This is a genomic window from Poseidonocella sp. HB161398, from assembly GCF_005870025.1.
In the GTDB taxonomy this organism is placed as follows: Bacteria; Pseudomonadota; Alphaproteobacteria; order Rhodobacterales; family Rhodobacteraceae; genus Mangrovicoccus.
This window is the reverse complement of sequence record NZ_VATA01000002.1, coordinates 1-57,671: the sequence shown is the minus strand read 5'-3', so window position 1 is coordinate 57,671 and position 57,671 is coordinate 1. Positions and strand designations below refer to the sequence as shown.

At 66.7% G+C, this 57,671-nt stretch carries 49 protein-coding genes and 1 pseudogene (1 of these 50 running past the window's edge); 20 read left to right on the top strand and 30 right to left on the bottom strand.

The window, feature by feature from the left end; translation table 11 throughout:
- On the top strand, positions 1-271 hold the 3' portion of the coding sequence (locus tag FGX59_RS01700) for a DMT family transporter (RefSeq protein ID WP_138464725.1). Its footprint begins 623 nt before the window's first position; 271 of the gene's 894 nt are visible here — the last part of the coding sequence; its start codon lies off the left edge, out of view; its stop codon occupies positions 269-271.
- Positions 272-287: 16 nt separating this feature from the next.
- Here the strand turns inward: FGX59_RS01700 and FGX59_RS01695 are convergent, their stop codons facing one another.
- The 3 genes from FGX59_RS01695 to FGX59_RS01685 form a co-directional block, all read right to left on the bottom strand.
- Complete coding sequence (locus tag FGX59_RS01695) at positions 288-1,715, bottom strand: YdiU family protein (RefSeq protein ID WP_138464723.1); 1,428 nt, start codon at positions 1,713-1,715, stop codon at positions 288-290.
- A gap of 95 nt (positions 1,716-1,810) precedes the next feature.
- Positions 1,811-6,508, bottom strand: coding sequence for a translocation/assembly module TamB domain-containing protein (locus tag FGX59_RS01690; RefSeq protein ID WP_138464721.1), 4,698 nt, complete (start codon positions 6,506-6,508; stop codon positions 1,811-1,813).
- Positions 6,508-8,358 carry an autotransporter assembly complex family protein gene (locus tag FGX59_RS01685; RefSeq protein ID WP_138464719.1) on the bottom strand — a complete coding sequence of 617 codons (1,851 nt, stop codon included), beginning with the start codon at positions 8,356-8,358 and terminating at the stop codon, positions 6,508-6,510. The genes FGX59_RS01690 and FGX59_RS01685 overlap by 1 nt, the downstream gene beginning before the upstream one ends.
- A 163-nt stretch (positions 8,359-8,521) precedes the next feature.
- On the opposite strand from FGX59_RS01685, the gene FGX59_RS01680 reads away from it, so the two are divergent.
- Entirely contained in the window at positions 8,522-9,406 is an 885-nt protein-coding gene (locus FGX59_RS01680; RefSeq protein WP_138464717.1) for an NAD(P)-dependent oxidoreductase, read from the top strand.
- A gap of 225 nt (positions 9,407-9,631) precedes the next feature.
- Here FGX59_RS01680 and phoB read toward each other — a convergent pair whose 3' ends face one another.
- The 7 genes from phoB to FGX59_RS01645 all read right to left on the bottom strand — a co-directional run bounded on the left by phoB (position 9,632) and on the right by FGX59_RS01645 (position 16,790).
- Positions 9,632-10,321 carry a phosphate regulon transcriptional regulator PhoB gene (gene phoB / locus FGX59_RS01675; protein WP_138464715.1) on the bottom strand — a complete coding sequence of 230 codons (690 nt, stop codon included), beginning with the start codon at positions 10,319-10,321 and terminating at the stop codon, positions 9,632-9,634.
- 4 nt (positions 10,322-10,325) lie between these two features.
- Positions 10,326-11,039: a phosphate signaling complex protein PhoU gene (gene phoU / locus FGX59_RS01670; RefSeq protein ID WP_138464713.1), complete on the bottom strand. Its 714-nt coding sequence runs from the start codon at positions 11,037-11,039 to the stop codon at positions 10,326-10,328.
- A 67-nt stretch (positions 11,040-11,106) separates the two neighbouring features.
- On the bottom strand, positions 11,107-11,904 hold the full coding sequence (gene pstB, locus FGX59_RS01665) for a phosphate ABC transporter ATP-binding protein PstB (RefSeq protein ID WP_138464711.1): 798 nt from the start codon (positions 11,902-11,904) through the stop codon (positions 11,107-11,109).
- An 18-nt stretch (positions 11,905-11,922) separates the two neighbouring features.
- On the bottom strand, positions 11,923-13,266 hold the full coding sequence (gene pstA / locus FGX59_RS01660) for a phosphate ABC transporter permease PstA (RefSeq protein WP_138464709.1): 1,344 nt from the start codon (positions 13,264-13,266) through the stop codon (positions 11,923-11,925).
- Positions 13,266-14,465, bottom strand: a complete 1,200-nt coding sequence (pstC, locus tag FGX59_RS01655; protein ID WP_138464707.1) for a phosphate ABC transporter permease subunit PstC — start codon at positions 14,463-14,465, stop codon at positions 13,266-13,268. Before pstC ends, pstA begins: the two co-directional genes overlap by 1 nt.
- A gap of 80 nt (positions 14,466-14,545) precedes the next feature.
- Positions 14,546-15,586, bottom strand: a complete 1,041-nt coding sequence (locus FGX59_RS01650; protein WP_138464706.1) for a substrate-binding domain-containing protein — start codon at positions 15,584-15,586, stop codon at positions 14,546-14,548.
- A 175-nt stretch (positions 15,587-15,761) separates the two neighbouring features.
- Entirely contained in the window at positions 15,762-16,790 is a 1,029-nt protein-coding gene (locus FGX59_RS01645; RefSeq protein ID WP_138464704.1) for an ATP-binding protein, read from the bottom strand.
- Positions 16,791-17,041: 251 nt separating this feature from the next.
- On the opposite strand from FGX59_RS01645, the gene FGX59_RS01640 reads away from it, so the two are divergent.
- Entirely contained in the window at positions 17,042-17,458 is a 417-nt protein-coding gene (locus FGX59_RS01640) for a hypothetical protein (protein ID WP_138464702.1), read from the top strand.
- Here FGX59_RS01640 and FGX59_RS01635 read toward each other — a convergent pair.
- Genes FGX59_RS01635 through FGX59_RS01625 form a run of 3 tightly spaced genes read right to left on the bottom strand, consistent with a single transcriptional unit; the run spans position 17,431 to position 19,478 of the window.
- Complete coding sequence (locus FGX59_RS01635; RefSeq protein ID WP_138464699.1) at positions 17,431-17,958, bottom strand: gamma carbonic anhydrase family protein; 528 nt, start codon at positions 17,956-17,958, stop codon at positions 17,431-17,433. The genes FGX59_RS01640 and FGX59_RS01635 overlap by 28 nt on opposite strands.
- A complete protein-coding gene (gmk, locus tag FGX59_RS01630; protein ID WP_138464697.1) occupies positions 17,955-18,602 on the bottom strand; it encodes a guanylate kinase in 648 nt (215 codons plus the stop codon). Before gmk ends, FGX59_RS01635 begins: the two co-directional genes overlap by 4 nt.
- 9 nt (positions 18,603-18,611) lie before the next feature.
- On the bottom strand, positions 18,612-19,478 hold the full coding sequence (locus FGX59_RS01625; protein WP_138464695.1) for an endoribonuclease YicC domain-containing protein: 867 nt from the start codon (positions 19,476-19,478) through the stop codon (positions 18,612-18,614).
- 145 nt (positions 19,479-19,623) lie between these two features.
- Between FGX59_RS01625 and FGX59_RS01620 the strand changes: the two genes are divergently transcribed.
- The gene (locus FGX59_RS01620; RefSeq protein ID WP_138464693.1) at positions 19,624-20,370 is read left to right on the top strand and encodes a PAS domain-containing protein; all 747 of its coding nucleotides are present in this window, start codon (positions 19,624-19,626) and stop codon (positions 20,368-20,370) included.
- 314 nt (positions 20,371-20,684) lie between these two features.
- Here FGX59_RS01620 and FGX59_RS01615 read toward each other — a convergent pair whose 3' ends face one another.
- Complete coding sequence (locus FGX59_RS01615) at positions 20,685-22,061, bottom strand: class II 3-deoxy-7-phosphoheptulonate synthase (RefSeq protein WP_138464691.1); 1,377 nt, start codon at positions 22,059-22,061, stop codon at positions 20,685-20,687.
- A 215-nt stretch (positions 22,062-22,276) separates the two neighbouring features.
- On the opposite strand from FGX59_RS01615, the gene FGX59_RS01610 reads away from it, so the two are divergent.
- The 7 genes from FGX59_RS01610 to FGX59_RS01580 all read left to right on the top strand — a co-directional run bounded on the left by FGX59_RS01610 (position 22,277) and on the right by FGX59_RS01580 (position 28,899).
- Positions 22,277-23,335, top strand: coding sequence for a GlxA family transcriptional regulator (locus FGX59_RS01610; RefSeq protein WP_138464689.1), 1,059 nt, complete (start codon positions 22,277-22,279; stop codon positions 23,333-23,335).
- A gap of 99 nt (positions 23,336-23,434) precedes the next feature.
- A complete protein-coding gene (locus FGX59_RS01605; protein ID WP_138464687.1) occupies positions 23,435-24,616 on the top strand; it encodes an ABC transporter substrate-binding protein in 1,182 nt (393 codons plus the stop codon).
- Between the two features lie 80 nt (positions 24,617-24,696).
- Positions 24,697-25,476 (top strand): ABC transporter ATP-binding protein, encoded by a 780-nt coding sequence (locus tag FGX59_RS01600; protein WP_138464685.1) that lies wholly within the window; start codon positions 24,697-24,699, stop codon positions 25,474-25,476.
- A complete protein-coding gene (locus tag FGX59_RS01595) occupies positions 25,473-26,183 on the top strand; it encodes an ABC transporter ATP-binding protein (RefSeq protein ID WP_138464683.1) in 711 nt (236 codons plus the stop codon). Before FGX59_RS01600 ends, FGX59_RS01595 begins: the two co-directional genes overlap by 4 nt.
- Positions 26,184-26,531, top strand: coding sequence for a hypothetical protein (locus FGX59_RS01590; protein WP_138464681.1), 348 nt, complete (start codon positions 26,184-26,186; stop codon positions 26,529-26,531).
- 65 nt (positions 26,532-26,596) lie between these two features.
- Positions 26,597-27,607, top strand: a complete 1,011-nt coding sequence (locus tag FGX59_RS01585; RefSeq protein WP_138465034.1) for a branched-chain amino acid ABC transporter permease — start codon at positions 26,597-26,599, stop codon at positions 27,605-27,607.
- Positions 27,604-28,899, top strand: a complete 1,296-nt coding sequence (locus tag FGX59_RS01580) for a branched-chain amino acid ABC transporter permease (protein WP_171060473.1) — start codon at positions 27,604-27,606, stop codon at positions 28,897-28,899. Before FGX59_RS01585 ends, FGX59_RS01580 begins: the two co-directional genes overlap by 4 nt.
- A 30-nt stretch (positions 28,900-28,929) precedes the next feature.
- On the opposite strand, the gene FGX59_RS01575 is transcribed toward FGX59_RS01580, so the two are convergent.
- From FGX59_RS01575 to chvE, 9 genes are all read right to left on the bottom strand, one after another.
- The gene (locus FGX59_RS01575; RefSeq protein ID WP_138464679.1) at positions 28,930-29,919 is read right to left on the bottom strand and encodes an aldose epimerase family protein; all 990 of its coding nucleotides are present in this window, start codon (positions 29,917-29,919) and stop codon (positions 28,930-28,932) included.
- Positions 29,916-30,755 (bottom strand): SMP-30/gluconolactonase/LRE family protein, encoded by an 840-nt coding sequence (locus FGX59_RS01570; RefSeq protein WP_370295670.1) that lies wholly within the window; start codon positions 30,753-30,755, stop codon positions 29,916-29,918. The genes FGX59_RS01575 and FGX59_RS01570 overlap by 4 nt, the downstream gene beginning before the upstream one ends.
- A 59-nt stretch (positions 30,756-30,814) precedes the next feature.
- A complete protein-coding gene (locus FGX59_RS01565) occupies positions 30,815-32,341 on the bottom strand; it encodes an aldehyde dehydrogenase (NADP(+)) (protein WP_138464677.1) in 1,527 nt (508 codons plus the stop codon).
- Positions 32,342-32,360: 19 nt separating this feature from the next.
- Positions 32,361-33,302 (bottom strand): Gfo/Idh/MocA family protein, encoded by a 942-nt coding sequence (locus tag FGX59_RS01560; RefSeq protein ID WP_138464676.1) that lies wholly within the window; start codon positions 33,300-33,302, stop codon positions 32,361-32,363.
- Entirely contained in the window at positions 33,289-35,031 is a 1,743-nt protein-coding gene (gene araD, locus FGX59_RS01555) for an L-arabinonate dehydratase (protein ID WP_138464675.1), read from the bottom strand. Before araD ends, FGX59_RS01560 begins: the two co-directional genes overlap by 14 nt.
- A 7-nt stretch (positions 35,032-35,038) precedes the next feature.
- Positions 35,039-36,022, bottom strand: a complete 984-nt coding sequence (gene araD1 / locus FGX59_RS01550; RefSeq protein WP_138464671.1) for an AraD1 family protein — start codon at positions 36,020-36,022, stop codon at positions 35,039-35,041.
- A gap of 4 nt (positions 36,023-36,026) precedes the next feature.
- A complete protein-coding gene (gene mmsB, locus FGX59_RS01545) occupies positions 36,027-37,232 on the bottom strand; it encodes a multiple monosaccharide ABC transporter permease (protein ID WP_138464669.1) in 1,206 nt (401 codons plus the stop codon).
- Positions 37,229-38,767: a multiple monosaccharide ABC transporter ATP-binding protein gene (gene mmsA / locus FGX59_RS01540; protein ID WP_138464668.1), complete on the bottom strand. Its 1,539-nt coding sequence runs from the start codon at positions 38,765-38,767 to the stop codon at positions 37,229-37,231. The genes mmsB and mmsA overlap by 4 nt, the downstream gene beginning before the upstream one ends.
- A gap of 107 nt (positions 38,768-38,874) precedes the next feature.
- The gene (gene chvE / locus FGX59_RS01535; protein ID WP_240722218.1) at positions 38,875-39,879 is read right to left on the bottom strand and encodes a multiple monosaccharide ABC transporter substrate-binding protein; all 1,005 of its coding nucleotides are present in this window, start codon (positions 39,877-39,879) and stop codon (positions 38,875-38,877) included.
- A gap of 238 nt (positions 39,880-40,117) precedes the next feature.
- Here chvE and FGX59_RS01530 point away from each other — a divergent pair, with 238 nt between their 5' ends.
- Entirely contained in the window at positions 40,118-41,104 is a 987-nt protein-coding gene (locus FGX59_RS01530) for a LysR family transcriptional regulator (protein ID WP_206078272.1), read from the top strand.
- 51 nt (positions 41,105-41,155) lie between these two features.
- On the opposite strand, the gene guaB is transcribed toward FGX59_RS01530, so the two are convergent.
- From guaB to FGX59_RS01500, 6 genes are all read right to left on the bottom strand, one after another.
- Entirely contained in the window at positions 41,156-42,607 is a 1,452-nt protein-coding gene (gene guaB, locus FGX59_RS01525) for an IMP dehydrogenase (protein WP_138464665.1), read from the bottom strand.
- Positions 42,608-42,743: 136 nt separating this feature from the next.
- A complete protein-coding gene (locus tag FGX59_RS01520; protein WP_138464664.1) occupies positions 42,744-43,838 on the bottom strand; it encodes an ABC transporter ATP-binding protein in 1,095 nt (364 codons plus the stop codon).
- 24 nt (positions 43,839-43,862) lie between these two features.
- Positions 43,863-45,509, bottom strand: coding sequence for an alpha-amylase family glycosyl hydrolase (locus tag FGX59_RS01515; RefSeq protein ID WP_138464663.1), 1,647 nt, complete (start codon positions 45,507-45,509; stop codon positions 43,863-43,865).
- Between the two features lie 18 nt (positions 45,510-45,527).
- Positions 45,528-46,658 carry a carbohydrate ABC transporter permease gene (locus tag FGX59_RS01510; RefSeq protein ID WP_138464662.1) on the bottom strand — a complete coding sequence of 377 codons (1,131 nt, stop codon included), beginning with the start codon at positions 46,656-46,658 and terminating at the stop codon, positions 45,528-45,530.
- Complete coding sequence (locus FGX59_RS01505) at positions 46,658-47,650, bottom strand: carbohydrate ABC transporter permease (RefSeq protein ID WP_138464661.1); 993 nt, start codon at positions 47,648-47,650, stop codon at positions 46,658-46,660. Before FGX59_RS01505 ends, FGX59_RS01510 begins: the two co-directional genes overlap by 1 nt.
- A gap of 63 nt (positions 47,651-47,713) precedes the next feature.
- Positions 47,714-49,063, bottom strand: coding sequence for an ABC transporter substrate-binding protein (locus tag FGX59_RS01500; protein WP_138464660.1), 1,350 nt, complete (start codon positions 49,061-49,063; stop codon positions 47,714-47,716).
- Positions 49,064-49,298: 235 nt separating this feature from the next.
- On the opposite strand from FGX59_RS01500, the gene FGX59_RS01495 reads away from it, so the two are divergent.
- The 8 genes from FGX59_RS01495 (at position 49,299) to FGX59_RS01460 (ending at position 56,146) form a co-directional block, all read left to right on the top strand.
- A complete protein-coding gene (locus FGX59_RS01495) occupies positions 49,299-50,339 on the top strand; it encodes a LacI family DNA-binding transcriptional regulator (protein ID WP_171060472.1) in 1,041 nt (346 codons plus the stop codon).
- Between the two features lie 182 nt (positions 50,340-50,521).
- The gene (locus FGX59_RS01490) at positions 50,522-51,463 is read left to right on the top strand and encodes a glucokinase (RefSeq protein WP_138464657.1); all 942 of its coding nucleotides are present in this window, start codon (positions 50,522-50,524) and stop codon (positions 51,461-51,463) included.
- Between the two features lie 110 nt (positions 51,464-51,573).
- Positions 51,574-51,855: an STAS domain-containing protein gene (locus FGX59_RS01485; protein WP_138464655.1), complete on the top strand. Its 282-nt coding sequence runs from the start codon at positions 51,574-51,576 to the stop codon at positions 51,853-51,855.
- Positions 51,852-52,217 (top strand): response regulator, encoded by a 366-nt coding sequence (locus FGX59_RS01480; protein ID WP_138464654.1) that lies wholly within the window; start codon positions 51,852-51,854, stop codon positions 52,215-52,217. Before FGX59_RS01485 ends, FGX59_RS01480 begins: the two co-directional genes overlap by 4 nt.
- A gap of 14 nt (positions 52,218-52,231) precedes the next feature.
- A complete protein-coding gene (locus FGX59_RS01475) occupies positions 52,232-54,433 on the top strand; it encodes a chemotaxis protein CheA (RefSeq protein ID WP_138464653.1) in 2,202 nt (733 codons plus the stop codon).
- Position 54,434: 1 nt separating this feature from the next.
- Entirely contained in the window at positions 54,435-54,902 is a 468-nt protein-coding gene (locus FGX59_RS01470; protein WP_138464652.1) for a chemotaxis protein CheW, read from the top strand.
- Between the two features lies 1 nt (position 54,903).
- Positions 54,904-55,740, top strand: coding sequence for a protein-glutamate O-methyltransferase CheR (locus FGX59_RS01465; RefSeq protein ID WP_138464650.1), 837 nt, complete (start codon positions 54,904-54,906; stop codon positions 55,738-55,740).
- A 19-nt stretch (positions 55,741-55,759) separates the two neighbouring features.
- Entirely contained in the window at positions 55,760-56,146 is a 387-nt protein-coding gene (locus FGX59_RS01460) for a response regulator (RefSeq protein WP_138464649.1), read from the top strand.
- Positions 56,147-56,524: 378 nt separating this feature from the next.
- Here FGX59_RS01460 and FGX59_RS01455 read toward each other — a convergent pair.
- Positions 56,525-57,281 (bottom strand): annotated as a pseudogene (locus FGX59_RS01455) (IS5 family transposase).
- Positions 57,282-57,671 lie beyond the last annotated feature (390 nt).

The following is a 57,671-nucleotide window of genomic DNA, read 5'->3' as shown; positions in this document are numbered from 1 at the left end:
GCGCGACCTGGCGGCGATCCATCTCTGGGGGCTCGCCTTCCAGTCGGTGATCGTCGCCTCGGGCGGCTTCCTGTTCTGGCTCTGGGTCCTGTCGATCTATCCGGCAGGCGCCGTGGCGAGCTTCAGCTTCCTCACCCCGGTCTTCGGCGTCTTCCTCGGCTGGGGGCTGCTGGGCGAGCATCTGGGACCGGAGATCTTCCTGGCCCTGGCGCTGGTCGCGGCCGGGCTCTTGCTGATCAACCGGCCCGTCCGCGGCGTGCGCACCTCCTGAGCCGCCCTCCGCGGCCTCAGGTGCCGCAGAAGGTGCGGAAAACCTCTTCGCCTTCCGCCGGTGGCAATTCGAAACCGGCGGGCGGTTCGGCGAAGGGATCGGTGACCACGGCAAGCAGCCTTTCGAAGGGCGCAAGATCGCCGCTTGCCGCCGCCGCAATAGCCGCCTCGACCTGGTGGTTGCGCGGAACAACCGCCGGATTGGTGCGGTCCATCAGCGCCCGGTCGGCGCCGCCCTGGCGCGCCAGCCGCGCCTCGTAGCGGGGCCGCCAGGCCTCGAAGGGCGCGCGGTCGGTGAACCAGTCCTGCGCCTTGCCCGCAGAGAGCGCGCGATAGGCATTGGTGAAATCGGCACGGCCATCCTCCATCGCCTGCATCAGGTCGAGCGCCAGGGACCAGTCGTCCTCTTCCTCCGTCGACAGCCCCATCTTCGCACGGAACTTCGCCAGGAAGGCGGCCTCGTAGAGCGGCGGGAAGCGGTGCACCGCCTCGGTGGCCAGCGCCACGCTGCGGTCGCGGTCCTCGTCGATCAGCGGCAGCAGGCAGGTGGCGAATTGCGCCAGGTTCCAGGCCGCGATGCCGGGCTGGGCGTCATAGGCGTAGCGCCCGCCATGGTCGATCGAGGAGAAGACCTTCTCCGCCTGGTAGGTGTCCATGAAGGCGCAGGGGCCGTAATCGATGGTCTCGCCGCCGACATGGCAGTTGTCGGTGTTCATCACCCCGTGGATGAAGCCGAGCCCCATCCAGTCGGCGATCAGCCGCGCCTGGGCGGCGACCACCGCCTCGAGCAGCTCCAGCGCGCTTTCGGCCCCGGGATAGTGGCGCTTGCGGACATGGTCGGCGAGCATCTCCACCGCCTCCAGATCGCCGCGGGCGGCGAAGTACTGGAAGGTGCCGACGCGGATATGCGAGGAGGCGACGCGGGTCAGCACGGCGCCGGGCAAGGGGCCCTGTTCGCGCAGGATGGTCTCGCCGGTGGTGACGGCCGCCAGCGCCCGTGTGGTCGGCACGCCCATCGCATGCATCGCCTCGGAGACCAGGTATTCGCGGATCACCGGCCCGACCCAGGCACGGCCGTCGCCCATGCGGGAGAAGGCCGTGCGCCCGGCGCCCTTCAGCTGGATGTCGCGGCGGCGCCCGGCGCGGTCGACGACCTCGCCCAGAAGGATCGCGCGGCCGTCGCCCAGCTGCGGGTTCCAGCCGCCGAACTGGTGCCCGGCATAGGCCTGGGCCAGCGGGTCGGCGCCCTCGGGCACGCGGTTCCCGGCCAGCACGGCAAGCCCGGCGGGGCTTTCCAGCGCCTCGGCGTCGATGCCGAGCTCGGCCGCCAGGGCGCGGTTCACCTTTATCAGCCCCGGCGCGCGCACCGGCACGGCCGCCTGGCGGACGTAGAACCGCTCGGGCAGGCGGCCATAGCTGTTGTCGAAGGGGATCTGCAGGGTCATGGTCGGCTCCGTTCCTCTGCCCATCATATGAGCAGCCGCGGTGCCAATTCCAGTGCGGAAGGGCGCGCCGGGCTGCGGCACGCCCTCCGGCGCGCTCAGTAGTCGCGCTCGTAGGAGAAGCCGAGCCGGGTGTCGCCTTCGCTGTCGAAGCCCGCCCGCGCGGTCAGCCCCGGCGTGATCTTGTAGTTCAGCCGGATCCGGCTGGTCCCGGAGCCGCCGACGGTGACGTCGGTATAGACATCCTCGGACAGGTACTTGCCCGCGGTGACCTCCGTATTGCCCTCGTCATCCGCGCCGACATTGAGCTGGTCGACGCCGACGCCATTGCGGATCTTGTCGAAGACCCCGCCGCCGCCGCCGGTCAGCGTGTTGATCGCGGCAAGCAGCTGCGCCACTTCGAGCGGCGAGAGCTCGCTGAGCGGACGGCCGAAGAAGAGATGCGACAGCACCTCGTCCTCGGGCAGTTCCGGCGAAGAGGAGAAGCTCAGCTCGGGGCTGTTGACCGGGCCCTGGATGATGATCTCGGCGTCGATCGAGGCGTCCTGCGAGGTTGCGACCATGTAGACGTCGGGCACCAGGTCGCCGCCCATGGTGATCTCGGCCGTGTCGAGGCTGAGCGTCTGGGTCAGGATGTCCATGCGGCCGCGGATCACCTCGAACCGGCCCGAGGGGATGATCCGCTGGGTGGTGCCGCCGATGGTCAGGTCGCCGCCGAATTCCGTGTCGAGGCCGCGGCCGCGCACGAAGATCCGCGCCGGGGCGCTGATCGTGATGTCGAGCGGGTAGGCCACGGGCGCGCCGGTGGAGCCGTCGCTGCTGCCGTTGCTGACGATGCCCGCGCGCTTGCGCGTAAGCAGGCTGGAGGCCGGTTCCTTGACATGGGTGATGTCGGGGATCGGGCCGCCGCCGCCGAGCGCCGAGGGGATCTCGATCTCGGCGCGGTCGATGTCGATCTGCCCCGAAATCGAGGCGCCGCCCGCAAGCGGTCCGGACAGGCCGACATTGCCGCCCAGATTGATCGTGTAGAGGCTGGGATCGACCAGGGTCAGCTGGTTCAGCGCGACGGCGATGTCGCCGTTGAAGGGCGCCGTCAGCTCCACCGGGCCGGAAACCGTGATGGTGCCGCCGGTCGAGAGGTTGCTGCGGAAATCGAGATTGGCACGGGCGTCGGCGAAGGTGAGGTTCAGCCCCATCTGCTCCAGCACGATGCGGGTGGTGGGATCGACGAAGCGGGCGCCCGAGAAATTCACCGAGCCCGAGAGCGCGTCGAGCCCCGGCGCCCCGGCGACGCGCAGGTCGATCGCGGCGGTGCCGGTCAGCGAGCGCGGCGTCATGAAGGCATTGGCGATGTTCAGCGGGATGCTGCCGGTGACGGCGAGGTCCGAGGTGCCGTCCGGCCCCCAGGCGCGGCCGTCGATATCGGCGGTCAGCCCGCCCGGACCCGTGGCAGAGACATCGGCGTAGAAATCCGTGCCATTGCCCGAGATCTTGCCGGCCACCGTCGCCGCGCCCGGAAGCTGCGGGACGAAGACGCCGATATTGCCGAGCCCGGCATCGATGTCGATATCGAGATTGGTCGGCGCCACGTCGCCTGCCACCTTGGCGCGCAGGCCGGAGGGGCCGTCGGCCTCCAGATCGACGGTCCAGGCGCTGCCGGCGCCCTGGGCATTGCCCGCCACCGTCACCGGGCCGCGCAGCTGCGGCACGAAGATGCCGAGATCGGCGAGCCGTGCGGAAAGGTCCAGATTACCGCCCTCGGGCGCGTAGGTGCCGCCGCCCTGGACCTGCACATCGGGGTTGTCGACAGTCAGGCGCTCGATCGTGATGGTGCCGTCCTGGCGATGGGCGGCCGCGTCGATGCGGGTGGTGCCGTCGAGCAGCTGGTCGACCTGCGGCGTGCCGATGGCGATGTCCTGGCCGGTGCCCGCGACCGTGGCGTCGAAATCGCCGCTGACCGTGTCATAGCTGCCCGCCACGTCGGCCGAGAGCGTGCCCCGCAGCGGCAGGCCCGCCAGCTCTGCCAGGCGCGACAGCTCGCCGGTTTCCAGCGCCAGCTCGGCTTGCGCGGCCATCGCGCCGCCGAGGCCGGTCAGCCCGGCATTGCCGGTCGCGCTGAGATCGCCCGCGCTCAGATGCAGGTCGGGGATGTCGAGCGTCCGCGCCTCCTGCTGGTAGACCAGATTGGTGTCGAGGCTGACCGGCGAGCCGAGCGGATCGGTGATCGCCGCGCCGCCTGCATCGAGCGAGACCGAGAAATCCGGCGCGGTCCCGGTGATCGAGGCCGCAAGCTCCACAGGGCCGTCCAGATGCGGCACGAAGGGGTTGATCTGGGCCAGTCCGGCCTTGAGGTCGAGATCGGCCGCCTCGGGCGAGACCGAGCCCGCGCCATTCAGAGACAGCGCCGGATTGTGGATGTCGAGCCGCTCGATATCCAGCGACATGCCGGCACCGCTGGCGGCGACATCGATCACGGTTTCGCCCGCAAGCAGCGGATCGAGCTGCGTATTTCCGATCGCGATATCGCGGCCTGTGCCGCCCAGCGTCACGTCGAAGGATGTGTCGAGACTGTCGAAGCTGCCCTTGAGGTCGGCCTCCAGCTGGCCCGCGAGCGGCAGGCCGGAGATCCCGGCGAATTGCGACAGGTCGCCGGTATCGAGGGACAGCTCGGCATCGGCGGCGAGCGCCTCGTCCTTCAGCCCGCTCAGCCAGACCGTGCCGGTCGCGGCCAGTTCGCCTGCGGTCAGGCTCAGGTTCTTCGCATCGACCGTGCCCGCGGTGCCGACATAGGAAATGTCCGAGCTCAGCGCGACCGGCGTGCCGATCTGGTCGATGATCGCCGCGCCGCCCAGCTCCAGGCTGACGGCGTAATCCGGCGCGGCGCCGCTGACCTTGGCGGCCAGATCGAGCGGGCCGGAGAGCTGCGGGGCGACCAGATTGGCCTCGGCAAGGCTCGCGGTCAGGTCGAGATCGGCGGAGCTGGAAGACAGCTCGCCCGAACCCTGCGCAGTGACCTGGTCGGTCTGGATGTCGAGCCGGTCGAGCCGGATGCCGCTGGCGGAGCGCGCCGCCGAAATGGCCAGCTGCGACTGCCCGGCGATCAGCGGATCGACCTGCGGATTGCCGATCGCCAGATCGCTGCCAGCGCCGTCGAGCGCGACATCGAAGGCGCCCGTCAGCGCGGCGAAGCGCGCCTGCACCTTGCCGTCGAAGCGGCCTGCCAGCGGCTGGCCCGCAATCGGGGCGAAGCGCGACAGGTCGCCAGTGGCCAGCGTCGCATCGGTGGTGATCTCGATATCGCCGCTTTCCACGCCCGCGATGTCGAGCAGCCCCTCGAGATTGAGTTCGCCGGAATTCAGCACGAGGTTGCGGATTGCAACCGCCCCTTGATCGGCGTCGAAATTCAGGTCCGCATCGAAGGCGACCGGCTGGATCGCGCTGTCGAGCGTCGGGTCGCTGACAGAGATGCCGTCGAGCTTGGCCGCGATATGGCTGGCGACATGCGACAGGCCCGCCGCGGCGCCGTCTGCCGCCGACTTGCGCACCAGCGTGCCGTCGAGGTCCAGATCCGAGGCGGCCACGAAGATGTCGCCCTGGCGCAGCTCGTCGAGGCCGATCCTGGCGGTGAAGGCATTGCCGCTGGCCGCGTCGTAATCGACCGCGAGCTCGGCCGAGAGCAGCCGGGTCTCGGCGCCGGGGACGGGCAGGGTGACCGGCTCGCCATCCTCCGCGCCGATGCCGCCGGAAATGTCGACATAGCGCGGCAGCCCCGAAGGATCGAGCGCCAGCCGGCCGGTCAGGTTCAGCGCGCGCGAGGCCAGGGTGAATTCCGGGATCTCGGTGCCGGTCTCGGGGTTCAGCTCCACCTGCGCGACGAGCCCGACATCGGTGCCGAAGAAATCGCGGTATTCGGGGGCGAAAAGCGGGGTGATGTCGCCGCCCAGATCGGCATTGACGCTGGTCACGACCGGCCCGGTGGTGCCGTCGGTCTGCCCGACCGTCACGGCCCCCGCGAGCCGTTCCTCGCCATCGGTGGCCAGCTGGATATCGGCGGTGAAATCCGACAGCGGCGCGTCGCCCTTGACCGACAGATCGACCGAGGGCGCGCCGGGGAATTTCGCCAGCGTCGCGATCAGGCCGCCCTGGTCCTCCTCGACATCGATATTGGCGAAGAGGCGGCGGGTCTCGTTCTCGAAACCGGCATCGACCTTGATGATCCCGCGGATCGCGTCGGTGCGCTCCAGGTTCAGCTGCACGGAGCCTTCGCCATTGGCGAGCCGCGCAGCGCCGTCCAGCGACATGGCGGCATCCTGGCCGACCAGCGCGGCGCCCAGATCGAGCTCGCTGAGGGTGAGCTGGCCGAGCTCGATGGAAACCGGAAGATCGGGCAGGGAGAAGGGCTGGGCCGGTTCCGCCTCGGCCTCGATCGAGGGCGCCTCGGCGGGCGGCGTCTGCGGCGCGCGCACCAGGTCGACCGAGCCGATCGAGAGGCTGTCGATCTCCACCCGGCGGCGCAGGAGCGCCAGGCGGCGCCAGTTCATCGTCACGTCATGGATGGTCAGCCAGGTGCCCTCGGGGTCCGCCACCTCGATCGCGGCGATGCGCACCTCGGAGCTCAGCGCGCCCTCGAGCCCGACGATGCGGACATCCCGCCCGTCGCCGCCAAGCGCGTTCTGGATGATCCGCTCGAGAAAGCCCGGGTCCTGCGTGTCCTCCTCCTGCGCCAGGAGCGGCGCGGCAGGCAGGGCGATTGCCAGGGCAAGGAGGACCGGGGTGATATGCCTGCTGCTGTTCATCAGAATGCCTGTCCCACGCCGATATAGAGGTCCACCCGGGAGAACTCGTCCACCGGGCCCTGATAGGGCGTGGCGATATCGACCCGGATCGGGCCGATCGGCGTCGCGTAGCGGACGCCGAGGCCCACGCCGGAATGGTAGTTGCTGTCCTCGTCGACCCAGCTGTCCGTGCCGACCATGCCGTAATCCATGAAGCCGACGATGCCGAGCGACTTGGTCACCCGGGTCCGGATTTCGGCGGAGAGGCCGAGGAAGCTGCGCCCGCCGACAGTGTCGCCGTTGAATTCGGTGGCGCCCAGATCCTGGTAGTCCTGGCCGCGCACGGTCGAGCCGCCGCCGGAGAAGAACAGGAAATCGGGCGGCGTGCTGTCGAGATCGGCGCCGATCACGCTGCCGATCTGCATCCGGCCCGCCAGCGTCACCGGGGACTCGGCGCCGAGGCTGACATAGCCGCGGTTGTCGAGATCGAGCTGCATCAGGCTCTCGGAGCCGTTCACGCCGTACATCGGCGTCACCCGGTAGCGCAGGAAGAACCCGCCGGTGGGGTCGCCCTCGTCGTCGCGGCGGTCCCATTCCAGCCGCGAGGGCAGCGCGACATGGTTGAACTCGCGCTTGCCGAAGGCGTCATCGGCATAGGAATAGCGGTAGCCCAGGGCGACTTCGCCCAGCAGGTCCTCGCTGAAATAGCGGGTCATGCCGATGCCGACCATGGCCTGCTTCTCGGTATAGTCCGGCTCGTCGTCGAGCGAGATGTCGGCGAAGGCGAAGGCGACATTGTCGGGCCCGAAGAGCGCCGGACGGCTGATCCGCGCGCCGAAGGAATAGTCGATCCCGTCGCCGGCATTGCCGAGCCCGGTCGTGTCCTGGCCGATATTGGAGATCTCGGCATCGAAGCGCAGCTGCTCGGCACCGCCGAAGAGGTTGCGGTGCAGCCAGAAGCCCGAGAGCAGCGCGCCGTCGATGGTGGAGTACTCCGCCGCGACGCCGAAGCGGTGCAGCGGGTTGTCGATCACGGTCAGCGTGTAGTCGAGCGTGCCGTCGGGATTGGGCTCCTCGGCCTCGATCAGGCTCACGGTGCGGAAGGTGCCGGTGCGGCGCAGGCGGTTGGCGGCGTCGTTGAGCTCCTGCGGCGAATAGAGCTCGCCCGTGGGCAGGCCCAGGATCTCGCGCAGGCGCTTGTCGCGGACCCCGGATTCGCCGTCGATCGCGACCTCGCCGAAGCGCAGCTCGGGTCCCGGCAGGACCTGGATGTCGACATCCAGGACCGAGGTGGCGTGGTTGGCGGTGATCTCCTGGTCGCCGAGATCGGCCTTGGCATGGCCCGCGTCGCGCCATTCGGAGATCGCGGCATTCGCGGCCGTGCCGATCAGCGCGCTGCGGGCGCGCTCGCCGGGCACGAAGCCGGAGGCCAGCGGCTCGCCCGCCGCCGCGGCACCCGGTTCGCGCGGCTCGACCGAAGTCCGGCCGAAATTGAAGCGGTTGCCCGGCTTGACGTTGATCGTGATCGTCTGGACTTCGGCGGGCACGGCGAAGGGGTCGACCTCGGCCGCCTCGCGCCCGTCCATCAGCACGCTGACCGCCGGACCGTAATAGCCCTCGCCATAGAGCACGCTGACCATCTGGCGGTAATCCGCCAGCGCCGCGGCAAAGATGTCCTGGCTGTCGGTGACCTCCTCGTCGAGCGCGCGCTTCGAGGCCGAGGCCAGTTCCATCGCGTCCCGCAAGCTCTCCGCCCGGCTGTCGGACACGCCCAGGACGTTGATTTCAACGGCTGTCAGCGAGAAGGCGGGTGCGGCGAGACAGGCCAGCACGGCACCGGCCGCGTATCCGAGTTTGGGGAAGTTCTGCACTGGATGCCTCCGCAAAGCCGCCAGTCGCCGCTGGCTTCAGGGTTAACGTCTCCTGTTTACTTGCAGGTCTCAAGGTGTTTTCCGTTGACCTGCGAGACTTGGCCGCTGCCGTTGCCCCTTGGCGACAGGCCGCGGCCCGACCTGATCGAAGAAGGAGCCGGACATGGCAAGAGTGGCGTTTCTCGGGCTTGGGGTGATGGGATACCCGATGGCCGGATATCTGGCGAAGGCCGGACACGAGGTGGCCGTCTACAACCGCACCACCGCCAAGGCCGAGGCCTGGGTTGCGCAGAATGGCGGGCGCCACGCGGTCACGCCGCGCGAAGCGGCCGAGGGCTGCGATTTCGTGATGACCTGCGTCGGCAATGACGACGACCTGCGCTCTGTCGTCTTCGGCGAGGACGGCGCGCTGGCGGGCATGGAAGCGGGCGCGGTGCTGGTCGATCACACCACCGCCTCGGCGATCGTGGCGCAGGAGATCGCGGGCGTGGCGGCGGAGACCGGGATCGGCTTTGTCGACGCGCCGGTCTCGGGCGGCCAGGCAGGCGCCGAGAACGGCCAGCTCGCCATCATGTGCGGCGGCAAGGAGGCGGATTTCTCCCGCGCAGAGCCCGTCATGCAGGCCTATGCCAAGGCGATCGACCATTTCGGCGATGTCGGCTCCGGCCAGCTGACCAAGATGGTGAACCAGGTCTGCATCGCCGGGATCGTCCAGGGCATCTCGGAGGGGCTGCATCTGGCCATCGAGGCCGGTCTGGACGCGAAGAAGGTCGCCGGGCTCGTCTCCCAGGGCGCGGGCGGCTCCTGGCAGCTGGCCAACCGCGCGGGCACGATGGTCGATGGCGAGTTCGAATTCGGCTTTGCGGTGGACTGGATGCGCAAGGATCTGGGCATCGCGCTGGAACAGGCCAAGACGATGAAGCTGAGCCTGCCGGTCGCGGCGCTGGTCGACCAGTACTACGGCGACGTGCAGGCGCTCGGCGGCGGGCGCTGGGACACTTCGGCGCTGATCCAGCGGCTGCGCGTGCTGAAGAACGGCAAGCTCTGACGAGACGGAAATGGCGGTGGTTGCAGAGCGCAACCGCCGCCGAAAAGCCGTTCAGACGGCTCTTTGCGCCGCAGGGCGGCCATCTATGCAGATGTCTGAGAAGCGTGATTATGTAAGTTACAGATAGCTTTGCTATCGTAACGCAACATAATCAATGTAATGATATCAGCCCATTACGCGGCGATCTTAAAGAAAAACCGCCGCGTTTGAGCGAGAGGAGCGCCTCTATCCCAGTGCGTATCCGGCACCGCGCACCGTGCGGACCGGGTCTTCGCCGCCATGCTGGCACAGCGCCTTGCGCAGCCGTCCGATATGCACGTCGACCGTACGGGTATCGACATAGATGTCGCGGCCCCAGACGCGGTCGAGAAGCTGTTCGCGGCTCCAGACCCGGCCGGGCTTCTCCATGAAGGTCGAGAGCAGACGGAATTCCGTCGGGCCGAGCTTCAGCGGCTTGGCGCCGCGGAACACCTTGTGGCTTTCCGCGTCCAGAACGATGTCCTCGAATTCCAGCGTTTCGCCGACCGTGGCGGGCCGTGTGCGGCGCAGCTGCGTGCGCACCCGCGCCATCAGCTCCGCCACCGAATACGGCTTCGTCACGTAGTCGTCCGCGCCGGTCTCCAGCCCGCGGACCCGGTCGCCTTCATCCGCCCGGGCGGAGATCATGATGACCGGCAGGCTCCGCGTCTCGCTGCGGCTCTTGATCTGGCGGCAGACCTCGATCCCCGAGACCGAGGGCAGCATCCAGTCGAGAACGACCAGGTCGGGGCTGTCCTCGGCGACGAGCATCAGGGCCTCTTCGCCGTTCTCGGCGGAGATCACGCGGTACCCGCTGGCCTCGAGATTGTAGGACAGGAGATCCCGCTGGGACGGCTCGTCATCGACAACCAGGACCGTGGGCTGGGACGGCGACATGCGGCTACTCCTCGAGCGCTTTCTGGAACGAGGTGCGGTCGTTCTTGGGACGGTTGTCCTCCGGCAGCGTGCCGGTGACGAGATAGATGACCTGCTCGGCGATGCCGGTGACGTGGTCGCCCATCCGCTCGATGTTCTTGGCGATGAAATGCAGGTGCATGCAGCCGGTGATGTTGCGCGGGTCTTCCATCATGTAGGTCAGGAACTGGCGGAAGAGCGCGTTGTACATCTGGTCGACCTCGGCGTCGCGCAGGCGGACATCCTCGGCCAGCTTGGCGTCGCGCTTGATATAGGCGTCGAGCGCGTCGATCAGCATCAGCTCCACTGCCTGTGCCATGCGGCGGATCGCGGGCGCGGTGTCGTGGATCTGGCTCATCTGGGTCAGCACGGTGGCGCGCTTGGCGATGTTCTTCGAATAGTCGCCGATGCGCTCCAGGTTGCCCGAGACCTTCATCACCGAGACCACGGTGCGCAGGTCGATGGCGGTGGGCGCGCGGGTGGCGATGACGCGGATGGCCTCTTCGTTGACGCGGGTCTCGAGCTCGTCGATCGCCTTGTCATTGCCGCGGACCATGTCGGCCAGCGCCTCGTCGCGGGTTTCAAGCGCCTTGGCCGCGTCGGTGATCGCCGCCTCGACCATGCCGCCCATCTTCATGATCAGCGCCTGGATGGCCTCGAGATCACGGTCAAAAGCGGTTTGGATATGCGTTTCCGGCATTCTGGTGCCTCATCCTGGAATGGGACAGGGGATGGCCCTGCCCCGTTGAATCGTAGACGGTCCGGCCTCAGCCGATCCGGCCGGTGATGTAGCTTTCGGTGCGGCTGTCCACCGGGTTGGTGAAGATCTGGCCGGTCTCGCCGAATTCGACAAGGTTTCCGAGATGGAAGAACGCGGTTTTCTGGCTGACGCGCGCGGCCTGCTGCATCGAGTGGGTGACGATCACCACCGAGTAGTTGGAGCGCAGCTCGTCGATCAGCTCCTCGACCTGGGCGGTCGCGATCGGATCGAGCGCCGAGCAGGGCTCGTCCATCAGGAGGACCTCCGGCTCGGTGGCGACGGCGCGCGCGATGCACAGCCGCTGCTGCTGGCCGCCCGACAGCCCGGTGCCCGGCGCGTCCAGACGGTCCTTGACCTCGTCCCAGATCGCCCCGCGGCGCAGCGATTTCTCGACGATTTCGTCGAGCTCGGCCTTGTTCTTGGCCAGGCCGTGGATGCGCGGCCCGTAGGCGACGTTGTCGTAGATCGACTTGGGGAACGGGTTCGGCTTCTGGAAGACCATGCCGACCTTGGCGCGCAGCTGAACCGGGTCGACCTTCTTGTCGTAGATGTTCTCGCCGTCGAGCAGGATCTGCCCCTCGACGCGGCAGATGTCGATCGTGTCGTTCATCCGGTTGAGGCAGCGCAGGAAGGTCGATTTCCCGCAGCCCGACGGGCCGATGAAGGCGGTCACGGTCTTGTCCTCGATCTCGACCGAGACGTCCTTGATGGCGTGGGACGTGCCGTAATAGACTTGCACGTTATCGGCTTTGATCTTGAGTTCCTGCTGGTCCAGCTGGCGCTCGACGATGCGCATATCGTCCATTTGGGTCACTCCTGTTAGTTACCAGCGGCGCTCGAAACGGCGGCGGAGAATGATGGCTACGAGGTTCATGATCACCAGGAACACGAGCAGCACGATAATGGCCCCCGAGGCGCGTTCGACAAAGGCCGGATCGGCGCGGTTGGTGAAGTTGTAGACCTGGACCGGCAGGCCGACCGCCGGATCGAGGATGCTGTCGGGATATTCGCGCACGAAGGCGACCATGCCGATCAGCAGCAGCGGCGCGGTCTCGCCGAGCGCCTGGGCCAGGCCGATGATGGTCCCGGTCAGGATGCCGGGCATCGCCAGCGGCAGCACGTGGTGGAACACCGCCTGCATCTTCGAGGCGCCGACGCCGAGCGCCGCGTCGCGGATCGAGGGCGGGATCGATTTCAGCGCCGCGCGGGTGGCGATGATGATGGTCGGCAGCGTCATCAGCGTCAGCACCAGGCCGCCCACCAGCGGCGAGGAGATCGGCAGGTGCATGAAGTTGATGAAGACCGCGAGGCCGAGGATGCCGAAGACGATGGAGGGCACCGCCGCGAGGTTCGAGATATTCACCTCGATGATGTCGGTCAGCCAGTTCTTCTTGGCGAATTCCTCGAGATAGATCGAGGCGCCGACGCCGATCGGCACGGCGATGACCAGCACGATCAGCATCATGTAGGCCGAGCCGATCAGCGCGACGCCGATGCCCGCGGCCTCGGGCCGGTTCTCGGAGGCGTCCGGGCCGAAGATGAAGTCCCAGTTGAAGCGCTTCTGCATCTGGCCGATGGCCACCAGCTCGTCGGCGGCATTGAGCTGGGCGACATCCACGCGGCTGTCGAGCGCTGCGGATTCGCGGGTGACGCGGCCCTTGAGGTACTGGTCGATCCGCGCATTGGCGAGGAAGTTGAACTCCACCGTCTCGCCGACCCGGTCCGGATTGGCCAGCACGAAGTCGCGCAGGTCGGCAGGCGCCGCCGAGGAGACCATGCCCGCCAGCAGCTGCGGCGTGATCTCGGGCGCGGGGCCCGCGGCCAGCTCTTGGGCCTGCGCCTCGAGCGAGCCCTTGATCAGCGGCTGGTAGCCGAAGGTGAAGACCTTGGCCATTTCCTCCGGATCGCGGTTGCCCTGGGGATCGACCACGGCCGGGTCGAGGAAGATCTCGACGCGCAGGAAGGTCTGCTGGAAGGAGCTGAGGCCGTTCGAGAGGATCGAGGTCAAGAGGCACACCAGGGCGATCACGCCGATCGCCACGGCGCCCATGCCGTAGTACTTGAAGCGCGTCTCGGCGGCGTTGCGGCGGCGGGTGCGGTCGCTCTGGGCATAGAGCGAGCTCTTCGCGCCCGGCAGGCCTTCGGGGGATGCGGAGATGTCGGCCATTACTCGTATTGCTCCCGGTACTTGCGCACGATGTAGAGCGCGAGGATGTTGAGGCACAGCGTCAGCACGAAGAGCGTGATGCCGAGCGCGAAGGCCACGAGCGTTTCGGGCGAGGCGAAATCGGTGTCGCCGGTGAGCTGCGAGACGATCTTGACGGTGATCGTGGTCATCGCATCGAACGGGTTGAGGCTGAGCTGGGCCGCGGCCCCTGCCCCGAGCACCACGATCATGGTCTCGCCGATGGCGCGCGAGGCGGCCAGCAGCACGGCGCCGACGATGCCGGGAAGTGCCGCGGGAACCACGACCTGCTTGATCGTCTCGGAGCGCGTGGCGCCCAGCCCGTAGGAGCCGTCGCGCAGGCTCTGCGGCACGGCGTTGATGATGTCGTCGGACAGCGAGGAGACGAAGGGGATCAGCATGATGCCCATCACCAGGCCCGCGGTCATCACCGAGCGAGAGCTGTCGCCGATGCCGAGCGGCCCGGCGAAGTAGTCGCGCAAGAGCGGCCCCACCGTGATCAGCGCGAAGAGGCCGTAGACGATGGTCGGGATGCCCGCCAGCACCTCGATCGCGGGCTTGGCGACCGCGCGGATGCCCGGCGTGGCGTATTCCGACAGGTAGATCGCGGCGAAGAGCCCGATCGGCACGGAGACGCAGAGCGCGATCAGCGACACATAGAGAGTGCCCCACAGCAGCGGCAGCATGCCCAGCTCGGAATTGCCCGAGAAGCGCGGCGTCCATTCGGTGCCGAAGAAGAAATGCGACCAGCTGTACTGGGAGAAGAAATGCCCGGTCTCGAACAGCATCGACAGCACGATGCCCAGCGTGGTCAGGATGGCGACCGAGGAGCAGAAGATCAGGATGCCCTTGACCTTGGCCTCGACCGAGTTGCGCGCGCGGTAGTCGGGGGCGATGGCGCCATAGGCGACGGCGAAGGCCCCGGCCGCGGCGACCAGCGCGGCGACGCCGCCGAGCCAGCTCATGGACCCGGCCAGCGTGCTGCCGAAGAGCGCCCAGAGCGCGAGAATGACGATGCCGGTCAGGAACGCGGCAAGCGCGACGTTCCAGCCGTAGAAGGACAGCAGCGAATGGAGACCCCGCGAGTCTCCCCCCGCAGCGGCGAGCGCCTTGCGGCGCCCCATCACATAGCCTGCGGCCGAAAGGGCCAGCAGCAGAATCACGAAATAAGAAAGAGCCATTTCTCTACCGTCTGGACTGCCATGGACTCAAATGGGGCGGCCGCGCATGGTCCCGCAGCCGCCCCGTCAATTCATTCGGCTCAGGAGCCGGAGCCCATGGTGACTTCGTCTGCGACCTGCTGCTGGGTTGCGGCCAGCTCGGGGTCGGAGACCAGGCCATAGGCGGCCAGCGGGCCGTCGGGGCCTGCGACCATGTCGGAGACGAAGAACTCGGCGTATTCCTTCAGGCCCGGGATCTCGCCGATATGCTGCTTCTTGACGTAGAAGAACAGCGGACGCGACACCGGGTACTCGCCCGACGCGATGGTCTCGGTCGAGGGCGCGACGCCGGACATGGTGGCGACCTTGATGATGTTGGTGTTGTTCTCGTAGAAGGCCAGGCCGAACACGCCGAACGCGCCTTCCTCGCCCTGGATCGAGGTCAGGGTCTCGGTGTAGTCGCCGTCGATGTCGATCGAGGCGCCGTCGGTGCGGATGTTCATGCAGGCCTCTTCGGCCGCGTCTTCGTCACCGCCATTGATGCCCAGGATGGCTTCCATTGCGCCGGACTCTTCGCAGCCTGCGAGGATCACCTTCTCTTCGAAGACTTCGCGGGTGCCGTGCTTGGTGCCCGGGATGAACGCCTTGATGGCGATATCGGCGAAATCGGGGTTCACTTCCGACCAGGAGGCGTTCGGGTTGGCGACCATGGCGCCGTCGACCGGCAGCTCGGCGGCCAGGGCCTTGTACCAGTCGGCCGGGGTGAAGGCGAATTCCGGATCGGCGATCTCGTTGGCGAAGACGATGCCGTCATAGCCGATGCGGACTTCCATGATCTCGGTCACGCCGTTGTCGGCGCAGGTCTTGATCTCTTTTTCGCGGATGGCGCGGGAAGCATTGGCGATGTCGATGGTGTTCTCGCCCACGCCTTCGCAGAACTGCTTGAGGCCTGCGGAAGAGCCGCCGGACTGCACGACCGGGGTCGGGAAGCCCATGTTCTCGCCGAAGGCTTCGGCGACGATGGAGGCATAGGGCAGAACGGTCGACGATCCGGCAATCTGCACGGTGTCGCGTGCGGCAGCGGCGGTGGCGGACACGGCAGCGATCGCCAGGACGGAGGCGCTCAGCTTCACGGTTTTCATGTGGATGCTCCAGCTAGAAAGTTTTGCACGCTCCCGCAGGAAACGTGAGACCGCGCTTACTGGCCTGCGATATCCCTTTTGTGACAGTTTAGTAACGGTTTTATGACAGTCCGCCCTTCCGTGGCGGAAATTGTCATATTCCGGCAAAACTCCTTAACATCGCCAGCTGCCGGCGTCAGCCCATCGGCAGGAGAACAGAGAAGCAGCTGCCCTTGCCGATCTCGCTTTCGATGCGCAGCCGTCCCTTGTGGCGGTTGACGATGTGCTTGACGATCGCGAGGCCCAGCCCGGTGCCGCCGATCGCGCGCGAGCGGTGGCTGTCGACGCGGTAGAAGCGCTCGGTCAGCCTGTGCGTGTGCATCTCGTCGAAGCCCTGGCCGAAATCGCGCACGTCGATCCGCGCCGCGGGGCTGCCGAGGATCGGGTCGCGCGCCACTTCGGCGATGGACAGCACCACGCGCCCGCCGTCGCCGCCGTACTTGATTCCGTTCTCGGCGAGGTTGGTGAAGACCTGCACCAGCTGGTCGGGATCGCCGCGTAGCCACAGCTCCTCGCTGCCGGCCTCGATCTTCATCTCGACCCCCGCGGCCTCGGCCACCGGCGCGAGCGAGCGCAGCACGGATGTGAGCACCGCACGCAGCTCCACCCGCTCGGTCGGGCGGATCCGCTCCTCGCCCTCGACCTGGCTGAGCGACAGCAGATCGCTGACCAGGCGGATCATCCGCTCGGATTCGCGCGCCATCGTCGCCAGGAAGCGGTCGGCCGCCGCCTGGTCGCCGCGCGCCGGGCCCTGCAGCGTCTCGATGAAGCCCTGGATCGCGGTCAGCGGCGTGCGCAGCTCGTGGCTGACATTGGCGACGAAGTCGCGGCGCATCTGCCCGGCCGTCTCCTGCGAGGTGACATCCTGGAAGCTGACCAGCACGCCGCCTGTCTCGACCGGCGAGCAGATCACCCGGTAGAGCGTCTCGTGGACATGGTCCTTCTGCACGTAGCGCGCCTCGGTCGGCACGCCATGGGCGATGCACTGGCTGATCGCGTGCAGCACCGGCGGCTGGCGGATCACGGTGACCACGTGGCGCCCGACCTGGTTCTTGCCCAGCAGGCCGGTCGCGGGCGGGTTCACGGCCAGGACGCGTTCATGCGCATCGGTGACGACGATCGGCATCGGCACGGCCGACAGGATGGCATGGGGCTCTGCGGTCATGGCACCTTCCCTCTTGAGTCGCGCCGTCGCTTAGCCGAGCCGGGCCGCCGGAGCCAGTGGGCGTAGCGCCGCCCGGGGCGCGCGGGCAACAGCGGCGGGAAAACGCCGGATCATCATTGAATATATAGGAGAGTTGAATATGTTCGAAAGGCGGCCCTGCGCGGCCGCGCGCGCCAGCCTCCGGCCGCCCCGGAGGAGCGCGGGGACGCCAGCCGGGTCCGCCCGGCACAGCCAGGGCCCGGAGCGCCGCCATGGATCACAGCGCAAAGATCGTCAGCATATCCGAAACCCGGGCGGCGCGGCAGCGCCCGGCCGCAGCGGCGGGGCTGCTGATCGGCGACCGCCGCCTGGCCAGCGATCTGGCGGCGCTGCGTCCCGATCTGGCGGGCCTGCGCGCCCTGCCCTTCGCCGATCTCGATGCCGAGCTGCTGGCGCGCCTCGCGCCGCCGCTGGTGGTGGCAGAGCTCCTGTCGCGCGACCATGACTGCATCGACCTGGCGCAGATGATGGACGCCTCCGGGCTGGAGACGCGGCTCTGCCTGCTCTCCTCCGGCCTGCCCTGTCCCGATCTGGTGCGCCGCGAACTGGCCGCGGCCTTCCCGCGGCTCGACCTGGAGCTCTGGCCCCTGCCCGGCCCCGCTCAGAGCGGACGCAGCCCGTCGCGGTAGACGCGCATCCTGGCGGCATAGCCTTCGGCCGATTTCCGCAGCCCCTCGATCTGCGCCGGGCTCAGCTCGCGCACGACCTTGCCGGGCGCGCCCATCACCAGCGAGCCGTCGGGGATCACCTTGCCCTCGGTGATCAGCGCACCGGCGCCGATCAGGCAGTTCCGGCCGATCCGCGCGCCGTTCAGCACCGTCGCCCCCATGCCGATCAGCGACTGCTCGCCGATGATGCAGCCATGCAGCATCGCCTTGTGGCCGATGGTGCAATTCGCGCCGATCTCCAGCGGGAAGCCCATGTCGGTATGCAGAACGCAGTTTTCCTGGATGTTCGAGCCCGCGCCGAGGGTGATCGTCTCGTTGTCGCCCCGGAGCGTCGCGCCGAACCAGACCGAGGCGCCCTCTTCCAGGACCACCTTGCCGATCAGGTTGGCATCGGGCGCCACCCAGAAATCGCCGTTCTCCGGAAAGCGCGGTGCATCGTCGCCAAGGGCGTAGAGCGTCATAGGCTGGCCTCGAATTCCTCGTTCAGCGCGCGCACCCGGTGGATCAGGTCGGGCTGGCGCGAGCGGCGCAGCCTCTCGGCGGTGACGATGGCGCGCAGTTCCATCTCCGCCTTGTCGATGTCGTTATTGATGAGCACGTAATCGTACTCGGCCCAATGGCTGATTTCGTCGCGGGAGCGCGCCATGCGCTTGGCGATGGTCTCGGCGCTGTCCTGGGCGCGCGCCTCCAGCCGGCGGTGCAGCTCGGCGATCGAGGGCGGCAGCACGAAGATCGAGACGACATCCTCGGCGCGGGCCGAGTTGCGCACCTGCTGCCCGCCCTGCCAGTCGATGTCGAAGAGCACGTCGCGCCCTTCGTTCATCGCGTCGAAGACCGGGCCCGCCGGGGAGCCGTAGAGATTGCCGAAGACCTCGGCATGCTCCAGCATCTCGTTCTGCGCGACCATCTCCTGGAATTCCTCGCGCGAGCGGAAATGGTAGTCGATCCCGTCTTCCTCGCCCGGGCGCGGCGCGCGGGTGGTGGCCGATACCGAGAAGCCGATATTGGCGTCCCAGGCCCGCAGGCGGCGCGCCAGCGTCGATTTCCCCGCGCCCGAGGGCGAGGAGAGGATGATCAGAAGGCCGCGGCGGTTGGGGGTTGGCATCGGTCCGGTCTACTCCACGTTGTCGATATGCTCGCGCAATTGGTCTATGGCCGCTTGGAGGTCAAGCCCGAGCCGGGCCAGTTCCAGCATTTGCGCCTTGCCGCGCAGCCGCCCGGCCTCGCGGTCGAGCTCTTCCGCCAGCAGCGCAAGGCGCCGTCCCGGCGGTTCCCGTACCTCCAGGAGACCCTCCACCTCGGCGGCATGCGCCTCGATCCGGGTCAGCTCGCCGCCGATCTCGCCGCGCGCTGCCAGCGCCGCGATCTCGTGCTCCATCGCCCCCGGTTCCAGCCCCGAGGCCTGGCGCGTCACCCTCCGGATCGCCGCCGCGAACTGCTCGGCCGCCTGCGCGCCGCGGTCGCGCTCCAGCGCGCGGGCCTCGCGGACCAGATGCCGGACATGGTCGAGCTGGATGGCGATCTTGCGCGCCAGCCCGCGCCCCTCCGCGCGGCGGGTCCGCGCCAGCGCGGCCAGCGCCGCCTCGAGCCCGCCGAGCAGCGCCTCGCGCTGCGGCGCGCCCGCCAGCGGCGCAGCGCGCAGCATCAGATGCGCCGGATCCGCCGGGGCGAGCGTGATCCCCTTGCGCCGCGCCGCGTTCTCCAGCTCGGCCAGCCCCGAGAGCATCCGCGCCACCGCGTGTTCCGGCGGCAGTGCCAGCGGCGCCTGCACCGGCGCGGCCAGCACGATCTCCACCCGTCCTCGCTGCAGTGCAGCTTGCGCCTGCGCGCGCACCGCCGGAAGCAGCGCCTCGCAGCCCGGGGGCAGCCGCATCTCCAGCTCCAGCCCGCGGGCCTGCACCGAGGACAGGCTCCAGCACCAGATCGCGCCCTCCTGCGCAACCTCCTGAAGGGCAAAGCCGGTCATCCCCGAGAGCGTCATTGATTAACCAATCCTTAGGATAGAAGGGGCAATTGTCTCAAATTCATGCCACATTCACGTCAACCTGATGCGTCGCGCCGCAGCCGCACAAAAGCCTTTAGGCGTCGCATCGCATATGTGCTAGAAATAGAGGACCGGGCGGGACATGGCGAATGACGGAACGCAGGATAGGGATATCGTATCCCTGACTTCCTACAAAACGACGATGCAGCACAGCGCACTCTCTCAACTCGAAGCCTACTGGCACGGCCTGCGCAATGGCCGAGTAGTTCCCAACCGCTCGGATGTTGATCCGCGCGGTATCGACAGGGCGCTGGAATTCGCGTTCATTCTCGAGCGCATCGCGCCCGGAATGGCCCGCTTCCGCCTGGCGGGGATGCATCTGAACGACCTTATGGGGATGGAGGTACGGGGCATGCCGCTGACCTCGTTCTTCGTGGCGGATGCCCGCCGCCAGGTCTCCGACGCGCTGGAGCACGTATTCGAGGAGCCGTCCATCGCACGGTTCACCCTTCTTGCCGAACGTGGAATCGGCAAGCCGCAGAACGAAGCCCAGCTTCTGATCCTCCCCCTGAAATCCGATCTCGGCGATGTCAGCCGCGCCCTTGGCTGCCTGGTCTACGACGGCGAGATCGGGCGCACGCCCCGCCGCTTCTCCGTGACATCCATGAGCGTCGAGCCCCTGATCGCCGGGATCGAACCGGCCAGCGCTCCGCTCGTGACCTCCAGCCCGGGCAAGCCCCGCCGCCGCAGCGCCGATGCCCCGGCCGCCCCGGTTGGCGGCTTTGCCGAGGACAAGGCGCCCTTCGGCGCCGCGCGTCCCGGCGATGACGGCAAGCCCGGACGCCCGACGCGCGTGCCGTGGCTGCGCGTCGTCACCTCCGACGACTGATCCCCCGCACAGACCGGCCAGAGCCGCAGACCGTCCGCCGCCGGCGCCCTTCCCGGCAGCCCGGACCGTCCGGCCCCGGCCGTTCCGCCGGAGGCCCTTGCAGGCAGGGCCCGGCCCGCGCCCTTCGTCCCCGCGGCGGAGGGCGCTCACGCTCGCGCTTCCGTTGAGTTACCCATGCGTCAACTAAACGGAACGGAGAGTGACCATCTCGTGAACAAATCGGTCAACACGTGCCGCAGAGGCGATTTTTTCTCCTCCGGACGCGAAAACGCCGCCCCGAGGGACGGCGTTCCGGCAGGTCTGGCGGCTGCGGATCAGGAAGCGGCAGCGCTGCGCTGGCGTTCCTGGTGCAGCGTGTTCAGCTCCTCGGCGACGAGGAAGGCCAGTTCCAGCGACTGGCTGGCATTCAGCCGCGGGTCGCAGGCCGTGTGATAGCGGCTGGACAGATCGTCATCGGTCACCGCGCGCACGCCGCCGGTGCATTCGGTCACGTCCTTGCCGGTCATCTCGAAATGCACGCCGCCCGGGATCGTGCCCATGGAGCGGTGGACCCGGAAGAAGTCCTGCACCTCGCCCAGAACCGCGTCGAAGGGACGGGTCTTGTAGCCCGAGGGCGACTTGACCGTGTTGCCGTGCATCGGGTCGCAGGACCAGACGACATTGGCGCCCTCGCTCTGGACCGTTTCGATCAGCCGCGGCAGGTGGTCGTCGACCTTGCCCGCGCCGAAGCGCGCGATCAGCGTCAGCCGCCCGGCATCGTTCAGCGGGTTCAGCTTCTCCATCAGGACCTTCAGATCCTCGGCGGTGGTCGTCGGCCCGCATTTCAGCCCGATCGGGTTGATGACGCCCTGGCAGAACTTGACATGCGCCCCGTCCGGCTGCCGCGTGCGGTCGCCGATCCAGATCATGTGGCCCGAGCCCGCGACCGGCTTGCCGGAGGTCGAGTCGATCCGGCAGAGCGCCTCTTCGTATTCCAGCAGCAGCGCCTCGTGGCTGGTGAAGAAATCCACCGTGCCGACCGCCTGGGTCGCCTCGCGGGTCACGCCGGCGGCATCCATGAAGGCCAGCGCCTGCGAGATCTGCTCGGCCATGGCGCGGTACTTCTCGGCCTTCTCGCCCTCGGTGAAGCCCAGCGTCCAGGTATGGACCTGGTGCATGTCGGCATAGCCGCCCTGGGAGAAGGCGCGCAGCAGGTTCAGCGAGGCCGCGGCCTGGGTATAGGCCTCCAGCATGCGCTGCGGATCGGGGATCCGCGCCTCGGGGGTGAAGGCGATGTCATTGATGATGTCGCCGCGGTAGCTCGGCAGCTCGACGCCGTCGAGGGTCTCGGTCGGCGCAGAGCGCGGCTTGGCGAACTGGCCCGCGACGCGGCCGACCTTGATCACCGGGACCTTGGCGCCGAAGGTCAGCACCATCGCCATCTGCAGCATCACCTTGAACGTGTCGCGGATCGAATCCGCGCCGAACTCCTGGAAGCTCTCGGCGCAGTCGCCGCCCTGCAGCAGGAACGCCTCGCCTCTTGCGGCCTGGCCCAGCTTCGCGCGCAGCGTGCGCGCCTCGCCGGCAAAAACCAGGGGCGGATACTTGGCGAGCCGGGCCTCCACGGCCTCCAGCGCGGCCGCGTCGGGATAGTCCGGCATCTGCACCCGCGGCAATGCTCTCCAGTCCGACTTGTTCCAACCCTTGGTCATGGTTCTCTCCCTTCATCCATCGCCTGCGCGGGTCACGCAGGGTCCGCATCCTGTGCGGGCTCGCGGCGCGGGTGTCAACCCAAAGCTGCCGCCAGAGGGCATGGCATGTTAGCGCCGGACAGCCCGCCTGCCGCCCGCGCCATGCGCCCGGCCTCTTGCGGAGCCCGGTCAAACCTGCTTCGCTGTCCCATCATTTTCCGGCCGGCAGTCGACCCATGGCGCGCACCACCTCCCCCCGTCCCAATGCGGCCCCCGCGGCCCCGCAGCGCATCGTCTTCGTGCTGATGCCCGATTTCACCCTGCTCAGCCATGCCGGCGCGCTCGACTGCCTGCGCATCGCCAACCGCGTCAACGGCACGCCGCTCTATGACTGGACCATGGTCTCCTGCGACGGCGGCGATGTCGCCTGCTCGGCGGGGGCGGTGTTCCGCGCCGACGGGCCGCTGCCCGAGACGCGCCATGGCGACATGATCATGATCTGCGGCGGGCTCGACATCCGCGAGCACACGACGAAGGCGCTGATCTCCTGGCTGCGCCGCGAGGCGCGCCGCGGCGGCACGATCGCGGGGATCTGCACCGGCGCCTATGTCCTGGCGCGCGCGGGGCTTCTCGACAACCACCGCGCCACCATCCACTGGGAGAACCACGAGAGCTTCGCCGAGGAGTTCGACGCGGTGCTGCTGTCGAAGGCGGTCTTCGCCCATGACGGCAACCGGCTGACCTGCGCGGGCGGCACGGCGGTGATCGACATGATGCTGAGCCTGATCGCCCGCGACCACGGGCCGGACCTGGCCGCCGGCGTCGCCGACCAGGTGATCTACACCGCGATCCGCACCGACCAGGACGTGCAGCGCCTCTCGGTCCCCTCGCGGATCGGCGTGCGCCACGGCAAGCTCTCGCAGGTGATCCGGCGGATGGAGGAGAATATCGAGGAGCCGGTCAGCCCCTCGGTGCTGGCCGCCGATGCCGGGCTCTCCACCCGCCAGCTGGAGCGGCTCTTCCGCCGCTATCTCGCCCGCTCGCCCAAGCGCTACTACATGGAGCTGCGCCTGCAGAAGGCGCGCAACCTGCTCCTGCAGACCGACATGAGCGTGATCAACGTGGCGCTGGCCTCGGGCTTCGCCTCGCCCTCGCATTTCTCCAAGTGCTACCGCGCGCAATACGGCACCACCCCCTACCGCGAACGCGGCGCCCATGGCGCCAGCCGCGCGGCCGAGGCCCCGGAAGAGCCGGGCGAGTGGCTGGCAGGCGAAATCGACGGCGACGGGGAATGAGCCGCAGCCCCGCGGGCCCAGGCCGCGCGGGAATGTCTTTTCTCGGCGCGGACTTGCGACTAGCGTCGGGCCAGCCATGCTGAAAACAGGGAGTCAGTCATGAAATCGCTTCTGTCCGCCAGCGCCGTTCTGGCCCTGCTTGCGGGGACCGCCCAGGCCGAGGTCAAGCTCGGGGTGCTCCTCGGCTTCACCGGGCCGCTCGAATCCGTGGCGGGCCCGATTGCCAGCGCCGCCGAGATGGCGATTGCCGAAGTCTCGGACAGCGGCAAGCTGCTGGACGGCGAGACCGTCGCGCCGGTGCGCGGCGACAGCACCTGCATCGACGCCTCCGCCGCCACGGCCGCGGGCGAGCGGCTGGTGACCTCGGACGGCGTCGCGGGCATCGTGGGCGCAATGTGCTCGGGCGCGACCGGCGCGGTTCTGGCCAATGTCGCGATCCCCAACGGCGTCGTGATGATCTCTCCCTCGGCCACCTCGCCGGGCCTGACCACGGTCGAGGATAACGGCCTGTTCTTCCGCACCGCCCCCTCGGATGCCCGCCAGTCCGTGGTGATGGCCGACATCCTGACCGAGCGCGGCCTCTCCGAGGTCGCAGTCACCTATACCAACAACGACTACGGCAAGGGCCTGGCCGACAGTTTCGGGACCGCCTTCGAAGAGGCCGGCGGCACCGTCACCATCTCGGCCCCGCATGACGACGGCAAGGGCGACTACTCGGCCGAGGTCGGCGCGCTGGCCGCTGCCGGCGGCGAGGCGCTGGTCGTGGCGGGCTATGTCGACGAGGGCGGCTCGGGCATCATCCAGGCGGCGCTCGACACCGGCGCCTTCGACACGTTCATCCTGCCCGACGGCATGGTCGCCCCGGCCCTGACCGAGAATTTCGGCGACGCGATCGACGGCTCCTTCGGCCAGCTGCCGGGCTCGGATTCCGAGGGCGGCGGCGATTTCGAGACCCTCGCCAGCGCGGCCGGGTTCGACGGCGCCGCGGTCTATGCCAAGGAAGGCTATGACGCCGCCGCGCTGATCCTGCTGGCCATGCAGGCCGCGGGCTCGGCCGATGCCTCCGACTACAAGGAGAAGATCATCGAGGTCGCGAACGAGCCGGGCGAGAAGATCTATCCCGGCGAGCTGGCCAAGGCCCTGGAAATCCTCGCGGAAGGCGGCGATATCGACTATGTCGGCGCCTCCGACGTGGAGCTGATCGGCCCCGGCGAGGCCTCCGGCCGGTTCCGCGAAGTCGAGATCGAGGGCGGCGAAATCACCACTGTCGGATACCGCTGACGCCAGAGTCCGGGGTCCGGGCCGCGCGCCCGGGCCCCTTCCTTCTGCCGGCGGCCAAGCGTTCCAGGAACGGGCCCCACATGATCTCTGTCGACAATCTCGTCATGCGCTTCGGCGGCTTCCACGCCGTCAACGGCGCCTCCCTGACCATCAAGGACGGCTCCATCACCGGGTTGATCGGCCCGAATGGTGCGGGGAAAACAACCCTTTTCAATTGTATAGCAGGCGTTCTTAAACCAACCTCCGGGACGGTCGCGATGGGCGGCGAGGACATTACCGGCCTCGCCCCGCACCAGCTTTTCCACAAGGGGCTGCTGCGGACCTTCCAGATCGCCCACGAATTCTCCTCGCTCAGCGTGCGCGAGAACCTGATGATGGTGCCCGCGGGCCAGTCCGGAGAGTCGCTCTGGAACACCTGGGCGCATCGCCGCCGGATCTCGGCCGAAGAGCGGGCCAACATGAAGAAGGCCGACGAAGTCCTTGAATTCCTGACAATCGACCACCTCGCCGACGAGAAGGCCGGCAATCTCTCGGGCGGCCAGAAGAAGCTTCTGGAGCTGGGCCGCACGATGATGGTCGATGCAAGGATCGTCTTTCTCGACGAGGTCGGCGCCGGGGTGAACCGCACGCTGCTGAACACGATCGGCGACGCCATTCTGCGCCTGAACCGGGAGCGCGGCTACACCTTCTGCATGATCGAGCACGACATGGAATTCATCGGCCGCCTCTGCGATCCGGTGATCTGCATGGCCGAGGGCACGGTCCTCGCCGAAGGCACGATCCAGGAGATCAAGGCGAACCCGCAGGTGATCGAGGCCTATCTCGGCACCGGGCTGAAGAACAAGGCCGCAGCCTCGTGAGCGGCCCGTTCCTTCACGCGACCGGCATGCGCGGCGGCTACGGCGCGGCGGATATCCTGCATGGCTGCACCCTTTCGGTCGACAAGGGCCAGATCGCGGTGATCGTCGGCCCGAACGGCGCGGGAAAATCCACCGCGATGAAGGCGGTTTTCGGCATGCTGCCGCTGCGCGAGGGCCATGTCAGCCTGGGCGGCCGCGACATCACCAGCCTCGCCCCGCAGGCGCGCGTCGCCGCGGGCATGGGCTTCGTGCCGCAGACCCGCAACATCTTCCCCTCGATGACCGTCGAGGAGAACCTGGAGATGGGCGGCTTCCTGCGCCGCGACGACATCCGCCCGACCATCGAACAGGTCTACGCGCTCTTTCCCATCCTGCGGGACAAGCGCCATCAGGCGGCGGGCGAGCTCTCCGGCGGACAGCGCCAGCAGGTCGCCGTCGGCCGCGCGCTGATGACGAAGCCGCAGCTGCTGATGCTCGACGAGCCGACCGCCGGGGTCAGCCCGATCGTCATGGACGAGCTTTTCGACCGCATCATCGAGGTGGCGCGGACCGGCATCTCGATCCTCATGGTGGAACAGAACGCACGGCAAGCCCTTGAAATCGCGGATATCGGCTATGTGCTCGTGCAGGGGGCGAACCGCTTCACCGATACCGGCGCCGCGCTTCTGGCCGACCCGGAGGTCCGCAAGAGCTTCCTCGGGGGCTAGATGGACGTGCTCGCCACCCTCGCCAGCGCCGGGATCGCCTGCAGCTTCGTCACCGCCTCGATCGACGGGCGGGACCCCTTTGACAGCAAGCTGCAGCTGGAGCTGCGCCCCGCCGGCATCGACGGCTTCGCCCTGATGACCTCCGAAGGCGAACGCGACGCGCCGTTCGTCATCGAGCGCCGCGGCGTCTGGACCAGCTTTTCCAGCGACGAGGTCTTCGAATTCGGCCGCACGGCCATCATCGACATCGGTCCCGGGGGCGAGGCCGTGATGGTCGTCAACCAGCCGGGATCGGTCGCGCAGCTCCTGTCCCGCGAGGGACACTGCCAACCGCTGGGAGCGCCGTGATCTCACATGAAAACCGCCTGTCAAATACCTGAATTCCCTCAATTCCCTCGGAAAGGACCATGCTGTTGGACCTTCTGAACGCGCTCGTGGCGCTGACCAATTTCGTGATCGTCCCGGCCACGGCCTATGGCGCGCAGCTGGCGCTCGGCGCGCTCGGCGTCACCTTGACCGTGGCGGTGCTGCGCTTCACCAATGTCGCCCATGGCGACACGATGGCCTTCGGCACCATGGTCACGATCCTGGCCACCTGGGGGCTTCAGGCGCTTGGCATCACCGCCGGACCGCTGCCCACGGCGCTTCTCGCCCTGCCGGTCGGTGTCGCCGCCACGGCGGGGTTGCTGCTTGCAACCGACCGGCTCGTCTACCGCTTCTACCGGCAGCAACGCGCCAGTTCCGCCGTGCTTCTGATCGTCTCCATCGGCGTGATGTTCGTCATGAACGGGCTCGTGCGCTTCATCATTGGCGTCGACGACCAGCGCTTCGATGACGGCACCCGCTTCCTGGTTTCGGCACGCGATTTCAAGGCATGGAGCGGGCTTGACGAGGGGCTCGCCATCAAGACCAGCCAGGGCATCACGGTGCTCACCGCGGCGGTGGTGATGATCGCGCTCTTCTGGTTCCTCAACCGCACCCGTACCGGCAAGTCGATGCGCGCCTTTGCCGACAACCGCGATCTGGCGCTGCTCTCGGGCATCGACCCAGAGCGCGTCGTCGCCATTACCTGGATCCTCGTCGCCGCGCTCGCGACCATTGCGGGCACGCTCTACGGCCTCGACAAGTCCTTCAAGCCCTTCACTTATTTCCAGCTCCTCCTGCCGATCTTCGCCGCCGCCATCGTCGGCGGCCTCGGCAGCCCGGTCGGTGCCATTGCCGGAGGCTTCATCATCTCCTTCTCCGAAGTGGCGCTCACCTATGCCTGGAAGAAGGTGCTCGGCTATCTCCTGCCTCTGGGCCTCGCGCCCGACGGCCTGGCCCAGCTGCTCGGCACCGAATACAAGCACGCGGTCAGCTTCATCATCCTGGTCCTCGTCCTGCTCATCAAGCCCACCGGCCTCTTCAAGGGGACCTCGACATGACCCTGCGCACCGTCGCTCTGTTCCTTCTCGTCGCCGTTCTGATCCTGCTGACGGGCCTCCTGCAAAGCTGGAACACCGCACTCTACATCCTCAACATGGGGCTGGTTTCCGCGGTGATGGCGCTGGGGCTGAATGCGCAATGGGGCTTCGCCGGGCTCTTCAACGTCGGCGTCATGGGATTCGTCGCGCTTGGCGGGCTTGCGACGGTCCTGGTCTCGGAACCGCCCGTGCACGAGGCCTGGGCAGCCGGAGGCCCGCGCCTGATCGTCGCCCTCCTGCTGGGGGCCGGGACGATCACCTTGGTGGTTGCCGTTCGCAACCGAATGACCAAGGGCTGGTTGCGAAGCGCAACCACCATCATCCTCGCCATTGGCGGTTTCGCACTCTACCGAGCCCTCTTCGACCCTGCACGGGACGCGGTAGAGGCCGTCAATCCCGCTTCGACCGGATTTCTCGGCGGCCTCGGCCTGCCGGTTCTTCTTGCATGGCCCGCCGGGGGCCTCCTGGCAGCGGGGGCTGCCTGGCTGATCGGCAAGACCGCTCTAGGGCTGCGCAGCGACTATCTGGCCGTCGCGACGCTCGGCATTTCCGAGATCATCGTCAGCATCCTGAAGAACGAGGACTGGCTGTCCCGCGGCGTCAAGAATGTCGTCGGCATCCCGCGACCGGTTCCCTACGAGATCGACCTGCAGCAGGATCCGGGTTTCGTCGCCCGCGCAGGCGATCTCGGGATCGACCCGATCACCGCCTCCACCCTCTATGTGAAACTGCTCTATACCGGCCTCTTCGCCACTGTTCTCGTCGTGCTGATCGTGCTGACGCAGCTCGCACTGAATGCGCCGTGGGGGCGGATGATGCGCGCCATCCGCGACAATGAAACTGCCGCAGCGGCGATGGGAAAAGATGTCACGCGCCGCCATCTGCAGGTCTTCATCCTGGGCTCCGCTGTCTGCGGCATTGCCGGAGCGATGATGACGACGCTCGATAGCCAGCTGACGCCCGGCACCTACCAGCCGCTGCGTTTCACCTTCCTGATCTGGGTGATGGTGATCGTCGGCGGCTCCGGCAATACGCTAGGCGGCGTACTCGGCGGCTTCCTGATCTTCTTCCTCTGGGTCGAGGTCGAACCGCTGGGGCAGATGCTGCTGAATGCCGTTACCATGCCGCTTCCAGATGGGGCTGTGAAAACGCATCTCTTGGAAAGCGCCGCGCATATGCGGCTGCTGACCATGGGGGTTGTGCTGCTGGTGGTGCTGCGCTTCTCGCCGCGGGGGCTTCTGCCTGAACGGTGACCTGGCGGGCGGTTGCAGATCGCAACCACCCTAGTCGCGGCGGAAGACGTAGCGCAGTTCCTGCCGTAGCGGCGTGCCGGGCCGCAGGATCGTCTCAGGGGCACCGGGAAAGTTCGGCGCGTCGGGCCAGGCCTGCGCTTCGAGCGCGATCCCGCTCTTGCTGCCATGCAGGCGTCCATTCAGCCCTTCGCGGATATCGAGATGCGCGCCGTCATAGAACTGCAGACCCGGCTCGGTCGTCTCGACCGTCAGATGCAAGCCACTGGCAGGGCTGGAGAGTTCCGCCACCGGACGCAATTCGCCACGGGCGAACGACGTGCAGAAATTGTGGTCGTAGCCGCTATGGCCGACCGCGCGCGCCGTGCGGAAGTCGAACCGCGTTCCCGTCACGTCAGCAATCTCGCCAGTCGGGATCAGATCTGTGTCGACGGGCAGATAATGCCCGGCATGGATCTGCAGCTGGTGGCCGGTGATCTCGGCGCTGTCGTCGAGGTTGAAGTAGCTATGCTGGGCGAAGCTGCAGGGCGTGGGGCGGTTGCAATTCGCAACCACCGACAGGGCCAGAGTGCCCTCGCCCGGCAGCGAGATATGCGCGCGAACCTCGAGATCGCCGGGGAAGCCCATATGCCCGTCCGGCACGACGAGCACGAGCGTGAGCCGGTCCGGCCCGTGATCCTCGATCCGCCAGAGCATCTGGCCGCTACCCTCCTGACCGCCATGCAGCGTGTGGCGGCCCAGAGAATTGCGGTCGGTCTGGTAGGTCCTGCCATCGATGGCGAAACGCCCGCCGCCGAGGCGGTTCGAAAACCGGCCGACCAGGGCACCCGAATAGAGCAGGCTGTCGAGATAGGGGGCGAAGCGGTCGCTGCCGAGGACCAGCGGGAAGGGCGTGCCCGCGAGCCGCAGGTCCTGCAGGGTCGCGCCCCAGGTGAGGAAGGCGGCGGTCAGGCCGCCGCCGCTGATCTCGATCCGCTCGACCGCCCGGCCGCAGGGGGCGCGGCCGAAATCGGTGATGCTCATGCCAGGACCTGATGCTCGGCCTGGCCGGAAACGCCTGCATCGGCAATCACATAGGTGAGGCCCTGCGCGGCGTCGGGCGCTTCGATGCTCTGCCGCGCGGAAGTGCAGTAAAGCGTGCGAAGCTCCGCTCCGCCGAAGGCGGGACAAGAGGAATGCAGACCAGGCACCTCGATCGCGCGGTCGAAGGCGCCTGCGGGCGTGTAGCGCGCCACGCGGCCCGAACCCCATTGCGCGGTCCACAGATGATCCTCGCTGTCGATCACCGCGCCGTCCGCCTTGTGGCCGGTGCCTGCGAGATCGAGGAAGACCTCCGGCACGCCCTCGGGCCAGCCCTCGGCATCGAGCGGCTGGCGCATCACTTTCAGCGTCGGCGTGTCGGTGTAGTAGGCCGTCCGCCCGTCCGTGCCGAAGCAGATCGCGTTCGAGGTGGTGATGCCGCCATAGAGCTTTTCCAGAACGCCCCTGTAGTAGCGGTAGATCGCCCCCTTAGGACCGCCGCCGGCCTTGGCCATCGTGCCGATCCAGAAACCGCCCATCGGATCGGCGCGGCCGTCATTGGAGCGGTTCTCCGGCAGGTCGGCCTCCAGCGCGCAGACCGGTTCGTGATCGCCGGTTGCAATGTCGAAGCGCCGCAGCGCCGTCTCGGTTGCAACCAGCAACCGCCCGTCGTCGATCCACCCCGCCGCCGAGACATGCTCGTCGAACTGCCATTCCCGCGGACCCTCGGAGGTCCTTGTCAGCAACCGGCTGCCGATGATGTCGAACCAGAAGAGCTGATTGCGCAGCGGATGCCAGAGCGGCCCCTCGCCAAGCTCGCAGGCTCGGTCGTCGTACATTTCCATCTTCATGCTCCCGCGTCCCCCCTGTCGCGTGTCCGTCATTGCCGCCTGCCCGGTCATGCGATTCCCTGCAGATCGGCCGGCAGCAGCGCCTCGGGCAGGTTCTGGTAGCAGACCGGACGCAGGAAGCGGCGGATCGCCATCGTGCCGACGGAGGTCGCGCCGAAATTGGTCGAGGCCGGGAACGGCCCGCCATGGACCATCGCATCGGCCACCTCGACCCCGGTCGGGAAGGCATTGGCCAGCACCCTGCCCGCCTTGGCCTCGAGCACCGGCACCAGCGGCTTTGCCGCCTCGATATCGGCATCGTCCATCAGCAGCGTCGCGGTCAGCTGGCCGTGGAAGCCATTGGCGACCTTCAGCATTTCCTCGGGCGACGAGGTGCGGATCAGGATCCCCGCCGGGCCGAAGACCTCGCGCGCGAGCTCGGGCCGGGCCATCCAGTCGGCCGCCGTGACCTGGAACACCGCCGGAGCGCCCTCGCGCAGCGAACAGGTCTGCGCCCCGGTCAGCCGGTCGAGCCCGGCGCCCGAGAGCATCTCCACCCCCTTGGCATAGGCCGCTGCCGTGCCGCCGGTCAGCATCGGCTGCGGGGCGGTTGCATTCAGCAACCCCGCCGCGGCTTCGGCGAAGGCGTCGCCCTCGGGGCCCGCAGGCAGCAGGACCAGACCGGGATTGGTGCAGAACTGGCCGACGCCCATGGTCAGCGACTGCGCCCAGCCCTCGCCCAGCTCGGCGCCGCGCGCGGCAAGCGCCGCGGGCAGGACGAAGACCGGGTTGAGCGAGCCGAGCTCGCCGAAGAACGGGATCGGCTCGGGGCGGGCCATGGCGAGGTCGAAGAGCGCCTTGCCGCCGCCGAAGGAACCGGTGAAGCCCACCGCCTTGATCGCCGGATGCTGGACCAGCGCGCCGCCCGCCTCGTTGGTGTTCGACTGCACCATGGAGAAGACGCCCTTCGGCATGCCGGTCGCCTGGATGGCAGCGGCGATGGCCTGGGCGACAAGCTCGCAGGTGCCGGGATGGCCGGGATGGCCCTTGTAGACGACCGGACAGCCCGCGGCGAGCGCCGAAGCCGTGTCGCCGCCCGCGGTCGAGAAGGCCAGCGGGAAATTCGAGGCGCCGAAGACGCCGACCGGCCCGACCGGGCGCTGGATCAGCCGCAGGTCGGGGCGCGGCGGCGTGCGGTCGGGCAGCGCCGGGTCGTGGCGGATGTCTAGATACTTGCCGTCGCGGATATGGGCGGCGAAGAGCCGGAGCTGTCCGCAGGTGCGGCCGCGCTCGCCCTCGAGCCGCGCCGCGGGCAGGCCGCTTTCGGCCATGGCGATCTCGGTCAGGGCGGCGCCGCGGGCCTCGATCTCCTCGGCGATCTTCTCCAGGAAGGCGGCCCGCTCTTCGCGCGTGGTCTGGCTATAGGCGGGAAAGGCCTGGGCGGCGGCGGTGGCGGCCTCGTTGATCTCGTCGGCCCCGCCCGCGTAATAGGCGCCGGGATCGCCGGTCACGGGGTCGGATTCGAAGAAGTTCTCGGAGGTCACCCAGGTGCCGGCAATCAGGTGCTGGCCGGTGATGAGCGGGGCGTCGAGCATGGAAGGGACTCCTTGCTGGTCAATCGTGAAACGGCTCGGTGATCAGGCGGCGCCCCATCAGGAAGGCGTCCGCCACATGGAGAAGCGGCGCGACATCCACGTCGCTCTGGCCCGCGGCGATGAGCTCGGCGAAGCGGCGGTAGAGGTCGGGATACTCGCCCGAGCCTGCAACCCCTTGCGGCACATCGTCAATCGCAAGTTTCGCGCCACCCTCGGAAAGCGTCAGGCGGCCCGCATCGGTCTCGGCGGCGATGTCCCAGCTCTGCGGGCCGGTCTGGCGCCAGTCGAATTCGGCCGCGACCTCGAGCCCGTCCTCCCCGGCAAAGCGCAGCGCGGCGGCGATCGGCTGGGCGCGGTTTTCCGGGAAGGTCAGCTCGGCCGCGGACAGATGCACCGGGGCAGGCAGGATCTCGGTGAGGATCGACAGCGCGTTGATGCCCGGATCGAAGACGCCCAGCCCGCCCGGCTCCCAGATCCAGTCCTGGCCGGGATGCCAGTGGCGGACGTCCTCCTTCCAGGTGATCTGCACCTTGCGGATGGTCTTGTCCGCCAGCCAGGCCTTCGCGGCGGCGACGCCCGCGGCATGGCGCGAATGCCAGGTGGCAAAGAGCGTGACGCCCGCCTTCTCCGCCAGCGCCTTCAGCGCCAGCACTTCGGAGACCGAGGCGCCGGGGGGCTTTTCCAGCATGACATGGCGTCCGGCGCGGATCGCGTCGACCGCATAGCCGTGGCGGACCTGCGGCGGCATGCAGAGCGAGACCGCCGGGATGTCCGGCCGCGCCGCGAGAAGGGCGGCGAAATCCTCGTGGTTCTCCACCCCTGCCACCCCGCCGGAGCGGCTGGAGGTAGCGGCAAGGCGCAGCCCGGGATGCCCGGCGATCGCCGGGATGTGCTGGTCGCGGGCGATCTTGCCGACGCCGGCCAGCGCGATGTCGAGCGTGTCGAGCTCAGTGACTGTCACGGGGCACCTCCCTGCCGCGGCAACCTTTCAGGAAATCGAGATCAGCGCCGGTATCCGCCCCTTCGACATGGGTGCGGAAGAGCCAGTCGTAACCACCCTTGGGCGCATCCGCCGCAGGGGTCCAGGCGGCAAGCCGCGCGGCCAGCTCTTCCTCGGGGATGTCGAGATGCAGGCTGCGGGCCTCCACGTCCAGCTCGATCATGTCGCCGGTGCGCACCACGGCGAGCGGCCCGCCGACCGCCGCCTCGGGCGCGGTATGCAGCACCACGGTGCCATAGGCCGTGCCGCTCATCCGCGCGTCGGAGATCCGCACCATGTCGGTGATCCCCTTCTTCAGCACCTTCGGCGGCAGGCCCATGTTGCCGACCTCGGACATGCCGGGATAGCCCTTGGGTCCGCAGTTCTTCATCACCATGATGCAGGTCTCGTCGATATCGAGCGCGTCGTCGTCGATCCGTGCCTTGTAGTCGTCGATATCCTCGAAGACGACGGCGCGGCCGCGGTGCTTCATCAGGTGCGGACTGGCGGCGGAGGGCTTCAGCACGGCGCCCTTGGGGGCCAGGTTGCCCTTGAGGACCGCGATGCCGCCCGAGGCGGTCAGCGCCTTCTCGACCGGCAGGATCACGTCCTCGTTCCAGTTGACGGCGTCCTTCACCTCCTCCCAGACGGTACCGCCCGAGACGGTCAGCGCGTCGCGGTTCAGCATGCCCGCCTCGCCCAGCCGCTTCAGCACGACCGGCAGGCCGCCTGCATAGAAGAACTCCTCCATCAGGTACTTGCCCGAGGGCATCAGGTTGACCACGGTCGGCACGTCGCGGCCCAGCCGGTCCCAGTCGTCGAGCGACAGGTCGACGCCGCAGCGCCCGGCCATGGCCAGCAGGTGGATCACCGCATTGGTCGAGCCGCCGATCGCGCCGTTGCAGCGGATCGCGTTCTCGAAGGCCGCTTTCGTCATGATGTCCGAGGGCTTCAGGTCGTCCTTGACCATCTGCACGATGCGTCGGCCGGTGACCTGGGCCATGACGCGGCGGCGCGCGTCGACGGCCGGGATCGCGGCGTTGCCCGACAGCGCCATGCCGAGCGCCTCGGCCATCGAGGCCATGGTGGAGGCCGTGCCCATCGTGTTGCAGGTCCCCGAGGAGCGGCTCATCGCCTGTTCGGCCTCCAGGAAATCGGCCTGGCTCATCTTGCCGGCCTTGATGTCCTCGGACATCTGCCACAGCGCGGTGCCCGATCCCACCCGCTCGCCGCGGAACCAGCCGTTGAGCATCGGCCCGCCGGTGACGACGATCGAGGGGATGTCGGTCGAGGCCGCGCCCATCAGGAGGCTCGGCGTGGTCTTGTCGCAGCCCACCAGCAGCACGGCGCCGTCGATCGGCTGGGCGCGCATCACCTCCTCGACCGCCATGGCGGCGAGGTTGCGGTACATCATCGCCGTCGGGCGGAAGGTGTTCTCGGATGCGCTGAACACCGGCACCTCGAGCGGGAAGCCCCCGGCCTCCCACACCCCGGCCTTCACCTTCTCGGCAAGCTCGCGCAGATGGCCGTTGCAGGGGGTCAGGTCCGACCAGGTGTTGAGGATGCCGATGACCGGGCGGCCGTCGAAGAGGTCATGCGGATAGCCCTGGTTCTTCAGCCAGCCGCGGTGGTAGATATTGTCGCGCGAGGTGCCGCCATACCATTCCTGGCTGCGCAGGCGGCGCGGCCACGGCGCTTTCTCGAAAGTCATCTCTGCCTCACAGGGTCCGGATCTCGGCCCGCCCCGGTTCGGGGGCGGCCTGTTTCAGGGGGTTGCGCAGCGGCAGTCCGAAGGGCGCGGCCTCGATCTCGAAGAGGTCGCCGTCGCGGGTCTTCACGCCGTCGCCGAAGCTGAGCGTGGCGGTGCCGAACATGTGGACATGCACGTCGCCCGGGCTGCGGAAGAGCCCGTACTTGAAATGGTGGTGCTCCAGATTGGCCAGCGAATGGCTCATGTTAGCCTCGCCCGAGAGGAACGGCTTCTCGAAGACGATCTCGTTGCCGCGGCGGATGCGGGACATGCCCTCGACGCTGTCGGGCAGGTCGCCGATCAGGAGCTCCGGGCCGATGGCGGCAGGGCGCAGCTTGGAATGCGCCAGCCACAGGTAGTTCACCCGCTCGGTCACGTGGTCGGAGAACTCGTTGGCCAGCGCGAAGCCGAGGCGGAAGGGCGTGCCGTCCGGACCGATCACGTAGACGCCGGCGATCTCGGGCTCTTCCCCGCCATCCTCGGCGAAGGGCGGCGAGACCAGCGCCGCGCCCGGGGCCGCGAGCACGCTGCCATTGCCCTTGTAGAACCATTCGGGCTGGGCGCCGGGGCTGCCATTGGCAGGCTTGCCGCTTTCAAGCCCCATGCGGAACATCTTCATGCTGTCGGTCTCGGCGCCCTCGGCCTTGGCATGCATCGCCGCGCGGGTCGAGGCCGAGCCCAGATGCGTCAGCCCGGTGCCGGTCAAGTGCAGATGCGCCGGGTCGGGATGGGTGACGGGGGGCAGCAGCCGCCCCTCGTCATAGAGCTGCACCAGGTCGACCGCGCCGTTCAGTCCGATCTCGGCGATGCGGTCCTTCAGCCCCTGGCCCGCGGCAATGCACTCCAGCGCCAGCTCGTAGAGGCTGGCCGGGGTCCTGACCTCGTAGGCCTCGGTGCCGTCGCGGGCGACGATCTGCGGACGCCCGTCCTTCAGGTATTGCGACAGGAGCATGGGCTCAGCCTTTCTTCTTGTTCATGACGTCGAAGATCACGGCAGCCAGCAGGACGAGCCCCTTGATGCATTGCTGCCAGTCGATCCCGATGCCGAGGATGGACATGCCGTTGTTCATGACGCCCATGATGAAGGCGCCGACCACCGCGCCGACGACGGTGCCCACGCCGCCCGACATCGAGGCCCCGCCGATGAAGACGGCGGCGATCACGTCGAGCTCGAAGCCGAGCCCCGCCTTGGGCGTCGCCGTGTTCAGCCGTGCCGCGAAGACGATCCCGGCCAGGCCCGCCAGCAGGCCCATATTGGCGAAGGTCAGGAAGGTCAGCCGCTGGGCGTTGATGCCCGAGAGCGAGGCCGCCTTCTCGTTGCCGCCGATGGCGTAGATTCGGCGGCCGATCGTGGTCTTGGAGGTGAGGAAGGAGTAGATGGCGATCAGCAGCGCCATGACGATGAAGACATTCGGCAGGCCGCGGAAATCGGCCATCAGCCAGGTCATCCAGACCAGCGCGGCGAAGATCAGCCCGCTGCGGACGGCGAAGAAGCTGAAGGGCTCGCCCGCGACGCCGGCCGCCTCGTGCTGGCGTCGGGTCCTGACCGACAGGAAGAGGAGCCCGCCGGCCACCGCCACACCGATGATCAGCGACAGCAGGTTGAACCCGTCGACGCCGAACGGGTCGGCGATGAAGCCGGAGGCGATCAGCCGGAAGGCGGGCGGGAACGGCCCGACCGACTGGCCCTCGAGCAGCGCCAGGGTCAGCCCCTTGAAGACCAGCATCCCCGCCAGCGTCACGATGAAGGACGGAATGCGGTAATAGGCGACCCAGAAGCCCTGGGCCATGCCGATCAGCGCGCCGACGCCCAGGCACAGGATGCCCGCGATCGGCCAGGGAATGCCCCAGTTGACGATCATCACCGCCGCGACCGCGCCGACGAAGCCCATCACAGAGCCGACCGACAGGTCGATATGCCCCGCGACGATGACCAGGAGCATGCCGATCGCCATGATGACGATATAGCTGTTCTGCAGGATCAGGTTCGTCAGGTTCACCGGCTTCAGCAGGATGCCGCCGGTGGCGATCTGGAAGAAGGCCATGATGACGACCAGCGCGATCAGGATGCCGTATTCGCGCATGTGTTTCTTGAGATAGCCCATGATGTCGGCCTTCCGGCTGTCGCCGCCCATGTCCGGGCCCGTGGTGGTATCGGTCATGTGCGATCCCCTGCGGTCTTGATGATGGTTGCCATGATGCGTTCCTGGCTGGCCTCGGCGGTGGGCATCTCGCCCACGAAACGGCCCTCGTTCATGACGTAGAGACGGTCGGTGACGCCCAGCAGTTCGGGCATCTCCGACGAGATGACGATGACCGCCTTGCCTGCCGCCGCCAGCTCGCGGATCACGCAGTAGATTTCGTATTTCGCGCCGACATCGATGCCGCGGGTCGGCTCATCGAGGATCAGCACGTCGGGATCGGCGAAGAGCCATTTCGACAGCACCACCTTCTGCTGGTTGCCGCCCGAGAGGTTTACGGTCTCCTGCTCGATCGAGCTCGACTTGATGTTCAGCCGCTTGCGGTAGAGCTCGGCGACCTCCGCCTCGCGGTGGCTGTCGACGACGATGCCGTTGGAGATCTTCTCCAGCTTCGCCAGCGGCACGTTGCGGCGGATCGTGTCGTCGAGCACCAGCCCGTAGCCCTTGCGGTCCTCGGTGGCATAGGCCAGCCCCGCATTGATCGCCTGGCGGACGTTCTTCATCTCGACCTTGCGGCCGTCGATCTCCACCGTGCCCGAGATGCCGCGGCCCCAGCTCTGGCCGAAGAGGCTCATCGCCAGTTCCGTGCGCCCTGCCCCCATCAGCCCGGCAATGCCCAGCACCTCGCCCTTGCGGATCTCGAAGCTGACCCGGTCGACGACCTTGCGGTCGGCATGCAGCGGATGGTGCACCGTCCAGTCCGTGACCTTCATCGCCACCTCGGGCAGCGAATGGTCGGTCTTCGGCGGATAGCGGTCGTCAAGCGAGCGGCCGACCATGTCGCGGATGATCTGGTCCTCGCTGACGCCGCCCTTGCAGTCGATCCGCGCCACCGCGGCGCCGTCGCGCAGAACGGTGATCGAGTCGGCGACCTTCGAGACCTCGTTCAGCTTGTGGCTGATCAGGATCGAGGTGATGCCCTTGGCCTTGAATTCCAGCATCAGCTCCAGCAGCTTCTCGCTGTCCTGCTCGTTCAGCGACGAGGTCGGCTCGTCGAGGATCAGCAGGCGCACGTTCTTCGACAGCGCCTTGGCGATCTCGACGAGCTGCTGCTTGCCGAGGCCGAGATCGTCGACCAGCGTCTCGGGATGCTCGCGGCCGAGGCCGACGCGCTCCAGCAGCTCGCCCGCCCGGCGGTTGGTCTCGTGCCAGTCGATCACGCCCCTGGTGGCGCGTTCATTGCCGAGGAAGATGTTCTCCGCGATCGACAGGAGCGGGATCAGCGCCAGCTCCTGGTGGATGATGATGATGCCGATCTCTTCGCTGTCGCGGATCGAGCCGAAGCTCTGCACCTTGCCGTCATAGACGATGTCGCCCGTGTAGCTGCCATGCGGATAGACGCCCGAGAGCACCTTCATCAGCGTGGACTTTCCTGCGCCGTTCTCGCCGCAGAGCGCGTGGATCTCGCCCTCTTCGACCTCGAAGCTCACCTGGTCGAGCGCCTTCACGCCCGGGAATTCCTTGGTGATCCCGCGCATCTCCAGAATATGTGCCATGATTGTCCCCTATTTTGCGGGAAAGGCCCCCGCGAGGACGCGCCTCGCGGGGAAGATCCGGCGCCGGCCGGGATGGAGGTGAAGGTGCCGGCGCCGGGGCGCGCGGATCACTCGATCTGGTCGCGCGTGTAGTAGCCGGAGCCCAGGATCACGTCCTCCCAGTTCTCCGCGGTCACGGCGACCGGCGCGAGAAGGAAGGACGGCACCGTCTTGACGCCGTTGTCGTAGGTCTCGGTGTCGTTGATCTCGGGCTCGCCGCCGCCGAGAAGCGCGTCGACCATGCCGACGGTGACGCGGGCCAGCTCGCGGGTGTCCTTGAAGACGGTGGAGTACTGGTCGCCGCGCAGGATCGCCTTGATCGAGGGGATTTCCGCGTCCTGGCCGGTGACGATCGGCATCGGCATGTCGTCGCCCGAGCCGTAGCCGACGCCCGAGAGCGAGGAGATGATGCCGATGGAGAGCCCGTCATAGGGGCTGAGCACGCCGTTGACGCGCTGGCCAGTGTAGTTGGCGCTCAGCAGGTTGTCCATCCGCGACTGGGCGACCGAGCCGTCCCAGCGCAGCGTGCCGACCGTGTCCATGCCCGTCTGCCCCGAGGGGATGGCGATGTCGCCGGCATCGATCAGCGGCTGCAGCACCGACATCGCGCCGTCATAGAAGAAATAGGCGTTGTTGTCGTCCGGCGAGCCGCCGAAGAGCTCGACATTCCAGGGCTTGGTGTCCGGAAAGCGCTCCTTCAGCCCGTCGACCAGGGTCGTGGCCTGCTGCACGCCGACCTGGAAATTGTCGAAGGTCGCGTAGTAGTCGACATCGCCCGAGCCGCGGATCAGCCGGTCATAGGCGACGACTTCGATATCCATCGCCCCGGCATTGGCGAGCGCATTCGACAGCGTGGTGCCGTCGATCGCGGCAATCACCAGAACGTCGACGCCCTTGGTGATCATGTTCTCGATCTGCGCCAGCTGGTTGGGGATGTCGTCCTCGGCATATTGCAGGTCGGTCTTGTAGCCGGCCGCCTCGAACTGCTCGACCATGCTCTGGCCGTCGGAGATCCAGCGCGCAGAGGATTTCGTCGGCATGGCGATGCCGACATAGCCCTTGTCCGCGGCCATCGACGTGCCGGCAACAAGCAGCGTGAGCGCGCTGGTGGCCAGCGCACGGGTGAAAGCTGTCATCTTGTGTCTCCCTATGCCCGGCCCGCCCCATCGTGTTCCTCCCCGGGGCGCGCGCAGGCTTTCTCTGTCCCTCCGGGCGGCAAGCCTGCCACGCCCGGCAGCTCCGGTTTACGGTTGCTTTGCCATTACATTCAAATCAGGAATTGGCCGAGGGATATACCAGGGAGGGTATGGCGTGAGCGATCAGGGGGACCGCGCGGATCTGCGCGACGATTTCATCCGGCGCGGGCTGCGGTTTTCGCAGCTGCGGCTGCTGGTGGCCTTGAAGGAGACCGGCCAGGTCTCGGCCGCGGCCGCGCAGCTGGCAATCACCCAGCCCGCCGCCTCGCGGCTGATGGCCGAGCTGGAGCGGCTCTCCGAGGCGCGGCTCTATGACCGCCATCCGCGCGGGGTGATCCTGACCGAGGCGGGCGAGCGGCTGGCACGGCGGGCGCGCGCGGTGCTCAGCCAGCTCGACGACGCCCATGTCGAGATGCGCGACCTCGCCCGCGGCGCCGGCGGCGAGGTGCGGATCGGCGCGGTGACCGGCCCCGCGCTGGAGCTGGTCCTGCCCGCGATCCGCGAACTGCGCGTCACCTTCCCCGAGATCCAGATCTCGGTGCTTGTCGACACGTCGGACAAGCTGGCCGAGGGGCTGGCGGTGCGCAGTCTCGATTTCTACATCGGCCGGCTCCACGAGAATATCGACAGCCGCCTGGTGGAGCTCCGCCCGGTCGGGCCGGAGCCGGTCGCGCTGATCGTGCGGCGCGGCCATCCGCTGACCCGGGTGCAGCCGCTGGCGCTCGCCGACTGCCTGGCGCATGACTGGGTGATGCAGCCGCCGGGCGGCCTCCAGCGGCGCACGGTGGAGCAGTACCTGCTGGAGCACGGCCTGCCGCTGCCGCAGCGCATTCTCGGCACGGCTTCGCTCCTGCTGACGCTGGCGCTGATTTCCGAGACCAATGCCGTGGCGCCGATGGCGCGGGCGGTGGCGCGCTTCTTCGGCGAGAGCCGCTCGCTCGGCGGCAATATCGAGATCCTCGACGTGCCTGCGGAGATGGCGGTGGCGCCCTATTCGCTGATCCGCCGCCGCGACCAGGATCTGTCGGCCGCCGCGGAACGGGTCTTTGCCCTGATCAGCCACAAGATCCGCTCGCTGGAGGCGGGGGCCGGAGACGCGTAAGCCCGCGCTTATTTTCCGTAAGCGCGGGCTTGTTTTCCCCAGACCTGCCGGTCAGCCCGAGTAGTTCGGGCTCTCGCGGGTGATCTGCACGTCATGGACATGGCTCTCCTTGAGCCCGGCGCCGGTGATCCGCACGAAGCTGCAGTTCTTGCGCATCTCTTCGATATTGGCGCAGCCGGTATAGCCCATCGCGGCGCGCAGGCCGCCGACCAGCTGGTGGATCACCGCACCGGCCGGGCCCTTGTAGGGCACCTGCCCCTCGATGCCCTCGGGCACCAGCTTGTCCGATGCCGCGTCCTTCTGGAAGTAGCGGTCGGCCGAGCCGCGCGCCATGGCGCCGAGGCTGCCCATGCCGCGATAGGACTTGAAGCTGCGGCCCTGGTAGAGGATCAGCTCGCCCGGGCTTTCATCCGTGCCCGCGATCATGCTGCCGACCATGGCGCAGTTGGCGCCCGCGGCGATCGCCTTGGCGAAATCGCCCGAGAACTTGATCCCGCCATCGGCGATGATCGGCGTCCCGGTCGCGGCGGCGGCCTTCGCGCAATCCATGATCGCGGTCAGCTGCGGCACGCCCACGCCCGCCACGATCCGCGTGGTGCAGATCGAGCCCGGGCCGATGCCGACCTTGATCGCATCCGCGCCCGCGTCGATCAGCGCCTTGGTCGCGTCGCCGGTCGCGACGTTCCCGGCCACGACCTGGACCGAATTCGACAGGCCCTTGATGCGCGAGACGACCTCGCCCACCGCGCGGGAATGGCCATGGGCGGTGTCGACCACCACCATGTCGACCCCGGCATCGACCAGCGCCGCGGCGCGCTCGTAGCCCGCATCGCCCACCGTCGTCGCCGCGGCGACGCGCAGGCGGCCCAGCTCGTCCTTGCAGGCATTGGGGTTCAGGACCGCCTTCTCGGTGTCCTTCAGCGTCAGCAGGCCGGTCAGCTTGCCCTCGGCATCGACCACCAGCAGCTTCTCGATGCGCCGCGATTTCATCAAGTTCTTGGCCGCGTCCAGATCGGCCGGCTCGCGCAGCATCGCCAGGTTGTCGGCGGTCATCATCGCCTTGACCGGCGTGCGCGCATCCTCGGCGAAGCGCATGTCGCGGTTGGTCACGATCCCGACCACGCGGCCCAGCTCGTCGATCACCGGGAAGCCGGTGACCTTGTAGCGCTCGCAGAGCGCATTGGCATCGGCCAGCGTCTGCTCGGGCGTCAGGGTGACGGGGTTGTAGACCACGCCGCTCTCGAAGCGCTTGACGCGGCGGACCTCGTCGGCCTGTTCGTCGACGGACAGGTTGCGGTGGATAACCCCCATCCCGCCGGCCTGGGCCATCGCGATGGCCATCCGGCCCTCGGTCACGGTATCCATGGCCGAACTCAAAAGCGGCACGTTGAGCCGGATGGATCGGGTCACATAGGTGGCGGTGTCTGCCTCGGAAGGCAGCACCGAACTTGCGGCGGGTTGCAGCAGAACATCATCGAAGGTCAGGGCCTCACGAATCTCCATGCTCGGTCTCCTGGAGCTGTCGTTTGGCACGTCCCTCTTGCATGGTCCCGGCCGGGGGGCAACCTGATAATCGCCCTTTGGCAAGAAACATCTGCGTGAACGGCGGTTGCCATCTGCAACCGCCCTCGCCCCCGGATCAGAGATAGCGGAGCGAAACGCCCTTGTGGAAGACGTGGATCTTCTGCGGGGCGGCGGTCATCTGCAGCACCCGGCCCGGCTCGGCATGGACGATGCCGGGCTGCTTGGCGATCATCTGGCCGTCATTCTGCGAGGGATCGTGGCTGTAGAGCACGGTCGTGTCGCCGAGCTTCTCCACCAGGTCGACGCGGAAATCGATGAAGGGCATGGCGCCATTCTCGGCGATGACCAGATCCTCGGGGCGGATGCCGTACTGCACCTTGGCGCCGGCAAGCGCCTCGCCGCTGGGGACATCGGCGAGGATCTCCGCCCCGGTTGCAAGCCGCAACCGCGTCTGCGGACCGGTCGCGGCCACCTCGGCCTCGAAGAGGTTCATCGCCGGCGAGCCGATGAACTGCGCCACGAAGGTGTTGGCGGGCCGCTCGTAGAGATCCAGCGGCGCGCCGACCTGGGCGATGCCGCCCCCGGCCAGGACCACGATCCGGTCGGCCAGGGTCATCGCCTCCACCTGGTCATGGGTCACGTAGATCATCGTGCTTTCCGGCATCGAGGCCTTGAGCTGGGCGATCTCGATCCGGGTCGCCACCCGCAGCGCGGCGTCGAGATTGGAGAGCGGCTCGTCGAAGAGATAGACCTTGGGGTCGCGCACGATCGCGCGGCCGATGGCGACGCGCTGCCGCTGGCCGCCCGAAAGCGCCTTTGGCAGCCGGTCGAGATACTCGGTCAGCTGCAGCTTGCGGGCCGCCTCCTCCACCGCCTGGCTGATCTCTTCCTTTGATTTTCCAGCCAGTTGCAGGGAGAAGCTCATGTTGTCCCGCACGGTCATGTGGGGATAGAGCGCATAGCTCTGGAACACCATGGCGATGCCCCGCTGCGCGGGCGGGACATCGTTCATGATCTGGCCGCCGATCTCGAGCGTGCCGCCGGAGATCTGCTCCAGCCCGGCGATCATCCGCAGGAGCGTGGACTTGCCGCAGCCCGAGGGCCCGACAAACACCACCAGCTCCCCCTGGTCGATCTCCAGGTCGATATTGCGCAGCACTTCGACTGCGCCATAGGATTTGGCCACTCCGGCCAGCTTCAGATCGGCCATCGGCGTCTCTTCCTCTCTGCGGCCTCAGATCGCCGCCAGGATGCAGGGCTGCCAGGGCCCCAGATGCAGCCATCCCTCCTGCGGAATGGCCCCGTTCACGTCCTGGCCGAGCGCCTGCCACTCGCCGCGGGGGACCCTGATGTCCACCGGCTCCTCGGACAGGTTGAAGGCCAGGAACAGCCGCTCGTCATTCTGCTCGCGCTCGAAACTGACGACGTTCCCCTCGGCGCGGACCGTGCTCTGGCGGCCGTTGCGCAGCGCGGGATGGTCATGCCGCATTTTTATGACGCGGCGGTAGTGGTGCAGCAGCGCGCCGGGGTCAAGCTCCTGCTCGGCCACCGCGTAGCCGTGATGCTCGTAGGGCACCGGCAGCCAGGGCAGCACCGGGGAGAAGCCCGCATTCTGCAGCTTGCCATCCCAGGGGAATGGCGTGCGGCAGCCGTCGCGCCCCTTGAATTCCGGCCAGAATTCAATGCCGTAGGGATCCTGAAGCGCCTCGAAGGGGACATCGGATTCGGGCAGGCCCAGTTCCTCGCCCTGGTAGATGCACACCGAGCCGCGCAGGCACATGAGAAGCAGCGCATAGGCGCGCGAGGCGGCATGGTCGAGCCCCCAGCGCGTGGTGTGGCGCACCACGTCGTGGTTCGAGAAGGCCCAGCAGGCCCAGCCCTGCGCCGCCACCCGGTCGACCAGATCCATCACGTCGGCGACGCGCCCCGCCGAGGGGAAGTCATTGGCCAGGAACTCGAAGGCGTAGCACATGTGCACGCGGTCATTGCCCTGGGTGTACTCGCCGAGGATCTCCATCCCGCGCTGCGCATCGCCGACCTCGCCGACGATGGTCGCCGCCGGATAGGTGTCGAGCAGCCCGCGCAGCCGCGCCAGGAAGTCGAGATTCTCCGGCCGGTTCTTGTCGTAGACATGGCGCTGGTGGTTGTAGGGGTTCACCGCGGGCGCGATGGAGTCGTTGCGCTCTTCCGGCGGAAGCGCGGGGTTGTTGCGCAGCTCCTTGTCGTGGAAGTAGAAATTGATCGTGTCGAGGCGGAACCCGTCGACGCCGCGGTCGAGCCAGAACTGCGCCACGTCCAGAAGCGCCTGCTGCACCTCGGGATTGTGCAGGTTCAGGTCGGGCTGCGAGGTCAGGAAATTGTGCATGTAGTACTGGCAGCGGCGCGCGTCCCATTGCCAGCCCTGCCCGCCGAAGATCGACAGCCAGTTGTTCGGCGGCGTGCCGTCGGGCTTGGGATCGGCCCAGACATACCAGTCGGCATGCGGGTTGGTGGTGTTCGAGCGGCTCTCGACGAACCAGGGATGCTGGTCCGAGGTATGGCTGAGCACGAGGTCGATGACGACCTTCACCCCCAGTTCATGCGCGCGCTCCACCAGCCAGTCGAAATCCGCAAGCGTCCCGAAGAGCGGGTCGACATCGCAGTAATTCGACACGTCATAGCCGAAATCCTTCATCGGCGAGGTGAAAAAGGGCGAAATCCAGATCGCGTCCACGCCGAGCGAGGCGATATGCGGCATCCGCTCGGCAATGCCCAGGAGGTCGCCCACCCCGTCGCCATTGCTGTCCTGGAAGCTGCGCGGATAGATCTGGTAGATCACCGCTCCGCGCCACCAGTCCTTGTCGATACTCTGGCCCGTGGCCACCGGGAGGGTCGTGCTCATCGCTGTCATCTCCTGTCGTTACTTTACCGAGCCGGCTAGCAGCCCCCGGACGAGATATTTCTGCATGGCGAAAAAGACCACTAATGGGACGGCAATTGACAGGAATGCCGCGGCTGTGAGGATTTCCCAGTTGCCGCCGCGCGAGCCCAGGAGCTCGACGATGCGGCCGGTCATCACCAGCTGGCTGTCGCCGGTGCCGAGGAAGACCTTGGCCACGAGCAGGTCGTTCCAGGTCCACAGGAACTGGAAGATGGCGAAGCTGGCCAGCGCCGGAAAGCTGAGCGGCAGCACGATCTTGCGGAAGATCTGGAAATCGGTGGCGCCGTCGACCCGGGCGCCCTCGATGATGTCCTTGGGGAGCCCGGCCATGTAGTTCCGCAGGAGGTAGATCGCCAGCGGCAGGCCGAAGCCGGTATGCGCCAGCCAGATGCCGAAATAGCCCTTGCCGAGCCCGATCGCGTTGTGGAAGCGCAAAAGCGGGATCAGCGAGAGCTGCAGCGGCACCACGAGCAGGCCCACCACGCAGGCGATCAGCAGCGCGCGGCCGGGAAAGCGCATCCAGGCCAGCGCATAGGCGGCGAAGGCGGCGACGAGGATCGGGATGACCGTCGCCGGGATCGTCACGGTGAAGGTGTTGAGGAAGGAGCGGCCGATCCCCTCCGCCCCGATCACCGTGCGGTAGTTGTCGAGGGTGAAGCGCGGCGGCACCACCGACTGCACGAAGAGCCGCTGGCCGCGGCTGCCGGTCATCTCGGCCGCGGAGGCGAGGACATAGTCGCCGGTCTCCTCGACCGTCAGGCTCTCGCCCTTGCCGAGATCGGCGGTGTCCCCGGGCTGGTAGGCGGCAGGCGCGCGCGAGGAGGTGCCCCAGGAGGCGATCTGCCCCGCGCCGCTGTCGAAGACATTGCCGCGCACGATCCACAGATCGCCCTCCTTCTGCTGGGCCTCGGGGCCCTCGGTGCGCGCCGAGAGCGTCTGCTCGGACGCCGAGAGCGCGGTCCACCAGCCGGTGGCGGCGAGCTGGTCCTTGTCGCGCAGCGAGGAGACGAGGAGGCCGAAGGTCGGCACGGTCCAGAGCACGACCAGCACCGCCACGGCGATGTGCACGGCCCAGGTGAGCGAGGCTTTCTGCCCGGCATGGCCCTCCATCACTGGCCCTCCTTCCTGGCGTTGCGGATGTTCCAGACCATGATCGGGGTCACGGCCAGCATCAGGATCACGGCGATGGCCGAGCCGCGGCCGAAATCGCCCGCGCGGAAGGACCAGTCATACATCATGTTGGCCAGCACCTGGCTGCCCCACTGGCCGTTGGTCATGGCGAAGACGATGTCGAAGATCTTCAGCACCAGGATGGTGATCGTCGTCCAGACCACGGCGATCGTGCCCCAGATCTGCGGGATCTTGATGCGCCAGAAGATCTGGAAGGGATTGGCGCCGTCGAGGATCGCCGCCTCGACGGTTTCCTCGGGGATGCCGCGCAGCGCGGCGGAGAGGATCACCATGGCGAAGCCGGTCTGGATCCAGACGAGGATCACCATCAGGAAGAAGTTGTTCCAGAAGGGCACGGTGATCCAGGCCACCGGATCGCCGCCGAGCCCGGTCACGATCGCGTTCAGAAGGCCGATCTGCTCCTGGTCGGCGCCGCGGTAGTCGTAGACGAATTTCCAGATCACGGCGGCGCCGACGAAGCTGATCGCCATCGGCATGAAGATCAGCGATTTCGCGGCATTGCCCCATTTGATCCGGTCGGTCAGCGCGGCGGCGACCAGCCCGAAGAAGGTCGCCATCGCCGGGACGAAGACCAGCCACAAGAGGTTGTTGCGCACGCTTTCGAGGAATTTCGCGTCGCCGAAGAGCCAGACATAGTTGCCCAGGCCGACGAAGTCCTGCCCCGAGCTGTCATGCAGCGAGAGCCAGATCGAGTTGAAGACCGGATAGACGAGATAGAGCGAGAGCACGAGGATCGAGGGGCCGAGGAAGAGCCAGGGCCGGATCGCGTTGGCGCGGCGCACATTCGCGGCCGCCTCGGGTCCCTTCATCGGGCAGAGCCGGTCGAGCACGGCGTTCGAGCCCCAGAAATAGGCGACGCAAAGGAAGACCCCGACGACGATGGTCGCGGCGGCATAGAGGATCTGGCCCATGTCAGGCGCTCCGCTCCGTTGGAAGGGGGAGGCCCCGGATCGGGGTCCGGGGCCGGTCGTCGCTTACTTGATGCCGTCCCAGGTGGACTGGATCGAGGCGGCCACCTCGGCAGCCGGGGCGCCGCCGGCATAGTCGACCATGCCGGTCCAGAACACGCCCGCGCCGATCGCGGCGGGCATGACATCGGAGCCGTCGAAGCGGAACGTGTCGGCGCCGCGCAGGATCTCGGCCATCTTGCCCATGGTCGGATCGCCGTAGAGATCGGGATTGGTGCCCAGATGCGCCGAGATGAAGGCGCGCTGCGCCATCCAGATCTCATGGGCGATCGGCGATTGCACGAACTCCATGAAGGCGCGGGCGCCGGGGGTGTCGCGGGTCATCGAGACGAGCGTGCCCGCCCCCAGCACCGGCTTGCCGAGATCGCGGTCGCCATAGGACGGGAAGTAGAAGAAATCGGCATCCTCGCCCACCACCGTGCCTTCGGGGAAGAAGGAGGGGATGAACGAGGCCTGGCGGTGCATGTAGCATTGCGGCGGCACCGAGAAGAGCCCTTTGGGGCTGTCGCGGAAATCGGTCGAGGCCACGGCCCCGGTGCCGCCCGCGACGAAGGCGTCGTCGCGCGCGAACCAGCCGAATTCCTCGATCGCCGCCACCACCTTGGGATCGTCGAAGGGCATCTCGTTGGTCACCCAGGCGTCGTAGACCTCGGGCGGGTACATCCGCAGCATCAGATCCTCGACCCAGTCGGTCGCGGGCCAGCCGGTCGCCCCGCCGGAGCCCAGCCCGATGCACCAGGGCGTCTCGCCCTCGTCGGTGATCGCCTGGGTCATCGCCTTGAGCTCTTCCATCGTCTCGGGGATCTCGAGGCCGAGATCCTCGAAATTCTCCGGCACGTACCAGACCAGCGATTTCAGGTCGACGCGGTAGAAGACGCCGTAGAGCGCCTCCGCGCCGTCCTTGCCGGGGAAGGTGGCGAGATCGACCCAGCTCTGCCCGGCGGCGTAGTTCTCGGCCACCCAGTCGGCCGTCTCGGCGGGCAGCGGCACCAGGAAGCCCTTGGCGGCCAGGTCCGCGGCCAGGCCCGGCTGCGGGAAGATGGCGATGTCGGGGGCCGAGCCCGCGGCCGTATCGATGACGATCTGCTGCTCGAAGCTGTCGGAGCCGTTATACTGCACATCCGCGCCGGTGGCGGTCTCGAAATAGGCCAGGACGGATTCGAAATAGTCGCGTTCCTGCGACAGCCAGGGCCCCGCGACGGTGATGACCTGGCCGCTCAGATCAACGGATTTCAGGGCCTCGTAGGAGTCCCAGTGAAATCCGCCCTCCCCGGGTTCGAAAACCAGATCCTGCGCCCAAGCGGCACCGGCAAGACAGGCCAGCGCAAGCGCGCTGCTGCCGAGAATGCGTGTCATATGGCGACCCTCCCAAGTCGATTTCCTGCGGCTGCGGACACTCCGCCCCCCTGAGCCGCTTGGTTCCAAAGGCTTTTCAAAACGCCTTGGCTGATGCAACAGTGGGGCGAGTCGTCCGGTGTGTCAAACGGCGCTTGCGCTGCAGAGTGATTTTTTTTAGATCTCGAAATAAATGGGGACAACCCTGCCGGGCGGCAGCCCGGGACTGCGGAGCCATTGGGGAGGGAGACGCGGAATGACCATTTCGCTCAAGCAGCTATCGCTGCTTCTGGGACTGTCCCAGACGACGGTGAGCCGCGCGCTGAACGGCTATCCGGAGGTCAGCGAGGCGACGCGCAAGCGGGTGATCGAAGCCGCGCAGCGCCATGCCTACATGCCCAATCCGCGCGCCCGCAGCCTTGCCACGGGGCGCGCGATGGCGATCGGCCATGTGCTGCCGCTGGCCGGTCCCTCCGACATGGTGAACCCGATCTTCGCCGATTTCCTGGCAGGCGCGGGCACGGTCTACACCCGCCGCGGCTACGGCGTGCATCTCTCCTTCGCCGAAGCCGGGCGCGAGGCCGAGCATTTCCGCTGGCTCACCCGGCAGCGCATGGTCGATGCGGTGGTGCTGCATTCGCCGCGCGCCGAGGACGAGCGCGCCCGCGCGCTGGCCGATCTGGACATCGTCTTCGGGGTGCACGGGCTGCTCGGGGCGCGGCGCGAGGGCTACAACTACGTCGAGATGGACAACCGCGCCGCGATGGAGCTGGCCACCTGCCATCTCGCCGGGCTCGGCCATCGCCGCATCGCCTTCCTCAACGGGCCTGCCGGGCTCAATTTCGCCCGCGAGCGCGAGGCCGGATTCCTGTCGGTGATGGAGGCGCGGTCGCTGGTGCCGAACCGACTCTGGATGCTCAATGACGAGATGAGCGAGGATTACGGCCACCGCACCGCGCAACGGCTCTGCCGCGGATCGCCGCGCCCGACCGCCTTCCTCGCCGGGTCGATCCTGGTCGCCGCGGGGGTTCACCGCGCGGTGCTCGAGGCCGGGCTGCGCGTGCCGCGCGACGTCTCGATCGTCACCCATGACGACATGCTGTCCTTCCTGCCCAATGGCGATCCGCCGCGGCTGACGGCAACGCGCTCGCCGGTGCGCGAGGCCGGGCAGCGGCTGGCCGACATCCTGATCGACCAGGTCGAGGACCGCACCCGGCCGCCGCGCGGGGTCATCCTTGCGCCCGAGCTGGTGCTGGGCGCCTCGACCGGACCCGCCCCCGCGGAGGCCCCGGCATGAGGCCGCCCGTCCCTGCCCGGCCCCGTGCCGGCGATTTTTCTGCGTCGAATTTTCCGCAAATTCCGCAGGCCATGCGGCGCCCCGGCGCCCGGCCCGCGGCGGCCTGCGGTATTTGGCACCTTGGCGCCGAGGGGCGATCCCCCGTATCACGCGCCCGAAGCGTATCTGCGAGGACCTGACCAGTGAGCACTATCGTAGCGGATGTCGGCGGAACCAATACCCGGGTCGGCCTGGCCGGCAGCGGCGCGGTGGACCGCGCAGCGGTCGGGCGCTACCGCAATGCCGAATTCGCCTCGCTCGGCGACATCCTGGCCAGCTATCTGGCCGAGCGCGCCCTGCCCGCTCCGGAGCGCGTCTGCGTCGCCGTGGCGGGCCCCGTGCGCCATGGCATCGGACGGCTCACGAACCGCGACTGGATCGTCTCGGCCGACGAGCTCTGCCGCGTCACCGGCGCCATCCAGGGTCTTGTGATAAATGACCTTTCCGCCCAGGGCTACGCGCTTGACATGGTCGGCTCCGAACCGCTTCTGGAACGCTGCGGCGACGCCGTGCCGGATGCCGAGGAGACCCGGCTGGTGATCGGCGTCGGCACCGGGTTCAACGCCGCTCCGGTCTACCGCCGCCCCGGCGGGCTGATGGTGACGCCCTCCGAATGCGGCCATGTCACCCTGCCGGTCTGGAGCGAGGACGGCGCCCGCCTGGCGGCCGAGCTGCGCCGCCATCACGGCTTCGCCTCGGTCGAGGATCTGCTGTCGGGACGCGGCATGCCGATGAGCTACCAGCTGCTGACCGGCAGCGTGCCCGAGGAGCCCGCGGAAATCCTGCGCCGCGCCGCCGCCGAGCCCGGCGGGCCCGAGGGGCGGTTCCTGGCGCTGATGGTCGGCACGCTCGGCCGCGTCGCGGGCGATCTGGCACTGACCCATCTGCCCTTCGGGGGAATCGTCTTCATCGGCGGCATGGCCCGGGCACTGCAGCCGTTCTTCGGCCAGCACGGATTCGACGCCGCGCTGTGCGACAAGGGCCGGTTCTCGGAATTTCTGCGGCAATTTCCGGTCTTTGCACTGACGGACGATTTCGCGGCCCTGGATGGCTGCGCGCTCTACGCCCGCCAGAGCGCCGCCTAGCTCCTGCGCTAATCTGATCTTAACGCACCGCGCCCTAAGCCTTGTCCGGTAACGGATCGAGGGAGACCAAGGTTGCGTGTAACGAGGATCAGACCGCGTGGAGCTAGCCGATGACGAAGGAAATCAGCCTTCCCGCCCGCGTGGACTATGCCGCTGTCGAGGCGCTTTATGCCGAGATCAAGGAGGCGCGCGGCGAGGATGTCGCGCTGGACGGGTCGCAGGTGAAGCATCTCGGCGCGTCCGGGCTGCAGCTGCTCCTGGCTGCCTGGAAGTCCTGGGAACAGGACGGGCACTCGCTCACTGTCACCTCCCCGTCCGGAAAGTTCTCCGAGCATATCGAGATGCTCGGGCTCGACAAGGCGCATTTCAGCAAAGCAGGGGCCGAGCAATGACACTGACTGTTTTGGCCGTCGACGACAGCCGCACCATGCGCGACATGCTGCGCCTCGCGCTGACCGGCGCCGGCTTCGAGACGCATCTGGCCGAGGATGGCGAACACGGGCTCGAAGTGCTCGAAGGGCTGAGCCCGGACGCGATCATCACCGATATCAACATGCCGAAGCTCGACGGATTCGGCTTCATCGAGGCCGTCCGCAAGCAGGAGCGCCATAACGGCGTGCCGATCCTGGTCCTGACCACGGAGAGCGCGACGGAACTCAAGCAGCGCGCCCGCGACGGCGGCGCCACGGGCTGGATCGTCAAGCCGTTCGATCCTGCCAAGCTGGTACGCGCGCTCCACATGGTCGCTGGGTAGGAGGGCCGCCGCTCATGTCCGAACCGAACGATCCGATGGCCGAAATCCGGGCCTCCTTCTTCATCGAATGCGAGGAGCTGCTCGAGGCCGCACAGGAAGGCCTCCAGTCCATGGAGGATGGCAGTGCCGACAGCGACACGATCAATTCGGTGTTCCGCGCGGTCCATTCCATCAAGGGCGGCGCCGGCGCCTTCGGCCTCGACGACCTGGTGAAATTCGCCCACAGCTTCGAGACCGTTCTCGACGAGGTCCGCTCCGGCAATTACCACCCGGACCAGGAAGCGATCCTGCTGTTCTTCACCTGCGGCGACCTGCTCTCCGATCTGGTCCGCTCCGCCCGCGACGAGACGCCGGTGGACCAGGATGCGATCGACCGCACGCTGGCGAGCCTGCAGGCGATTGCCGGCGAGGAAGAGGACGAGATCGCCGACAGCGAGTTCCAGCCGATGGGCCTGTCGCTGGATCTGGGGCTGCCCGATGAGGGTGGCGCCGACGAGGCTCCCGCGGGCGCGCCCGCCCCGGCCGGGTTCCGCATCGCCTTCAAGCCAGAGGAACAGCTCTACGCGCTCGGCAACGAGCCGCTCTATGTTCTGCGCGCCCTCTCCCAGCTGGGCGAGATGGAAGCCGAGCTGCAGGCCGCCGACGTGCCCGACCTCGATGACCTCAACCCGAAGGGCGCGCATCTGTCCTGGCAGATCCGCCTGGCGACCGAGGCGTCTCTCTCCGAAGTGGAGGAGGTGTTCGAATTCGTCGAAGGTCTTTGCGGGCTCGAGATCAGCGAGGACGTGGCGCAGGCCCCGGACGGCACCGCCCCGCCGCCCATGCCCGATTTCTCTGCGCTCAATGCGGATGACGACGCAGCCGACGACAGTGCTGCAGAGGATGGACCCGCGCCTTTTAGCGGCGGGGACCGGGAAGACGAGGATGACACCCCGCTTCCCGCAGAGCGTAACGTTCCCGTCAAGGCCGCGCCCAAGACCGGCGGCGCCGCCAGCGCTCCTGCCGCCGCGAAAGCCACCGTGCGGGTGGATCTCGAACGCATCGACCGGCTCGTGAACCTGGTCGGCGAACTTGTGATCAATCAGGCCATGCTCTCCCAGAGCGTCACCGAGGCCGGCCTGCCGCCGAATTCGCCGGTGGTGAACGGACTCGAGGAATTCATGCAGCTGACCCGGGACATCCAGGACAGTGTGATGATGATCCGCGCCCAGCCGGTGAAGTCGCTGTTCCAGCGCATGTCGCGCATTGTTCGCGAGGCCTCCGCGACCATCGGCAAGACGGTGCGGCTGAAAACCGACGGCGATGCCACCGAAGTCGACAAGACCGTCATCGAACGTCTCGCAGATCCGCTGACCCATATGATCCGCAACGCCGTCGACCACGGCCTGGAAAAGACCGACGACCGTCTCGCGGCTGGCAAGCCCGCGGAAGGCCTGGTGACACTCTCCGCAGGGCACCGCTCCGGGCGTGTCGTGATCGAAGTCTCGGATGATGGCGGCGGCATCAACCGGGATCGCGTCCTCAAGGTGGCTATCCAGAAAGGGCTGATTCCCGAGGACAGCACCCTTACCGACTCCGAGATCGACAACCTATTATTTCTTCCAGGCTTTTCGACCGCCAGCGAGGTCTCCAGCCTCTCCGGACGCGGCGTCGGCATGGATGTCGTCAAGAGCTCGATCCAGGGCCTCGGCGGCCGCATATCGATCAGTTCCGAGCGCGGCAAGGGAACGACCTTCTCCATCAGTCTGCCCCTGACTCTTGCGGTCCTCGACGGGATGGTCGTGCATGTCGCGGGCGAAACGCTCGTCGTCCCGCTCAATGCCATCGTCGAAACCCTCACCCTCTCCTCGGGCGATATCCGGAAGCTCGGTCCCGAAACCAATGTCGTCCAAATCCGCGGAGAGTTTGTTCCCCTGCTCGATCTCGGCACTGAACTTGGCTACCGCGAACCGCTGGAGGATTACTGCGGCGGCATCATCCTCCTGATCGCCCACGAAGATGGAAGCCGCGCCGCGCTAGTCGTCGACTCTATCCACGACCAGCGCCAGGTCGTCATCAAGGGCCTTCAGGACAGTTACGGCCATGTCCCCGGTGTCGCGGCTGCAACCATTCTCGGTGATGGCCAGATCGCCCTGATCCTTGATCCCATCGACATTACGGCAAACGCCAGCGGCAGGACTTGCCCGAAGAAGTCTCACATCATGGAAGTGGTTTGAAATGAGCGATGATGAATCCAAGACAGAAGCCGGCGAAATTGAACTCCTCTCCTTTCGAGTCGGAGAGCAGGAATATTCCGTCGATATCATGTCCGTTCGGGAAATTAGAGGCTGGACGAAAGCAACACCTCTTCCCCACGCTCCAAGTTTTGTTCGCGGCGTCATAAATTTGCGCGGAACTGTCCTGCCAATCGTTGACCTTGCCTCTCGTCTAGGCCTCCCGTCAGGCGAGGATAGTTCAAGAAATGTTATCATAGTTGTCCACATTGACGGGCAGACACTTGGGCTTCTTGTCAATGCGGTCTCCGACATTCTCTCCATACCATTGAATGAAATGCAGCAACCGCCGGAACTAGCGGCGGACGTCTCTCACACTTTCATCCGAGCACTGACCATATATGAGGGCCGAATGATACGCGTCTTGAACCTCGAATCCGTAATGCCCAGCAAGGAAGGCATTGCCGCCTAAGATGAAGAACATCCCTGCGATCGCACCAGCTCTAACAGCAGAACAATTCCGCTTCGTCGCAAGCGTGGCCCATAAGGAAGCTGGACTTGTTTTAGTCGAGAGCAAGTCATCTATGATTGCAGCCCGTCTCTCAAAACGAACCAAGGAATTAAAACTTCCTAACTTGGAATCATACTTCAAGCTTCTCGAATCAGAAGATGGAAGGAACGAGACGATCCACCTGCTCTCTGCTCTTACCACCAATGTCAGTCATTTTTTTCGAGAAGAACATCATTTCCAAACACTTGCAGATGAAATAATACCTGAATTAAAAAAGAAGCTCGAGTCAGGAACGAGCGTCCGAATCTGGTCTGCGGGCTGCTCGACCGGACAAGAAATCTATTCAATTGCGATCACCCTTCATGAAAACCTTCCCAATCTCCAAAACTACGACTTAAAGCTTCTAGCAACGGATATCGACCCTCAAGTCATCGAATTCGCGATGCAAGGGGTCTATAGTGAGCGGCAAGTCAGCAGCATCCCAAAGAATATCCTCTCAAAATATTTCATCCAGACGGAAGATGGTCAAATGAGGCTATCAAGAGAAATAATGAATCATGTAACGTTCCGACGCCTAAACTTACTTTCCGAATGGCCTATGAAGTCGAATTTCGACGCAATATTCTGTAGAAATGTGGTTATATACTTCGATGAAAAAACGCAGAATGACCTGTGGGGACGATTTACAAAAATATTGAAGAAAGATGGATGGCTTTTCATTGGGCACTCCGAAAGAATCCAAGAACCGGGATCATACTCTTTAAAGACCGCCGGGATAACCACGTACAGAAAACTGTAGCTGGAGGTTTCGTACACTTATGGCACTCAGAGACCAATTGCGAGTGATGGTTGTTGACGACATGTCAACATCACGTGGATTACTCGTGCAAGCGCTTGAAGGTTTCGGAATAAAATCTGTCGCCCATGCTCCTGACGGCCCAACTGCACTAAAGATTATCGAAAAATCACCTGTCCACCTTGTTATTTCGGACTTCAACATGCCAGGAATGGATGGACTACAACTTCTTCATTCATTAAGAACAAGCCCGAAGACGAAGGGTGTGGGCTTCATACTTATAACCGGACGCGCGGAGCGTCAAATTATCGAGAACGGAAAAAAACTCGGCATGAACAACTTTATCAAGAAGCCATTCCAACCACCAGACCTAAAGAATTGCATTGAGGCGGTTGTTGGACGCCTCTAAATGAGAACCAAAAACGAACGCCGAACTCAAATCGGGCTTGCACAACAGGACTTTTTCAGAAAGACCTCCACTATACTTCTGGAGTGCGGAAACTCCTGTCTAACCCTTCAAGAAGCTATATCTGAGTTATTTCAAACCGATGACGATTTGCCGGGAGAAGTCCTCATGAGGCTCCAAGATCTAGACAGGCTGAGTCAAAAATTGTTCGACGTATCTCACCTGTTAGAAGTTACAGGAGAAAATTCTCAATGCTCTTCCCTCATCTTCACGAAATCAATTGAAAAAAATCTAAAATTACATGAGTTGCAGAATACTTACCTGGATGGGCGCAACAATATGGAAGACACATCTGAAGTTGAAATATTCTAGGGTCAGGACTCATAGCCAATAGATGACGGTTGCCGCGAGGGCGATGGCTGAGAGGAAGACCTTTGGGCAGCGGTCGTAACGCGTGGCGACACGCCGCCAGTCCTTGAGCCTGCAGAACATGATCTCGATCCTGTTGCGCCTTTTGTACCGACGCTTATCGTATTTCACGGTCTTCTTGCGCTGTTTTCGGCCCGGGATGCAGGCGCGTATCCCCTTGTCGTTCAATGCTTCTCGGAACCAATCGGCGTCATAGCCGCGATCCCCGAGCAGCCAATCGACTTTCGGCAGGCTGCTCACCAAAGCCCGTGCGCCGATGTAGTCGCTGACTTGTCCCGCGGTCACGAACAGGCTCAGCGGGCGGCCCTGGCTGTCGCAGATGGCGTGCAACTTGGTATTCATGCCGCCCTTGGTTCGCCCGATCAGGCGTCCACGCCCCCCTTTTTCACGCCCATGCTGGTCGCTGTGCGGTGTGCCTTCAGATAGGTTGCGTCGATCATGACGGTCTTCCGTTCGCCGTGATCGGCGGCCAAGCCGACCATCATCCGCGCGAAGATACCCTTGTCACTCCAACGTTTCCAACGGTTGTAGAGTGTCTTGTGCGGGCCATATTCCGCCGGGGCGTCGCGCCAACGTAAACCATTGCGATTGATGAAGATAATCCCGCTCAACACTCGTCGATCATCGACGCGAGGCTTGCCGTGGGACTTGGGAAGAAGGGCTCCAGACGCGCCATCTGCGCGTCGCTCAACCAGAAAAGATCAGACATGTTCACCGCTCGATTTCCGAGCCGTGAATCACGCTGCCACCGGGAAATCAATGGGTCCTGACCCTTCTGTATCGTGGATCTGCTAGCGTGACCCCGTCACGTGTCCCGGCCAGGACCCGTGACGGGGTGGTGCGCGACGTCTGACCCTTGTGGCATGGCCACGCTTCTTAGCCTGTCGGCACCGCCTCTCCTTCATTGTCTCGAACAGTTGCCAGCGGCCCTCGTGGGACCGCGTATCAGAAGGAGGAGAGCATGGAGAAGGTAACACACGGTCGGATCATCGGGATAGATGTGAGCGGCCTTGTTGCACAAATCGGGGGCTGAGCGCGGTTCCCCTTTCCCCGGACGGACTTATCCTACGGCCACAGTGACGGGTATGCCGAGCGCGGT

Coding starts and splice junctions, on each gene's coding strand:
- FGX59_RS01635 (WP_138464699.1), bottom strand. CDS start 17,958: ATGACGCTCTACGCCCTTGGCGACGATGCACCGCGCTTTCCGGAGAAC.
- FGX59_RS01510 (WP_138464662.1), bottom strand. CDS start 46,658: ATGGAGGGCCATGCCGGGCAGAAAGCCTCGCTCACCTGGGCCGTGCAC.
- FGX59_RS01645 (WP_138464704.1), bottom strand. CDS start 16,790: ATGACCGCAGAGCCCCATGCCATCCTGTCGGCCGTGCCGATGCCGATC.
- FGX59_RS01570 (WP_370295670.1), bottom strand. CDS start 30,755: ATGTACGACGACCGAGCCTGCGAGCTTGGCGAGGGGCCGCTCTGGCAT.
- FGX59_RS01615 (WP_138464691.1), bottom strand. CDS start 22,061: ATGACCAAGGGTTGGAACAAGTCGGACTGGAGAGCATTGCCGCGGGTG.
- FGX59_RS01590 (WP_138464681.1), top strand. CDS start 26,184: ATGGACGTGCTCGCCACCCTCGCCAGCGCCGGGATCGCCTGCAGCTTC.
- chvE (WP_240722218.1), bottom strand. CDS start 39,879: ATGGCCGCGGACAAGGGCTATGTCGGCATCGCCATGCCGACGAAATCC.
- FGX59_RS01580 (WP_171060473.1), top strand. CDS start 27,604: ATGACCCTGCGCACCGTCGCTCTGTTCCTTCTCGTCGCCGTTCTGATC.
- mmsA (WP_138464668.1), bottom strand. CDS start 38,767: ATGGCACATATTCTGGAGATGCGCGGGATCACCAAGGAATTCCCGGGC.
- FGX59_RS01605 (WP_138464687.1), top strand. CDS start 23,435: ATGAAATCGCTTCTGTCCGCCAGCGCCGTTCTGGCCCTGCTTGCGGGG.
- FGX59_RS01480 (WP_138464654.1), top strand. CDS start 51,852: ATGACACTGACTGTTTTGGCCGTCGACGACAGCCGCACCATGCGCGAC.
- mmsB (WP_138464669.1), bottom strand. CDS start 37,232: ATGACCGATACCACCACGGGCCCGGACATGGGCGGCGACAGCCGGAAG.
- FGX59_RS01565 (WP_138464677.1), bottom strand. CDS start 32,341: ATGCTCGACGCCCCGCTCATCACCGGCCAGCACCTGATTGCCGGCACC.
- FGX59_RS01610 (WP_138464689.1), top strand. CDS start 22,277: ATGGCGCGCACCACCTCCCCCCGTCCCAATGCGGCCCCCGCGGCCCCG.
- FGX59_RS01485 (WP_138464655.1), top strand. CDS start 51,574: ATGACGAAGGAAATCAGCCTTCCCGCCCGCGTGGACTATGCCGCTGTC.
- FGX59_RS01640 (WP_138464702.1), top strand. CDS start 17,042: ATGGATCACAGCGCAAAGATCGTCAGCATATCCGAAACCCGGGCGGCG.
- FGX59_RS01695 (WP_138464723.1), bottom strand. CDS start 1,715: ATGACCCTGCAGATCCCCTTCGACAACAGCTATGGCCGCCTGCCCGAG.
- guaB (WP_138464665.1), bottom strand. CDS start 42,607: ATGGAGATTCGTGAGGCCCTGACCTTCGATGATGTTCTGCTGCAACCC.
- FGX59_RS01650 (WP_138464706.1), bottom strand. CDS start 15,586: ATGAAAACCGTGAAGCTGAGCGCCTCCGTCCTGGCGATCGCTGCCGTG.
- phoU (WP_138464713.1), bottom strand. CDS start 11,039: ATGCCGGAAACGCATATCCAAACCGCTTTTGACCGTGATCTCGAGGCC.
- pstA (WP_138464709.1), bottom strand. CDS start 13,266: ATGGCCGACATCTCCGCATCCCCCGAAGGCCTGCCGGGCGCGAAGAGC.
- araD1 (WP_138464671.1), bottom strand. CDS start 36,022: ATGCTCCTGTCGCAATACCTGAAGGACGGGCGTCCGCAGATCGTCGCC.
- FGX59_RS01475 (WP_138464653.1), top strand. CDS start 52,232: ATGTCCGAACCGAACGATCCGATGGCCGAAATCCGGGCCTCCTTCTTC.
- FGX59_RS01515 (WP_138464663.1), bottom strand. CDS start 45,509: ATGAGCACGACCCTCCCGGTGGCCACGGGCCAGAGTATCGACAAGGAC.
- FGX59_RS01620 (WP_138464693.1), top strand. CDS start 19,624: ATGGCGAATGACGGAACGCAGGATAGGGATATCGTATCCCTGACTTCC.
- FGX59_RS01575 (WP_138464679.1), bottom strand. CDS start 29,919: ATGAGCATCACCGATTTCGGCCGCGCCCCCTGCGGCCGGGCGGTCGAG.
- FGX59_RS01465 (WP_138464650.1), top strand. CDS start 54,904: ATGAAGAACATCCCTGCGATCGCACCAGCTCTAACAGCAGAACAATTC.
- FGX59_RS01470 (WP_138464652.1), top strand. CDS start 54,435: ATGAGCGATGATGAATCCAAGACAGAAGCCGGCGAAATTGAACTCCTC.
- araD (WP_138464675.1), bottom strand. CDS start 35,031: ATGACTTTCGAGAAAGCGCCGTGGCCGCGCCGCCTGCGCAGCCAGGAA.
- FGX59_RS01680 (WP_138464717.1), top strand. CDS start 8,522: ATGGCAAGAGTGGCGTTTCTCGGGCTTGGGGTGATGGGATACCCGATG.
- FGX59_RS01600 (WP_138464685.1), top strand. CDS start 24,697: ATGATCTCTGTCGACAATCTCGTCATGCGCTTCGGCGGCTTCCACGCC.
- FGX59_RS01625 (WP_138464695.1), bottom strand. CDS start 19,478: ATGACGCTCTCGGGGATGACCGGCTTTGCCCTTCAGGAGGTTGCGCAG.
- FGX59_RS01500 (WP_138464660.1), bottom strand. CDS start 49,063: ATGACACGCATTCTCGGCAGCAGCGCGCTTGCGCTGGCCTGTCTTGCC.
- FGX59_RS01690 (WP_138464721.1), bottom strand. CDS start 6,508: ATGAACAGCAGCAGGCATATCACCCCGGTCCTCCTTGCCCTGGCAATC.
- FGX59_RS01505 (WP_138464661.1), bottom strand. CDS start 47,650: ATGGGCCAGATCCTCTATGCCGCCGCGACCATCGTCGTCGGGGTCTTC.
- pstB (WP_138464711.1), bottom strand. CDS start 11,904: ATGGACGATATGCGCATCGTCGAGCGCCAGCTGGACCAGCAGGAACTC.
- pstC (WP_138464707.1), bottom strand. CDS start 14,465: ATGGCTCTTTCTTATTTCGTGATTCTGCTGCTGGCCCTTTCGGCCGCA.
- FGX59_RS01495 (WP_171060472.1), top strand. CDS start 49,299: ATGACCATTTCGCTCAAGCAGCTATCGCTGCTTCTGGGACTGTCCCAG.
- FGX59_RS01460 (WP_138464649.1), top strand. CDS start 55,760: ATGGCACTCAGAGACCAATTGCGAGTGATGGTTGTTGACGACATGTCA.
- FGX59_RS01520 (WP_138464664.1), bottom strand. CDS start 43,838: ATGGCCGATCTGAAGCTGGCCGGAGTGGCCAAATCCTATGGCGCAGTC.
- phoB (WP_138464715.1), bottom strand. CDS start 10,321: ATGTCGCCGTCCCAGCCCACGGTCCTGGTTGTCGATGACGAGCCGTCC.
- gmk (WP_138464697.1), bottom strand. CDS start 18,602: ATGCCAACCCCCAACCGCCGCGGCCTTCTGATCATCCTCTCCTCGCCC.